General features: G+C 60.2%; 44 protein-coding genes (1 of these 44 running past the window's edge). 22 read left to right on the top strand and 22 right to left on the bottom strand.

What is annotated here, in order from left to right:
• The 3 genes from glgB to NL116_RS14080 form a co-directional block, all read right to left on the bottom strand.
• Positions 1-1626: the 5' portion of a 1,4-alpha-glucan branching protein GlgB gene (gene glgB / locus NL116_RS14090; protein ID WP_494377694.1), read on the bottom strand. The gene continues 606 nt to the left of window position 1, outside the view; 1626 of the gene's 2232 nt are visible here — the first part of the coding sequence; it begins with the start codon at positions 1624-1626; the stop codon falls past the left edge of the window.
• Positions 1627-1628: 2 nt separating this feature from the next.
• On the bottom strand, positions 1629-4970 hold the full coding sequence (gene treS / locus NL116_RS14085) for a maltose alpha-D-glucosyltransferase (protein WP_494377693.1): 3342 nt from the start codon (positions 4968-4970) through the stop codon (positions 1629-1631).
• A gap of 167 nt (positions 4971-5137) precedes the next feature.
• A complete protein-coding gene (locus NL116_RS14080) occupies positions 5138-7132 on the bottom strand; it encodes an alpha-1,4-glucan--maltose-1-phosphate maltosyltransferase (RefSeq protein WP_494377692.1) in 1995 nt (664 codons plus the stop codon).
• A gap of 198 nt (positions 7133-7330) precedes the next feature.
• On the opposite strand from NL116_RS14080, the gene NL116_RS14075 reads away from it, so the two are divergent.
• The gene (locus NL116_RS14075; RefSeq protein ID WP_494377691.1) at positions 7331-7495 is read left to right on the top strand and encodes a hypothetical protein; all 165 of its coding nucleotides are present in this window, start codon (positions 7331-7333) and stop codon (positions 7493-7495) included.
• A gap of 9 nt (positions 7496-7504) precedes the next feature.
• Here the strand turns inward: NL116_RS14075 and NL116_RS14070 are convergent, their stop codons facing one another.
• Entirely contained in the window at positions 7505-8005 is a 501-nt protein-coding gene (locus tag NL116_RS14070; protein ID WP_494377690.1) for an MgtC/SapB family protein, read from the bottom strand.
• A 119-nt stretch (positions 8006-8124) separates the two neighbouring features.
• Here NL116_RS14070 and NL116_RS14065 point away from each other — a divergent pair, with 119 nt between their 5' ends.
• The 3 genes from NL116_RS14065 to mapR all read left to right on the top strand — a co-directional run bounded on the left by NL116_RS14065 (position 8125) and on the right by mapR (position 11495).
• Complete coding sequence (locus NL116_RS14065; RefSeq protein ID WP_494377689.1) at positions 8125-8358, top strand: DUF3203 family protein; 234 nt, start codon at positions 8125-8127, stop codon at positions 8356-8358.
• 193 nt (positions 8359-8551) lie between these two features.
• On the top strand, positions 8552-9982 hold the full coding sequence (ccoG, locus tag NL116_RS14060) for a cytochrome c oxidase accessory protein CcoG (protein WP_494377688.1): 1431 nt from the start codon (positions 8552-8554) through the stop codon (positions 9980-9982).
• 103 nt (positions 9983-10085) lie between these two features.
• The gene (gene mapR, locus NL116_RS14055) at positions 10086-11495 is read left to right on the top strand and encodes a GntR family transcriptional regulator MpaR (protein WP_494377687.1); all 1410 of its coding nucleotides are present in this window, start codon (positions 10086-10088) and stop codon (positions 11493-11495) included.
• A 132-nt stretch (positions 11496-11627) separates the two neighbouring features.
• On the opposite strand, the gene NL116_RS14050 is transcribed toward mapR, so the two are convergent.
• The 7 genes from NL116_RS14050 to tpx all read right to left on the bottom strand — a co-directional run bounded on the left by NL116_RS14050 (position 11628) and on the right by tpx (position 24423).
• Positions 11628-12374, bottom strand: a complete 747-nt coding sequence (locus NL116_RS14050; protein ID WP_494377686.1) for an SDR family oxidoreductase — start codon at positions 12372-12374, stop codon at positions 11628-11630.
• A 119-nt stretch (positions 12375-12493) separates the two neighbouring features.
• Positions 12494-14575: a putative bifunctional diguanylate cyclase/phosphodiesterase gene (locus NL116_RS14045; RefSeq protein WP_494377685.1), complete on the bottom strand. Its 2082-nt coding sequence runs from the start codon at positions 14573-14575 to the stop codon at positions 12494-12496.
• 169 nt (positions 14576-14744) lie between these two features.
• Complete coding sequence (locus tag NL116_RS14040) at positions 14745-16226, bottom strand: efflux transporter outer membrane subunit (protein ID WP_494377684.1); 1482 nt, start codon at positions 16224-16226, stop codon at positions 14745-14747.
• Positions 16223-19330 carry an efflux RND transporter permease subunit gene (locus tag NL116_RS14035; protein ID WP_494377683.1) on the bottom strand — a complete coding sequence of 1036 codons (3108 nt, stop codon included), beginning with the start codon at positions 19328-19330 and terminating at the stop codon, positions 16223-16225. Before NL116_RS14035 ends, NL116_RS14040 begins: the two co-directional genes overlap by 4 nt.
• Entirely contained in the window at positions 19327-22431 is a 3105-nt protein-coding gene (locus tag NL116_RS14030; RefSeq protein ID WP_494377682.1) for an MdtB/MuxB family multidrug efflux RND transporter permease subunit, read from the bottom strand. The genes NL116_RS14035 and NL116_RS14030 overlap by 4 nt, the downstream gene beginning before the upstream one ends.
• Positions 22428-23744 carry an MdtA/MuxA family multidrug efflux RND transporter periplasmic adaptor subunit gene (locus NL116_RS14025; RefSeq protein ID WP_494377681.1) on the bottom strand — a complete coding sequence of 439 codons (1317 nt, stop codon included), beginning with the start codon at positions 23742-23744 and terminating at the stop codon, positions 22428-22430. Before NL116_RS14025 ends, NL116_RS14030 begins: the two co-directional genes overlap by 4 nt.
• 178 nt (positions 23745-23922) lie before the next feature.
• On the bottom strand, positions 23923-24423 hold the full coding sequence (gene tpx / locus NL116_RS14020) for a thiol peroxidase (RefSeq protein ID WP_494377680.1): 501 nt from the start codon (positions 24421-24423) through the stop codon (positions 23923-23925).
• A gap of 233 nt (positions 24424-24656) precedes the next feature.
• Here tpx and NL116_RS14015 point away from each other — a divergent pair, with 233 nt between their 5' ends.
• Both NL116_RS14015 and NL116_RS14010 read left to right on the top strand, forming a co-directional pair.
• A complete protein-coding gene (locus tag NL116_RS14015; protein WP_494377679.1) occupies positions 24657-25082 on the top strand; it encodes a YciI family protein in 426 nt (141 codons plus the stop codon).
• A 308-nt stretch (positions 25083-25390) separates the two neighbouring features.
• Positions 25391-26413 (top strand): HAD family hydrolase, encoded by a 1023-nt coding sequence (locus NL116_RS14010; protein ID WP_494377678.1) that lies wholly within the window; start codon positions 25391-25393, stop codon positions 26411-26413.
• Positions 26414-26557: 144 nt separating this feature from the next.
• On the opposite strand, the gene NL116_RS14005 is transcribed toward NL116_RS14010, so the two are convergent.
• On the bottom strand, positions 26558-27229 hold the full coding sequence (locus NL116_RS14005; RefSeq protein ID WP_494377677.1) for a DUF3313 domain-containing protein: 672 nt from the start codon (positions 27227-27229) through the stop codon (positions 26558-26560).
• A gap of 215 nt (positions 27230-27444) precedes the next feature.
• Between NL116_RS14005 and NL116_RS14000 the strand changes: the two genes are divergently transcribed.
• Positions 27445-29799, top strand: a complete 2355-nt coding sequence (locus NL116_RS14000) for a tetratricopeptide repeat protein (RefSeq protein WP_494377676.1) — start codon at positions 27445-27447, stop codon at positions 29797-29799.
• Positions 29800-30087: 288 nt separating this feature from the next.
• On the opposite strand, the gene NL116_RS13995 is transcribed toward NL116_RS14000, so the two are convergent.
• A complete protein-coding gene (locus NL116_RS13995) occupies positions 30088-30597 on the bottom strand; it encodes a hypothetical protein (RefSeq protein WP_494377675.1) in 510 nt (169 codons plus the stop codon).
• A gap of 70 nt (positions 30598-30667) precedes the next feature.
• Positions 30668-31438: a helix-turn-helix domain-containing protein gene (locus NL116_RS13990; protein ID WP_494377674.1), complete on the bottom strand. Its 771-nt coding sequence runs from the start codon at positions 31436-31438 to the stop codon at positions 30668-30670.
• Positions 31439-31515: 77 nt separating this feature from the next.
• On the opposite strand from NL116_RS13990, the gene NL116_RS13985 reads away from it, so the two are divergent.
• Positions 31516-32208 (top strand): aspartate/glutamate racemase family protein, encoded by a 693-nt coding sequence (locus tag NL116_RS13985; RefSeq protein WP_494377673.1) that lies wholly within the window; start codon positions 31516-31518, stop codon positions 32206-32208.
• Position 32209: 1 nt separating this feature from the next.
• Here the strand turns inward: NL116_RS13985 and NL116_RS13980 are convergent, their stop codons facing one another.
• The 3 genes from NL116_RS13980 to NL116_RS13970 all read right to left on the bottom strand — a co-directional run bounded on the left by NL116_RS13980 (position 32210) and on the right by NL116_RS13970 (position 34306).
• Positions 32210-32731 (bottom strand): GNAT family N-acetyltransferase, encoded by a 522-nt coding sequence (locus NL116_RS13980; protein ID WP_494377672.1) that lies wholly within the window; start codon positions 32729-32731, stop codon positions 32210-32212.
• A 126-nt stretch (positions 32732-32857) separates the two neighbouring features.
• The gene (locus tag NL116_RS13975) at positions 32858-33778 is read right to left on the bottom strand and encodes a LysR substrate-binding domain-containing protein (RefSeq protein WP_494377671.1); all 921 of its coding nucleotides are present in this window, start codon (positions 33776-33778) and stop codon (positions 32858-32860) included.
• A gap of 87 nt (positions 33779-33865) precedes the next feature.
• Positions 33866-34306: a carboxymuconolactone decarboxylase family protein gene (locus tag NL116_RS13970; protein WP_494378061.1), complete on the bottom strand. Its 441-nt coding sequence runs from the start codon at positions 34304-34306 to the stop codon at positions 33866-33868.
• Between the two features lie 205 nt (positions 34307-34511).
• On the opposite strand from NL116_RS13970, the gene pdxR reads away from it, so the two are divergent.
• From pdxR to NL116_RS13950, 4 genes are all read left to right on the top strand, one after another.
• Complete coding sequence (pdxR, locus tag NL116_RS13965) at positions 34512-35945, top strand: MocR-like pyridoxine biosynthesis transcription factor PdxR (protein ID WP_494377670.1); 1434 nt, start codon at positions 34512-34514, stop codon at positions 35943-35945.
• 123 nt (positions 35946-36068) lie between these two features.
• Complete coding sequence (locus NL116_RS13960; RefSeq protein WP_123436204.1) at positions 36069-36362, top strand: antibiotic biosynthesis monooxygenase family protein; 294 nt, start codon at positions 36069-36071, stop codon at positions 36360-36362.
• A gap of 151 nt (positions 36363-36513) precedes the next feature.
• Positions 36514-36927, top strand: a complete 414-nt coding sequence (locus NL116_RS13955; RefSeq protein ID WP_494377669.1) for a cupin domain-containing protein — start codon at positions 36514-36516, stop codon at positions 36925-36927.
• 227 nt (positions 36928-37154) lie between these two features.
• Complete coding sequence (locus NL116_RS13950) at positions 37155-37865, top strand: ATPase (protein ID WP_494377668.1); 711 nt, start codon at positions 37155-37157, stop codon at positions 37863-37865.
• A 158-nt stretch (positions 37866-38023) separates the two neighbouring features.
• Here NL116_RS13950 and NL116_RS13945 read toward each other — a convergent pair whose 3' ends face one another.
• Positions 38024-42925, bottom strand: a complete 4902-nt coding sequence (locus NL116_RS13945) for an NAD-glutamate dehydrogenase (protein WP_494377667.1) — start codon at positions 42923-42925, stop codon at positions 38024-38026.
• A 501-nt stretch (positions 42926-43426) separates the two neighbouring features.
• Between NL116_RS13945 and NL116_RS13940 the strand changes: the two genes are divergently transcribed.
• The 10 genes from NL116_RS13940 (at position 43427) to NL116_RS13895 (ending at position 56472) form a co-directional block, all read left to right on the top strand.
• Complete coding sequence (locus NL116_RS13940) at positions 43427-43780, top strand: hypothetical protein (RefSeq protein WP_494377666.1); 354 nt, start codon at positions 43427-43429, stop codon at positions 43778-43780.
• Between the two features lie 209 nt (positions 43781-43989).
• The gene (locus NL116_RS13935; protein WP_027923426.1) at positions 43990-44949 is read left to right on the top strand and encodes an AAA family ATPase; all 960 of its coding nucleotides are present in this window, start codon (positions 43990-43992) and stop codon (positions 44947-44949) included.
• A gap of 5 nt (positions 44950-44954) precedes the next feature.
• Positions 44955-45899: a DUF58 domain-containing protein gene (locus NL116_RS13930; RefSeq protein ID WP_494377665.1), complete on the top strand. Its 945-nt coding sequence runs from the start codon at positions 44955-44957 to the stop codon at positions 45897-45899.
• A complete protein-coding gene (locus NL116_RS13925; protein ID WP_123436198.1) occupies positions 45896-46390 on the top strand; it encodes a DUF4381 domain-containing protein in 495 nt (164 codons plus the stop codon). Before NL116_RS13930 ends, NL116_RS13925 begins: the two co-directional genes overlap by 4 nt.
• Entirely contained in the window at positions 46383-47462 is a 1080-nt protein-coding gene (locus tag NL116_RS13920; RefSeq protein WP_494377664.1) for a vWA domain-containing protein, read from the top strand. Before NL116_RS13925 ends, NL116_RS13920 begins: the two co-directional genes overlap by 8 nt.
• Positions 47459-49201: a tetratricopeptide repeat protein gene (locus NL116_RS13915; protein ID WP_494377663.1), complete on the top strand. Its 1743-nt coding sequence runs from the start codon at positions 47459-47461 to the stop codon at positions 49199-49201. The genes NL116_RS13920 and NL116_RS13915 overlap by 4 nt, the downstream gene beginning before the upstream one ends.
• Positions 49198-50838: a BatD family protein gene (locus tag NL116_RS13910; RefSeq protein ID WP_494377662.1), complete on the top strand. Its 1641-nt coding sequence runs from the start codon at positions 49198-49200 to the stop codon at positions 50836-50838. Before NL116_RS13915 ends, NL116_RS13910 begins: the two co-directional genes overlap by 4 nt.
• A gap of 158 nt (positions 50839-50996) precedes the next feature.
• Positions 50997-52241 carry an exonuclease SbcCD subunit D C-terminal domain-containing protein gene (locus NL116_RS13905; protein WP_494377661.1) on the top strand — a complete coding sequence of 415 codons (1245 nt, stop codon included), beginning with the start codon at positions 50997-50999 and terminating at the stop codon, positions 52239-52241.
• Positions 52238-55879: an AAA family ATPase gene (locus NL116_RS13900; RefSeq protein WP_494377660.1), complete on the top strand. Its 3642-nt coding sequence runs from the start codon at positions 52238-52240 to the stop codon at positions 55877-55879. Before NL116_RS13905 ends, NL116_RS13900 begins: the two co-directional genes overlap by 4 nt.
• Positions 55876-56472, top strand: a complete 597-nt coding sequence (locus NL116_RS13895; RefSeq protein ID WP_494377659.1) for a glutathione S-transferase — start codon at positions 55876-55878, stop codon at positions 56470-56472. Before NL116_RS13900 ends, NL116_RS13895 begins: the two co-directional genes overlap by 4 nt.
• Positions 56473-56498: 26 nt before the next feature.
• On the opposite strand, the gene NL116_RS13890 is transcribed toward NL116_RS13895, so the two are convergent.
• The 4 genes from NL116_RS13890 to NL116_RS13875 form a co-directional block, all read right to left on the bottom strand.
• Positions 56499-56756 carry a hypothetical protein gene (locus NL116_RS13890; RefSeq protein ID WP_494377658.1) on the bottom strand — a complete coding sequence of 86 codons (258 nt, stop codon included), beginning with the start codon at positions 56754-56756 and terminating at the stop codon, positions 56499-56501.
• On the bottom strand, positions 56753-56965 hold the full coding sequence (locus tag NL116_RS13885) for a hypothetical protein (RefSeq protein WP_123436189.1): 213 nt from the start codon (positions 56963-56965) through the stop codon (positions 56753-56755). The genes NL116_RS13890 and NL116_RS13885 overlap by 4 nt, the downstream gene beginning before the upstream one ends.
• Before the next feature lie 115 nt (positions 56966-57080).
• Positions 57081-57206 (bottom strand): hypothetical protein, encoded by a 126-nt coding sequence (locus NL116_RS13880; protein ID WP_494377657.1) that lies wholly within the window; start codon positions 57204-57206, stop codon positions 57081-57083.
• 210 nt (positions 57207-57416) lie between these two features.
• Positions 57417-57596, bottom strand: a complete 180-nt coding sequence (locus tag NL116_RS13875; RefSeq protein WP_059180948.1) for a hypothetical protein — start codon at positions 57594-57596, stop codon at positions 57417-57419.
• Positions 57597-57671: the final 75 nt, after the last annotated feature.

The raw sequence follows: 57671 nt of genomic DNA, 5'->3' as shown, positions 1-57671 counted from the left end.
GGAAATCGGCAGGATGAACCGCTCGGACCAGGCGTACACCAGGCCAAAACTCAATTCGTTGTGGTGATGGGCGCGATAGACCGGGTCTTGCTGGATGTAATGCAGCGAATCGTGCATCCAGCCCATGTTCCATTTGTAGGCAAAGCCCAGGCCGCCCTGTTGCGTGCTCTGGCTGACACCCGGCCACGCGGTGGACTCTTCGGCGATGACCAGCGCACCCGGCGCTTCCAGCGCTACCACATCGTTGAGGTGACGCAAAAAGTCGATGGCTTCGAGGTTTTCCCGACCGCCGTGGCGGTTCGGCACCCATTCGCCGGCCTTGCGCGAGTAATCGCGATAGAGCATCGACGCCACCGCATCGACACGCAGCCCATCGACGTGGAAATGCTTGAGCCAGTGCAGCCCTGAGGCCAGCATGTAACCGTGCACTTCGGTGCGACCGAGGTTGTAGATCAGCGTGTCCCAGTCCTGATGAAAACCTTCCTGCGGGTTGCCGTATTCATACAACGCCGTACCGTCGAATTGCGCCAGACCGTGGGTATCGGTTGGAAAATGCGCCGGCACCCAATCGAGAATCACGCCGATTTCCGCCTGGTGGCAGGCGTTGACGAACGCGGCAAAGTCATCGGGTGAACCGTAACGGGCGCTTGGGGCGAATTGCGACAGCAGTTGATAACCCCACGAGCCGCCAAACGGGTGCTCCATGATCGGCATCAGTTCGATGTGGGTGAAACCCAGTTCCTTCACATAAGGAATCAGCCGCTCACCCAACTCATGCCAGGTGTACTGGCGGGCGACTTCGCCCAAATCGTCGAGCTCACATTGCCAGGAACCGGCATGCAGTTCGTAGATCGACAGCGGCGCCGCGGGTCGCTGACGTTCGCCACGCGACTCCATCCACGCCTGATCCTGCCAATCGATGTTTAGCGGTGAGGCAACCTTGGAGGCCGTGTCTGGCGGCAAGGTAGTGGCCAGCGCCATCGGGTCAGCCTTTAGCGGCAATATGCCGTGGCTGCCAAGAATTTCGTATTTATACGCCTCGCCCGCTCGCAGGCGCGGGATGAACAGCTCCCAGACCCCGGTCGGATGGCGCAGACGCATGGGATGGCGCCGACCGTCCCAGTTGTTGAAATCACCGACCACCGACACGCGCTTGGCGTTGGGCGCCCACACGGCGAAACGCACGCCGTCGACGCCGTCGACTGTCTTCAACTGCGCGCCGAGGCAACTGCTCAGGTCGCGGTGATTGCCTTCGGCAAACAGGTACAAATCCATCTCGCCGAGCAGCGGGCCAAAGCTGTAAGGGTCTTCGCTGACTTGTTCGCCGCCAGCCCACCGAGTGCGCAACAGGTACGCCTGGGCGCGATCGAAATGCCCGACAAACAGCCCCGGTGTCTGGGTGGCTTCAAGGTTGCCGAGTTCTTCCCCGGAATCCCTGGCCACCACTTGCACGCTCAACGCGTCCGGCAGATAGGCACGAATGAATTGTCCACCGTGGCCATCGCCATGGGGGCCGAGAATTGCAAAGGGGTCGTGATGCTCGGCGCGCACCAGCGCGTCGATGTCCCGCGATCTGGGCAGTAACGCCTCTTTAGCGTGACCCTGTTCCTTGTTCGAGAAACTCATGACTACTCTCCACCAAGATCGGAAAAGGGTTTAAGCCCACTCAATAATCCATACAAGCCGTGCAAAGGCACCGGCAGCCAAGTGGGTCGATTTTCGGCCTCATACGCCACTTCATAGGCCGCCTTCTCCAGACCGAACAACGCCAGCGCGGCGTCCTCGCCTTCCGGATCTTGCCACGCATGAGCAAGACTAGCTGCCGCCAGCCGATAAGCGTCGACAAATGCCTGTTTTGCTTCAATCAAGTAGCGCTCGGCGACTCGTTGACGAGCGGCTTGGGCCTCGTCGGTGTTGTCGACGTTGTGCACATTGATCGTCATCGCTGCAGCGTAATCGAAAGAACGCAACACGCCGCTGACGTCTTTGTACGGACTGTGTTTGCCCCGTCGTTCATGCAGCGGTCGTGCCGGTTCGCCCTCGAAATCGATCAAGTAGGCATCGCCCTTGATCACCAACACCTGACCCAGGTGCAAGTCGCCGTGGACGCGGATGCGCAAGCCGCCAACGGCTTTCTTGCCCAGTTCCTGGACGTGGCCGAGGATGGCTTTTTTGTTGTCCAGTAAACGACTGACCAAGGCTTGGTCCGCCGGGTTCAGTTGGTTTTGATGCTGTTTGAGCAACTTCAGCGCGTGTTCCAATTGCGCCGCCACGTCCTTGGCCGACGCCAATGCCTCTTTCGCCGTGGTCACCTGCGGTGCGAAGTCTTTGTCTTGGGTCGGGGCGGCCAGAACCTGATGCATTTCCCCCAGTCGCTGGCCGAGCATGCCGGCAAAATCCCTCAACTCGCCGAGGGCGTTGTAGTGCTGTTCCTGCTCGGACATGGCATCAGCCAACTCGTCACGCAGGGCGCGTTCGAGGTTGTTCTGGGTCCATTCCCAGGCATCGCCCTGATTGCTCAGATAGCCTTGGGCGATCATCAACAAGGTGTCCTCGCCGTGTTCGTCGCGGCGCACCACCGAGCCCAACAGTGGCGATATGTTCTGAAACCCGGCATTGGTCAGATAGGCGCTCATTTCCAGTTCCGGGTGCACGCCCGACGCGAGTTTTCGGATCAGTTTGAGCACCAGACTGTTGCCGATCACCACCGAACTGTTGGATTGCTCGGCGGACAGATACCGCACTGGCGACTCGTCCGTCAGTCCCAGCTTCGCCAGCTCAGCGGTCGGTTCGAAACGAATGTCCCCGGCGCTCGACGGCAACACCGTATCGTTCTGCATGCCAGCCAACACAGCATGGATAAAGGGTTCGAGGCTGAAGGCGTCGGTGATCAACCCCACCTGGCGACCCCGGCGCACCCGGGACAACGCCAGCTGTTGAGGCAGCGCTGCGCCGACCTGATCTTCAGGCATAAACCCGAATGGCAGCTGGTAGCGGTGAGTCTGACCCGCGCTGGTAACTTCGATTTCGCTCAACAGCACCGGGTGCAATGGATCGCCGAAGCGCACGCCGTAAGCCAGGCTGACCTGTTCGATGGCTGCGTCCTTGCCGGCAAACCAGCGACGGTTCTGCAACCAGTTTGGCAGGATGCCTTGCTCCAGCGTGCCACGGGACGGCGTTTCGAGCAGTTCTTCCATGCGTTTCTTCAACACCAGGGTGGTGAAGTCCGGCAGGCTTTGCGCCGGCTCCACGTGCCAGTTCGGCATCTGATTTTCCGCAGCAAGTCCGAACCAATAGAAGCCGTAAGGCGCCAGGGTCAGGAGGAAACTCAACTGGCCAATCGGCGGGAACGCATTACCACCGAGCATCTCCACCGGCACCATGCCGACGTACGCCGACAGGTCAAGTTCCGCCGCTTGCGCGCTGCGCGAGACGTTGGCCACGCAGAGGATGATTTCGTGCTTGCCATCCTCGCCGGTGAATTCACGGGTGTAGGCCAGAATCCGCCGGTTGCTCGGCGACAGCATTTTCAGCGTGCCACGCCCGAACGCCTTGGACTGTTTGCGCACCGCGAGCATGCGTCGGGTCCAGTTGAGCAGCGAATGCGGATCGCCGGCCTGGGTTTCGACGTTGACTGACAGGTAGCCGTATTGCGGGTCCATGATCGGTGGCAACACCAGGCTGGCCGGATCGGCACGGGAGAAGCCGCCGTTACGGTCGATCGACCATTGCATCGGGGTGCGCACGCCATCGCGATCGCCGAGGTAAATGTTGTCGCCCATGCCGATTTCATCGCCGTAATACAGGGTCGGCGTGCCGGGCATCGACAGCAGCAGGCTGTTGAGCAGTTCTACGCGACGTCGATCACGCTCCAGCAGCGGCGCCAATCGGCGGCGAATGCCCAGGTTGATCCGCGCCCGACGATCGGCCGCGTAGTAATTCCACAGGTAATCGCGCTCCTTGTCGGTGACCATTTCCAGGGTCAGCTCATCGTGGTTGCGCAGAAAAATCGCCCACTGACAGTTGGCCGGAATCTCCGGGGTCTGGCGCAGGATGTCGGTGATCGGAAAGCGATCTTCCTGGGCCAGCGCCATGTACATGCGCGGCATCAACGGGAAGTGAAAAGCCATGTGACACTCGTCGCCGTTCAAGCCCTCGGCATCGGTGTCGCCGAAGTACAGTTGCGTGTCTTCCGGCCACTGATTGGCTTCGGCCAGCAGCATGCGGTCCGGGTAATTGGCGTCGATCTCGGCGCGGATCTGCTTGAGGACGTCATGGGTTTCGGGGAGGTTTTCGTTGTTGGTGCCGTCACGCTCGATCAGGTACGGGATAGCGTCCAGCCGCAAGCCGTCGATGCCCATGTCAAGCCAGTAGCGCATCACCGAGAGCACGGCTTTCATGACCTGCGGGTTATCGAAGTTCAGGTCCGGCTGGTGGGAATAGAAACGGTGCCAGAAGTATTGGCCAGCCACCGGGTCCCAGGTCCAGTTGGATTTCTCGGTGTCGAGAAAAATGATGCGGGTACCGTCGTACTTGTGGTCGTCATCGGACCAGACGTAGAAGTCCCGCGCCGCCGAGCCGGGTTTCGCCTTGCGGGCGCGCTGGAACCAGGCGTGCTGATCCGAGGTGTGGTTGATGACCAGTTCGGTAATCACCCGCAAGCCGCGCTCATGGGCTTCGGAAATGAAGCGCCTCGCATCGGCCATCGTGCCGTAGTCGGCGTGAACACCCCGGTACTCGGCGATGTCGTAGCCGTCGTCACGGCGGGGTGATGGATAGAACGGCAACAGCCAGATGGTATTGACGCCAAGGTCGGCGATGTAGTCGAGTTTGGCGATCAGGCCGGGAAAGTCGCCAATTCCGTCGTTGTTGGAGTCGAAAAATGATTTGACGTGAACCTGGTATATCACCGCGTCCTTGTACCAGAGCGGGTCCTTGATGAAGGTGGATGCCTTGGGTTTCTTCGCCATTTGAAACTCCTGTTGAATTCGAAAAGCCGCTGAGCCGATCTCCCGCCTCAAACTCAATGATTACCTGTGGGAGTGAGCATGCTCGCGATGGCGTCTTCAAATTCAACATACAGGTCGACTGATAGGCAGCTATCGCGAGCAAGCTCGCTCCCACAGGGTTTTGCGTTCTAGACAGTGATTCGCCAGATGCCGAACGGCTGATACGCCGGATCGATGCGCATGAACTGGTACTTGCCATACCAGGTCCAGCGATGCCCGTTCATCAAGTCTTCGCCCTGGGTGCTGGCGTCGTCGGGCAAGCCCATTTCCCACAGGGGCAATTCGAAATTCGCTTCCTGGACGTTATGCGGATCAAGGCTCACCGCCACCAGAATGAAGTTACTGCCGTCCGCGCTGCGCTTGCCGAAATACAAGATGTTGTCGTTCCACGCGTTGTAGACCTTCAGGCCCAGGTGCGTATGCAGGGCCGGGTTCTGCCGGCGGATACGGTTGAGCTGCGCGATCTCGGCAATGATGTTGCCCGGCGCGTTGAAATCCCGTGGGCGAATCTCGTATTTCTCGGAATCGAGGTACTCCTCTTTGCCCGGAATCGGCGCCGACTCACAGAGTTCAAAGCCTGAATACATGCCCCACAAGCCAGAGCCCATGGTCGCCAGCGCCGCTCGAATCAGAAAGCCGGCACGCCCCGATTCATGCAGGAAGAACGGATTGATGTCCGGCGTGTTGACGAAGAAGTTCGGCCGGTAGCATTCGCGCCACGGCGATTCATTCAGCTCAGTGAAATACGTCGCCAGTTCATGCTTGGTGTTACGCCAGGTGAAATAGGTGTAGCTCTGCGAATACCCGACCTTGCCCAGCCGCGCCATCATCGCCGGCGTGGTGAAGGCTTCCGCGAGAAAAATCACTTCGGGGTGCAGCGCGCGAACATCGGCAATCAGCCATTGCCAGAACGGCAGCGGTTTGGTGTGCGGGTTGTCGACGCGAAAGATCTTCACGCCCTCCTCGACCCAACCGACCACGATGTCGCGCAGTTCGACCCACAGACTGGGAATCGCCTCGGCCGCATAGAAATCAACGTTGACGATGTCCTGGTATTTCTTCGGCGGGTTCTCGGCGTATTTGATCGTGCCGTCCGGCCGCCAGTTGAACCAGCCTGGGTGCTGCTGCAGCCATGGGTGGTCCTGTGAACACTGAATGGCAAAGTCGAGGGCGATTTCCAGTCCGTAGTCCGCCGCGGTTGCAATCAGTCGGCGGAAGTCTTCGCGGGTCCCCAGTTCTGAGTGAATCGCCTCGTGACCGCCCTCTTCGCTGCCAATCGCATAGGGACTGCCGGGATCGTCGGGACCTGCTGTCAGGGAGTTGTTCGGGCCTTTACGGAAACTGCGGCCAATCGGATGGATCGGCGGAAAGTACAGCACGTCGAAGCCCATGTCCTGAATCATCGGCAACCGCGAGTGCACATCATTGAAGGTGCCGTGACGGGCCGGATCGTCTGTGATCGAGCGCGGAAACAACTCATACCAACTGGCGAACTGTGCCAGCTCCCGTTCGACATCCAGCGGGAACTCGGGGCTGAGACTGACAAACGCACGATGATCGGCCTGCGCCATCAGCTCGGCGCTACGCTGCTGCAGAAACAGTGCCACCTGCTCGTTTTCGAGCAGGCCGGACAATTCGTGGTGCAGCGCCGCCAGTTGTTCGCTCAACTCGCCGTCGCTGCGCTCGGCAGCCTGCTGGACTTGTGTGCGCCCCTCCTGCAACTCAAGACTGACCGGGACTCGCGCCGCGTGCTTCTTCTCCAGCTCATAACAGAAGCTGGCGAACTGATCGATCCAGGCTTCGATGCAAAACAGGTAGCGCCCCTGACGCTCGACGCGCAACTGGGCTTGCCAACCGTTATTGCCCAGCTCCGTCATGACTACGCTTTGCCAGACGTCGTCGCCTTCGGCACGCCAGCGCACCCGCACGGCCAGCTTGTCGTGACCGTCGGCAAACACTTTGCTGGTCACCACCACGTCCTGACCGACCACAGCTTTGACGGCAAACTGTCCGCCATCGAGGGTCGGCTGGGTGTTTTCAATCGCGATTCGCGGTAGCAGCAACGCCTGCGACAGCGGCATGTGAGGGTTATAGTTCAGCTCTGTCGGTTTTTCAGCAGTCATCGAGCATCTCTCCTTTACGCCCCATGGACGCTCTTGTACCGGATGTTCCCAGAATTGATTCACTTAGGTTGGGAGCCACCGGCTGCGATAAAAGTTCAGAGGGAATGGCCCTGACGTTTTGCGGGGAATCAATTCCCGCGTCAGGAGGTCAATCCACTTAAGCACGACTTACGCCATGTGCCACTGGAGGCTTGAATAATGAGTATTCCAATCCCTGCCGAAACACCTGACCCGAACATCGACAGCCCGGTCATTCCACCGATCGATCCGGACCCTGTGCCCGAACAAGAACCGCCCGGCACCCAACCGCCGCCTCGGGAAGAACCGCCGAGCACGATGCCGCCGGTGATTGTGAAGCCCTGATCATGACAATTACGGCGTCTGATCCTTCTCAAACAGTCGCACGATCTTTGGCATCACGCTGAAAATCGCCAACGCCAACAACGTACTGACCACCGCCGTCGACTCCCGGCCCAAGCCGGCCGATACGCCGATAGCAGCGGTCATCCACAACCCGGCGGCGGTGGTCAGGCCTTTGACGTGGCCTTCATCGCCTTCCTGGTTTTTCAGGATCGTGCCGGCGCCGAGGAAGCCGATGCCGGCGATCACGCCTTGCACCACCCGGCTCATGGCATCGGCCTGGGAGCCAGACATCTGCGGTACCAGCACAAACAATGCGGCACCGAGGGCCACCAGCATGTGGGTGCGTACCCCGGCGGCCTTGCCCTTGTGTTCGCGCTCGAAACCGAGGATGCCACCCAGCACCGCCGCCATCAGCAGGCGCACGGTAATGCGTGTCAATTGGGACGCGTCACCAATGTCGGCGAACTCCGCTTGCAGCGTTACCCAAACCTCATGCCACCAGGCGTTCATGCTGCGTTCCTTGAGCCGATTGTTAGAGATGGACCGCGCCGACCATTAATCGGTTGCACCGAACGATGACCGACGCGTGCGCCCTAAGGTTAAGTACCCGCAGAAAAAAGGACCTCACCATGACCGTGCGCATCGAAAACGAGACCTGCTTCTTCACTACCGAAAACGGCGAGGAAATCCGCCTGTGCCCAGACGTCACCATCGTCACCGACTCGGAAAAATCCATGTCAGCGGTCGACGTGAACGGCCAGCGCCTCTACATCACCGAAGCAGAAGCCGATGCACTGACCGTAGCAGGCGCAGTGGACGGTCGCCGGCATTTGAAGGCCACGGACAGTGATTCGGTGATTTGACTGACGTCGATCCACACCCGACGCGGGCTTGAGACAGGCCCCTGCGTCCTGCCCGGGCGGGTGCTTCAAGTTGTCGCACAGCGCGGATCAGCGCTCATCTGATCCGCTTTTTTATGCAATACCTGAGTCTGTTATGCAAACAGATCGACGCTCATAGTGCGCTGGCCTGATGGAGGCTGACGAGCGACAGACCATGAGCGATAGAATCCCCGTCCGATTAGTTGAAAGCGCCCCTGCAGTGCAAACGTTTGAGCCTTCGCGTGCAAAGACGAAGGCCAGGTCCAGCGACAACCTGATCCACACCCGTAGCTTCACCGGCCTGTTCCGCACCTTGCGACTGAGCGGTGCGGGATTTCTGTTTTTGCTGTTTTTCGGCACGGTGTGGCTGAACTGGGGCGACCGCCAAGCGGTGCTCTGGGACCTTTCCGAAAGCAAATTCCACATTTTTGGCGCGACCTTCTGGCCGCAGGATTTCATCCTGCTTTCGGCGCTGCTGATCATCGCTGCGTTCGGCCTGTTTGCGATCACCGTGTTCGCAGGCAGAGTCTGGTGCGGTTACACCTGCCCGCAGAGTTCCTGGACCTGGATCTTCATGTGGTGCGAAAAAATCACCGAAGGCGAGCGCAACCAGCGCATCAAGCTGCAAGCCGCACCGTGGGGCTTGAATAAACTGCTGCGCCGTTGCGCCAAGCACACGCTGTGGCTGGCAATCAGCCTGCTGACCGGCCTGACGTTTGTCGGCTATTTCACCCCGATCCGGCCGCTGGCTGAAGAACTGCTGACTTGGCAAATGGGCGGCATCAGCCTGTTCTGGGTACTGTTCTTTACCGGTGCCACTTACATCAATGCCGGCTGGCTGCGCGAAGCCGTGTGCATGCACATGTGTCCGTATGCGCGATTCCAGAGCGTGATGTTCGACAAAGACACCCTGACCATTTCGTATGACGCGGCCCGCGGCGAAAACCGTGGTCCGCGCAAACGCGAGGTGATACCGACCGAGGTCGGGCTGGGTGATTGCATCGACTGTCAGCTGTGCGTGCAGGTCTGCCCGACCGGTATCGACATCCGCGACGGCTTGCAGATGGAGTGCATCGGTTGTGCCGCGTGCATCGACGCTTGCGACTCGATCATGGACAAAATGGGCTACGCCCGTGGGCTGATCAGCTACACCTCCGAGCATCAGTTGCAGGGGGGCAAGACGCACCTGCTGCGGCCACGGCTGATCGGATATACGGCGGTGCTGTTGGTGATGATCGGCGCCCTCGTCCTCGCATTGGTGGAGCGGCCGATGGTCTCGCTGGATGTCAGCAAGGACCGTGGGTTGTTTCGTGAAAACAGTCAGGGGCAGATCGAAAACATCTACAGCCTGAAAGTGATCAACAAGACCCAACTGCGTCAGGATTATCATGTGAGCCTCGTCAATAGCGACGGCTTCCAGTTGCAAGGCAAAACGCAACTGAGCCTGGCGCCGGGCGAGATTGTCGATGTGCCGGTGTCGGTGGCGATGACCACGGATCGGCCGAGCAGTAGCTCGCAGACGATCATGTTCAAGATTGAAGACAGCGATGAGCCGGGTATTTATAGCGAAGCGAACAGCCGGTTTGTTGCGCCGATGAATCGTTGATCCCTTAGACTGCGGTGGCCTGTGGAAAGCAGTTTCTTACGGCGAGGGAACTTTCCCCTCACCATAAGGTGCACCACACGAATAACTCCAACTCGGGCACACGATGAAACGCTACGAAAAATTCGCCGACGACATCGCTGAACTGATTCGCTCCGGTGTCCTCGGCCCCGGCCAGCGCGTGCCGTCGGTGCGCTACGCCAGCCAGACCTATGGTGTGAGCCCCTCCACGGTGTTCCAGGCCTACTACCTGCTCGAACGCCGTGGCCTGATCCGCGCCCGGCCGCGCTCTGGCTACTTCGTCAACGTCCATGCACCGAGCCCGTTTTCGGAGCCGGTGATCAGCAGCCAGGTCAACGAGTCCACCCAGGTCGACGTCAGCGAACTGGTGTTCTCGGTGCTCGACTCGATAAAGGACCCAAACACCGTCCCGTTCGGCTCCGCCTTCCCCAGCCCGACCCTGTTCCCGTTGCAGCGTCTGTCGCGCTCGCTGGCCAGCGCTTCCCGGGAGATGGACCCGCGCATGGTCGTCACCGACATGTCGCCGGGCAACCCACAATTGCGTCGGCAAATTGCCCTGCGCTACATGGTCGGCGGGCTGAGGTTGCCAATGGAAGAGCTGCTGATCACCAACGGCGCCCTCGAAGCCTTGAACCTGTGCCTGCAAGCGGTCACCGAGCCCGGCGATCTGGTGGCGATTGAAGCACCAGCGTTCTACGCCTGCCTGCAAATACTCGAACGGTTGAAGCTCAAGGCCGTGGAAATCCCGGTGCACCCTCGAGATGGCATTGACCTCGGGGTACTGGCCCAGACGCTAGAGCGCCATCCGATCAAAGTCTGCTGGTGCATGACCAGCTTCCAGAACCCGATGGGCGCAACCATGCCCGAGGCGAAAAAACAGGCACTGGTGGAATTGCTCCGTCGCCATCAGGTGCCGCTGATCGAAGACGACGTCTACGCCGAGCTGTATTACGGGCAACAAGCGCCGAAACCGGCCAAGGCGTTTGATACCGAAGGGCTGGTGATGCACTGCGGCTCGTTCGCCAAAAGCCTCGCCCCCGGTTATCGCATCGGATGGGTGGCGGCCGGACGCTACGCGCAGAAGATCGAACGCTTGAAACTCATGACCTCACTCTGCGCCTCGATGCCCGCGCAGGCAGCCATCGCCGATTATCTGCAACACGGCGGTTACGACCGGCATTTGCGTAAATTGCGTTATGCGCTGGAAGAACAGCAAAGCGCCATGCTCGCCGCCATCGCCCGCTACTTTCCGGCCCAGACGCGCGTCAGCCAACCGGCCGGCGGTTACTTTTTGTGGCTGGAGCTGCCGCCGCAGATGGATTCGCTGAAGTTGTTCCAGATGGCCTTGGCGCAGGGCATCAGCATTGCGCCGGGGCCGATTTTTTCGCCGACGCAACGGTTCAGAAATTGTATTCGGCTGAATTACGGCAGTCCGTGGACCGAGGATTCGGAGAAGGCGATGGAAACGTTGGGGCGGATTGTGCGGTCGTTCTGAAAGATTGATGTCGTCAGGGCTATCGTCTTCGCGAGCAGGCTCGCTCCCACAGGTCCTGTGCCCACTGAAGATCCACTGTGGGAGCGGGCTTGCTCGCGAAGAGGCCAGTACAGGCAATACAAAAGCTATGAATTAACGCCCACCGCCGAGATCAACAAACGTCCCGGTCGCATAAGAAGCCTTGTCCGACAGCAACCACACGATCGCCTCTGCCACTTCATCCGGCCTTCCACCGCGAGCCATCGGAATCGCCGACTCAAGCTTGCTGACCCGGTCCGGATCCCCGCTCAGTGCATGGAAGTCGGTGAAGATAAACCCCGGCCGCACGGCGTTGACGCGAATGCCCTCGCCCGCGACTTCCTTGGACAAGCCAATGGTGAAGCTGTCCAGCGCACCTTTGGACGCGGCGTAATCCACGTACTCGTTGGGCGAGCCCAAACGCGAGGCCACCGACGACACGTTGACGATGCTGCCACCCTGGCCGCCGTGTTTGGGCGACATGCGCAGGATCGCGTGCTTGGCGCAGAGGATCGGCGCGAGGACGTTGGTCTTGAGAATCCTGAGAATACGGAATTCGGACATTTCATCGACCCGGGACTTGTGCCCGACGGTGCCGGCGTTGTTCACCAGTGCCGTGACCCGGCCCAGTTCAGTGTCGACGCGGTGGAACAGAGCGATCACTTCATCTTCGATGCTGACATCGGCGCGCACCGCAATGGCTTGGGCGCCCAGCGCGCGGACTTGCTCCAGCACACTTTGCGCAGCGGACTCGTCAGACTGGTAGTTGATACAGATCCGATAGCCCTGTTTGGCAGCCAGCAACGCGGTGGCAGCACCAATGCCGCGGCCGCCACCGGTGATGACGATGACTTTGTCCATGTTTGCGTTCCCCCAAAACCCAGCGTAAGCAATCGGGATCTAGAATAACCGCCATTGCCGGCTTTTGCATGGGCTCACATCAACAGATCCCACCCACCTGTTCCACGCCTGCGAAGATCTCAGGCCGTGGTCAGTTGCTCTGCGCGCAGGATGTCGACCATGAAACGGTCGGCCGGCAGCGGGTGTCCGAGCAGATATCCCTGCAACGAATCACATCCCAGTCTGGTCAGGAAGTCTTGCTGTACGCCGGTTTCGACGCCTTCAGCCACGATTCGCAAGCCCAGCGCCTGACCGAGGGCGACGATCGCCGAGACAATGGCAGCGTCGTCGCTGTCGTGTTCCAGGTCGCGGACGAAACCGCGGTCGATCTTCAACTCGTTGGCCGGCAGTCGCTTGAGGTACATCAGGCTCGAATAGCCTGTTCCGAAGTCATCGATGGACAGGTCGACGCCCATGGCCGAGAGTTCCTGCAGCACCGTCATGCTCGCATCGGCGTCGCTCATGGCAGTGGTTTCGGTGATTTCCAGGGTCAGGCTATTGGCCGGTAGCCGATGGGTGCTCAGGGCCTTCGCCACACTTTGGACCAGACCGGTGTGGCAGAACTGCAATGCCGAGAGGTTTACCGCGATCCGCCAGTCGGTGTAGCCCAGCACATACCATTCACGCATTTGTCGGCAGGCTTCGTTGAGTACCCATTCACCGATCGGGATGATCAGTCCGGTTTTCTCCGCCAGGTCGATAAACGTGTCCGGCAGGATGATGCCCCGCGTCGGGTGCTCCCAACGCAGCAGCGCTTCGGCGCCCACCGGACGGCCATTCATCGCGTCGAACTTGGGCTGGTAAAAGAGGCTGAATTGCTTTTGCTCGAGCGCATTGCGCAGGTCTTGCAACAATTGCAGTTGCTTGCGCGCGTTGCTGTTCATCGAGGCGTCGAAGAAGCTGTAGCCGTTTTTCCCGGCACCCTTGGCGTGATACATCGCGGCGTCGGCGTTCATCAGCAGGTCCTGGGCGGTCTGGCCGTTACCCGGATACAGCGCGATGCCGACGCTGGCAGAAATTTGCAAGTCATGTTCAGCCACCCGGAACGAACGAGCAATCAAACCGACCTGACGCGCCGCCAGGCTCAGCGCATCATCCGGCTCGGCAAGCCGCACCAGCAGCACGAATTCATCACCACCGATACGGGCCAATGTGTCCTGGCTGCGCAGATCCTCACGCAGGCGCAGCCCGACTTCCCGCAACAACTGATCACCCATGTGGTGTCCATAGGCGTCATTGACCGGTTTGAAGCCGTCCAGGTCGATGAACATCAACGCGAAACAACCGCCCTGCTCCTTGACCTTGGACATCGCCTGTTCGATGCGGTCGGCCAGCAAGACGCGATTGGGTAAACCGGTCAGGGGATCGTGCAAGGCCAGTTGGGTCAGTTCGCGGTTGGCCTCAGTCAGCGAGCGCGCGAGGTCAGCGGTGCGCGCTTCCAACCGCGCATCGAGCACCGACGTCAGCAAGGCGATGCTCAACACGGCCAGCGTGGTGATCAGTACCAGATTGTCCAGCCCCTTGCCGTTCAAGCCGTTGACGGCCGCCCCACAGAAACTGCCGTCCGGGAAGCGCGCTGCCGCCATGCCGGTGTAGTGCATGCCGACAATGGCGATACCCATGATCACTGCTGCACCGCCGCGGATCACACCGACATAGGGCGTGTGCCGGCGCAGGCGGAAAGCGATCCAGAGCGCAGCACCTGAGGCGGCAACAGCAATCAGTAGCGAAGTGCCAAACAGCGTCGGGTCGTAATCAATCCCCGGTTGCATGCGCATGGCTGCCATGCCGGTGTAGTGCATCGCACTGATCCCGGCGCCCATCACGAGCGCGCCAAATGCCAGCTGCCACGCCGGCAATTTCGGCTGACTGACAAGCCAAAGGGCAAAGCCGCAAGAGAGGATGGCGGTCAGCAGCGACAGGAAGGTAATCGTGAGGTCGTAACCCAGATCAATCGGCAAGTTGAACGCGAGCATGCCGATGAAGTGCATCGACCACACGCCAATGCCCATGGCGAAGGCACCGCCCGCCGTCCAGAAATGCACGGCCCGGCCTTTGGCCGTGGCGATGCGTCCGGTCATGTCGAGCGCGGTATAGGAGGCGAGAATCGCCACACAGAGGGAAATGATAACCAGGGTGGGTGAATAGCTACCGATCAGCATGAGACTTCTCGCGGGCGCCCGCCGTAGAGCATTCTTACTCGGGGGGCAAATGCGGGCGATTGTACTGATTGCGCAAAAGAACGCACTGACAAAATAAGCAAATGGCCATCAACCCGATGAAACGCTTGTTTGATGCCCCGTAACGCCTGCATTCCAGTGATCGTGGTGGTTATTTGTTCTCGCTGACCTGCAACGCCCCGTCCCAACCGCCGCCCAGCGCGGCGATCAACTGCACACTGGCAATCAACCGGCTCTGCAAAAGATCCAACACGTTACGCTCGTTACTCAATGCCGTAGCTTGAACCACCACCACATCCAGATACGCAATCAAACCGGCCTTGTACTGATTCTGGGTCAGACGCAACGACATACGCGCCGCCTCCAGCGCCTCTTGGCGCACGCCGGCTTCCTGCTCGAGCACTTTGAGCTGCACCAAATAGTTTTCCACTTCGCGGAAGCCATCAAGCACGGTCTGACGGTACTTGGCCACGGTCTCGTCGTACGCCGCTTCGCTGCGATCGACTTCTGCCGAAAGCTGGCCGCCATCAAACAAGGTCATGGCCATCTGCGGCCCGACCGACCAGAAACGGTTGGGCACGCTGATCCAGTTGGAATAGGTGCTGCTGCTATACCCGCCGTTCAGGCTCAAGGTGAAATCCGGGTAATACGCGGCCTTGGCCACGCCGATGTTGGCGTTGGCTGCCATCACCGAGCGTTCGGCGGAGGCAATGTCCGGGCGACGTTCCAGCAGTTGCGAAGGCAGGCCTACCGGCACTTCGGGCAAGGTCGGGAGGGTGGTGGTTTCGGCCAGGCTGAACTCGGCGGGAGGCAGCCCGATCAACACGGCAATGGCGTTCTCGAACTGGGCACGCTGCCAGATCAGGTCAACCATGTCCGCTTGGGTGCTTTTGAGTTGTGTCTGCGCTTGCGCCACGGCGTCCCGGCCGGAGACACCGGCGCGGTATTGGTTTTCAGTCATGGTCAGCGAACGCTGATAGGCCTCGACCGTGGATTCCAGCAAGCGTTTTTGTTCGTCGATCACCCGCAATTGCAGGTAGTTCTGCACCAGCTCGGACTGCTGGCTCAGTCGCATCGCGGCCAGGTCAGCAAAGCTTGCCTGGGCATTGGCGGTGTCGGCTTCAAGGCCTCGACGCAGTTTGCCCCATACGTCCGCCTCCCAGCTGACCCCGGCCTGGGCGGTGTAGGTGTCACGAATACCGCTGGAGGAACTGGTCAGGCTCGAATTGCTGCTCCCGGTGCCTTGGCTTGAACGGTTTTTGCCGACGGTCAAATCCACTGTCGGAAAAAACGCCCCGCGCGCACTGCGCACCAGGGCCTGGGCCTGACGGTATTGGGCCTCGGACTGGGCCACCGTCTGGTTGGAGCGGTTGAGTTGCTCGATCAGACCGTTGAGCTGCTGATCGCCGTACAACTCCCACCAGGCACCGCGCGCCAGGGAGTCGCTCGGGCTGGCTTGACGCCAGCCGGCCGCTTCCTTGTATTGCACGGGCGCGGCAGCTTGTGGGCGCTGATAGTCCGGCCCGACAGCACAAGCGCTGAGCATCGCCACGCACAGCGCCAGGCTCAACAGACGCGAGCCTCGGGCGGCGGCCAGCGGAAAGGCCAGATTTATAAGCGAACGGTCAGTCATAGCGGAGTTTCCAGAGCAGCATCAGTACGTACCCCACGCCATTTATTGAAGCGATGGCGCAGTTTATCGAGATAGAGGTAAACCACCGGAGTGGTGTAAAGAGTCAGCACCTGGCTGAAGATCAGCCCGCCAATAATGGTCAGGCCCAAAGGCTGGCGCATTTCCGCTCCTTCGGCCCGGCTCAGCAGCAACGGCACGGCACCGAGGATCGCCGCCAGCGTGGTCATCAGGATCGGGCGCAAACGTTGCAGACAGGCACTGCGAATCGACTCCAACGGTGCCAGGCCTTGATGGCGTTCGAGTTGCAGTGCGAGGTCGATCATCAGAATGGCGTTTTTCTTCACCACCCCGATCAGCAAAAACAGCCCGAGCAAAGAGATCAGGCTGAACTCGCCGCCCAGTGCATAGATCGACAGCAACGCGCCGACCCCGGCCGACGGCAAGGTCGAGAGTATCGTCAGCGGATGAATGTAGCTTTCATACAGCACACCCAACACCAGATAGACCGCCAACAGCGCCCCGAGAATCATCCAGGGCTGGCTCTTCTGGGTCGCGGCGAACGCATCGGCGGTGCCGGCCATTTTTGCGATCACATCTTCAGGCAGCCCGAGTTTGGCAATCGCCCGTTCGATGGCGGCTGAGCCCTGCTCCACCGTCACCCCTTCGGCCATGTCAAACGACAGGCTTTCGGAGGCAAATTGACCCTCATGGCTGACCCGATCGTTCTCCAGGCTGGCTTCGTAGTGGGCGATGGTCGACAACGGAATCCGGGCGCCGTCGGCGGTAATCACTTGCACTTGCTTGAGCGTAATCGGGTCCTGGGCGTATTTCGGATCGACTTCCATTACCACCTGATACTGGTTGAGGCTGTCGTAGATCGTCGAAATCTGCCGCTGGCTGTAGGCGTTGTTCAGCACCGAAGTGACCATATCCATGTCGACCCCCAGGCGCTTGGCCTGATCGCGATCGACAATCAGCGTCACCTGCTGGGCACCCCGGCCTTCCCGAGCGTCAACTGCCGTCAACTCCGGCAATGCCTTGAGCGCGGTGACCACCTTCGGGTACCACTCACGCAACGCCCCCAGGTCACCACTTTGCAGAATGTAGGAATATTGCGACGAAGTCTGTTCGCGGCCACCGCCAAATTGCAGGTCCTGATCCGCCATCAGCATCAGCTGCGCGCCCGGAACCTTGGGCATTTCCTTGCGCAGGCGTTCGATGACTTTCTGCGCGGAAATGTTGCGTTCCTTGATCGGCTTCAGGCGCACCAGCATAAAAGCGTTGTTGGTGCCGTTGGTGCCACCAATGAACCCCGCGACGCTCTCCACCGCCTCGTCCTTGAGTACGGCACGGCGGAAGGTTTCCATTTTCGGCTGCATCACATTGAAAGACAGACCGTCGTCGCCACGCACGAAACCAATCAGTTGGCCGGTATCTTGCTGTGGCAAAAATGTCTTTGGAACAACCACATACAGCGCGATGTTCACACCAATAGTGACGAATAGGCTGAGCAGGGTCAGTCGGCGGTGGCGCAATACCCAGTCGAGGCTGGTCGCGTATTTGCCGACCATCCATTCGTTTGCGCGTTGGCTCCAGCGCTGCAAACGGTTTTCCTGACCCGGCGTGTGCGGCTTCAGCCAGCGGGCGCAGAGCATCGGCGTCAGGGTCAGCGAGACCACCAGCGACACCACGATGGACGCAGCCAGGGTGATGGAGAACTCGCGGAACAGACTTTCGATGATCCCGCCCATGAACAGGATCGACAGAAACACCGCCACCAACGAGACGTTCATCGAGAGCAAGGTAAAGCCGACTTCCTGAGCACCGAGGTACGCGGCCTTCATCGGCGGCACGCCTTCGTCGATGTGCCGGGTGATGTTCTCCAGCACCACGATGGCATCGTCGACCACCAGTCCGGTGGCGAGGATCAGTGCCATCAGCGACAGGTTGTTCAGCGAGAACCCGTAGAGGTACATCACGGCAAAGGTGCCCACCAGCGACACCGGCACCGCCAATGTCGGGATCAGCGAGGCGCGGAAGTTACCGAGGAACAGGAACACCACCAGAATCACCAGCGTCACCGCGATCAGCAGGGTCATTTCCGCTTCGTGCAGGGTTGCCTTGATCACCGGTGAACGGTCCATCGCCAGGTTCAGCTTGACGCTGGCCGGCAACACCGCCTGCAACGCCGGTAGCTGCGCCTTGATTTCGTTGACCGTCTCGATGATGTTGGCGCCAGCCTGACGGTTGATCACCAGCAGTACCGCCGCGTCGTCGTTGAAGAAGCCGCTGTTGTAGCGGTCCTCGACGCCGTCGCTGACCTTCGCCACATCCTTGAGGCGCAGGGCTGCGCCACCGTTGTAGTGAATGATCAACGACTCGTAATCCTTGGCTTTTTCCAGCTGATCGTTGGCCTGGACCTGCCACAACCGCTCGCTATCTTCGACCGAGCCCTTGGGCCGGCGCACGTTGGCATTGGCGATGGTATTGCGCACATCGTCCAGGGCCACGCCGTACTGGTTGAGCGCTTGCGGTTCGAGCTCAATACGCACCGCCGGCAACGAGCTGCCGCCGATCTGTACTTCGCCCACGCCCTGCACTTGCGACAGGCTCTGAGACAGGATGGTCGATGCCAAGTCGTAGAGCTGGCCCTTTTCCAGCACATCCGACGTCAGCGACAGCACCATGATCGGCGCCTGGGACGGGTTGACCTTCTTGTAGGTCGGCATGCTGCGCATCCCGCTCGGCAGCAGGTTGCGCGAGGCGTTGATCGCCGCTTGCACTTCCCGGGCAGCGCCGTTGATGTCGCGGTCGAGGTCAAATTGCAGGATCACCCGGGTCGAGCCCTGGCTGGAGCGGCTGCTCATGGTGTTGACCCCGGCGATGGTCCCGAAGGACCGTTCCAGCGGCGTGGCCACGGTGGAGGCCATGACCTCCGGACTCGCGCCGGGCAGGCTGGCCTGCACCACGATCACCGGGAAATCCATCTGCGGCAACGGCGATACCGGCAACAGGCCAAAACTCACGCCGCCCAGCAGCATGATCGCCAGGCTCAGCAACATCGTTGCGACCGGGCGCTTGATGAACGGTCCGGAGAGGTTCATGGCTGCTCTACCGCTTCCACGGCGTCAGACTTGTGGCCCCAACGTCGGCCGAGTCGGTCGAAGTACAAATAGATGACAGGCGTGGTAAACAAGGTCAGCACCTGACTCACCAGCAACCCACCGACCATCACCAAGCCCAGCGGTTGACGCAATTCCGCGCCGGAACCGGTGGCCAGCATCAGCGGCACCGCACCAAACAACGCCGCCAACGTCGTCATCAGAATCGGCCGGAAGCGCAGCAACGCAGCTTGATAGATCGCGGTCTCCGGGTCCATGCCCTGATTGCGCTCTGCATCAAGGGCGAAGTCGATCATCATGATCGCGTTCTTTTTCACGATACCGATCAGCAGAATGATGCCGATGATCGCGATCATTCCCAGATCATTGCCGCTCAGAATCAACGCCAACAACGCGCCGACTGCCGCAGACGGCAAGGTCGATAGAATGGTAATGGGGTGGATATAGCTCTCGTACAGCACGCCGAGCACGATGTACATCGTCACCACCGCGGCCAGAATCAGCAGCAAGGTGCTCGACAGCGACGCCTGGAACGCCTCGGCCGCGCCCTGGAACTGGGTCTGCACGCCAATCGGCATGCCGATGTCTTTCTGCACCTGATCGATGATCTCGACCGCATGTCCCAGCGCCACACCCGGCGCGAGGTTGAACGACATCATCACCGCCGGGAACTGGCCGATGTGAGTAATGGCCAGTTGCGCCTGCCTTTCTTCGATATGTGCCAGGCTGGACAGGCGAACCTGCCCGCCGTCCGTGGTTTTAACGTGAATCTGGTTCAGCGCATCCGGGCCGATCTTCTCGCCGGATTGCGATTGCAGAACCACGCGGTACTGGCTGGCCTGGGTGTAGATGGTCGAAATCTGCCGCTGACCGAAAGCATCGTAGAGCGCGTCGGTAATGTTCGACACCGAGACCCCGACGCGTGAAGCGGCATCGCGGTCGATCACCAGATAAACCTGCAAGCCCTTGTCCTGCAAATCGCTGGCAACGTCGGTCAGTTCTGGCCGATGGGACAACGCATCGACCAGACGGCCGCTCCACAGGGTGAGCAATTCCGAGTCCGGTGACGACATGCTGAACTGGTATTGCGTGCGGCTGACGCGGTCTTCGATGGTCAGATCCTGCACTGGCTGCATGAACAAGCGGATGCCGACCAGCTTGTCCAGTTCCGGTTGCAGGCGGGCAATGACCTCGGCCGCGCTGAGGTCACGGTTGCTGTGGGACTTGAGGTTGATCAGCAGGCGCCCGCTATTGAGTGTCGAGTTGTCACCGTCGACACCAATGTAGGACGACAGGCTTTCCACCGCCGGGTCAGCGAGGATCACCTTGGCCAACTCCTGCTGACGCTCGCTCATCGCTGCGAAGGAAATCGACTGCGGGGCCTCGGAAATACCCTGGATCACCCCGGTGTCCTGCACCGGGAAGAAGCCTTTGGGCACCACCATGTACAGGAACACGGTCAACGCCAGCGTGCCGATGGCCACCAATAATGTCAGCGGCTGGTGCTTGAGCACCCACTGCAATTTGCGCCCATAGGCCGCGATCATCCAGTCGATTGTTGCACCGCTCGCGCGGTAGAAACGGCCCTGCTCATTTTCCTTGGGTTCCCGTTTGAGCAATCGTGCGCACATCATCGGCGTCAGGGTCAGGGACACCACCAGCGAAATCAGGATCGCCACCGCCAGCGTGATCGCAAACTCGCGGAACAGGCGCCCTACCACGTCGGCCATGAACAGCAGCGGAATCAATACGGCGATCAGCGACAACGTCAGGGAAATCAGAGTGAAGCCAATCTGCTTGGCCCCCTTGAGCGCCGCATTCAGCGGGCTGTCGCCCTCTTCTATAAACCGGGAGATGTTCTCCAGCATCACGATCGCATCGTCCACCACAAAACCGGTGGCGATGGTCAGGGCCATCAGGGTCAGGTTATTCACCGAAAACCCGGCGAGGTACATCACGCCGAAGGTACCAATCAACGACAACGGCACCGCAATCGATGGAATGATCGTCGCACTGGCGCGGCGCAGAAACAGGAAGGTCACCATCACCACCAAGGCAATCGCGATCAGCAACTCATGTTGCACGTCTTTGACCGAGGCGCGGATGGTCTGGGTGCGGTCAGTCAGGACGGTAACGTCGAGGCCGGCCGGCAGGTTGTCGGTGATGCTCGGGAGCAAGGCCTTGATTCGGTCGACCACTTCGATCACGTTGGCACCTGGCTGGCGCTGAATGTTCAGCAGCACGGCCTGGTTCTCATTGGCCCACGCCGCCAGCCGTTCGTTTTCCGCGCCGTCGACGATTTCTGCCACGTCCTTGAGCCGCAATGGCGCGCCGTTGGCATAGGCCAGGATCAGATTGGCGTAGTCCTTGGGCGACGTCAGTTGATCGTTGGCATCAAGCATCGACACCCGGGTCGGGCCGTCGAAGTTGCCCTTGGGCTGGTTGACGTTGGAAGCGCCGATCAGTGTGCGCACGTCCGACAGGTTCAGACCGTTCGCCGCCAGGGCCTCGGGATTGACCTTGATCCGCACCGCCTGGCGCTGGCCACCGGCAATGCTGACCATGCCGACACCGCTGATCTGGGCGATTTTCTGCGCCATCCGCGTATCAACCAGGTCATTGAGCTTGGGCAACAACATGGTTTTAGAGGTAATGGCCAGGGTCAGCACCGGGGTGTCTGCCGGGTTGACCTTGTTGTACACCGGCGGTGCCGGCAGGTCCTTGGGCAGCAAATTGGTCGCGGCGTTGATCGCGGCTTGTACCTGTTGTTCGGCGACGTCCATGTTGATGTCGAGGCTGAACCGCAAGGTCAGCACCGACGCACCGCCCGAACTGGTCGACGCCATCTGGGTCAGGCCCGGCATTTGCCCGAACTGACGTTCCAGTGGCGCAGTGACCGCGCTGGTCATGACATCCGGGCTGGCGCCGGGATAGAGCGTCATCACGCGAATCGTCGGGTAATCGACCTGGGGCAACGCCGACACCGGCAGCAACCGATAGGCGATCAAACCGGCCAGTACAATGGCCAGCATGCTCAGGGTCGTGGCGACCGGACGAAGGATGAACAGCCGCGAGATGTTCATGCGCCGCCCTTTTTCGCCTTGTCGGCAGCGGCCGGCTCAGACACACCCGCCGCCGACTTGCCTTGCAGGTGCCCGGTCGGGGTAGTCGGCACGTCGTCGGGACTATTGACCACCTCGACTTCGCTGCCCTCCTTCAAGCGGTCGGTGCCTTCCAGTACCACTCGATCCCCTGGGGCCAGACCTTCGGTGATCACCGTGTTCGTGCCATCGCTGGCGCCGACTTTCAACTGGCGGATCGTGACCTTCTTGTCCCCGTCCAGGGCATAGGCGAAGGTGCCGTTGGTGCCGAACTGAATCGCCGCCGACGGAGCGAGCACCACACCCTTGAGGGTGTCGGCGAGCAAGTGAACGTTGACGAATTGATTAGGGAACAGGGTTTGATCGCGGTTCTCGTAGCGCGCCTTGAATTTCAGGGTGCCGGTGGTGGTGTCGATCTGGTTGTCCAGGCTCTGCAAGACGCCGGTGGCCTGCAATTTGGTGTCGCTGCGGTCCCAGGCTTCGGCGAGCAGTTTGGCCCCGGTGCGATAGCGGGCCAATACCACATCAAGGTTGTTTTCCGGCAAGGTGAAGGCGACGCTGATCGGTTGGGTCTGAGTGATGATCGCCAGCGCCGTGGTGTCATTGGCGGCGACCAGGTTGCCGACGTCGAGCTGACGCAAACCGACGCGCCCGGTAATCGGCGCACGGATCCTGGTGAATTCGAGATTGAGCTTGGCGTCGTTGACCGCCGCCTGATTGGTCTTGACGGTGCCCAAGTACTGACCGACCAGGGCTTCGGCAGTGTCCAGGGTTTGCTTGGCGATACTGTCTTCCTTGAACAGCCCGCGATAACGCTCGACATCGACCTGGGCGTTTTTCAGTTGCGCCTGGTTCTGCAGCAACGTGCCTTCGGCCTGGAGCAAGGCATTCTGGTACGGACGCGGGTCGATTTCAGCCAGCAAATCGCCCGCCTTGACCATTTGCCCTTCTTCGAAGGAAATCCTGATCAGCTCACCACCCACACGGCTGCGCACATTGATGGTGTTCAGTGCGGTAACGGTCCCCAGTGCCTTGTAGTACAGAGGGAAATCCCCCTTGACCGCAGACGCCACGCGTACAGGCACCGGACCGGTCGCCCCGCCGAAACCAGGGCGCATCCCCCCGGACCTGCCGGTATGACCGGCCACGGCTTTCTGCCCTGCGTCCTCCTTTTGAGCAGCGCCGGTGGGCCAGAATTTCCAGCACACGCCAGCGATGACCAAGAGAACTAGCAGGCCGAACAGCCAGCGACGAGGACTACGGGAAGCGGAGGATTGCATTGAATGATCAACCATTGGGCGCGTGGGCTTGTTTTACATGAGGCTGAACGATAAGCACTGGCGGGTATTAAGCAAAGCGGCTTTACCGGCAATTTACTTTCGGCTTACGTAACAGGATGTTTGGGCAAGACACTGAATCACAAATGAAAACGGCCTGGACAGGGCCAGGCCGTTAACCATTGTAAAAGTACGCTTATTTCAGAACGGCGAGTGCGGCTTCGTAGTTCGGTTCTTCAGCGATTTCCCTGACCAGTTCGCTATGCAGCACGTTGTCGTTTTCGTCCAGAACAACAACCGCCCGAGCGGTCAGGCCTTTGAGCGGGCCGTCAGCAATGGCAACACCGTAGTTCTCGATGAACTCGGCACCGCGCAGGGTCGACAGGTTTTGCACGTTTTCCAGGCCTTCAGCGCCGCAGAAGCGTGCCTGCGCGAACGGCAGGTCAGCGGAGATGCACAGCACAACGGTGTTGGCGACATCATTGGCCTGGGCGTTGAACTTGCGTACCGAAGTCGCGCAGGTCGGAGTGTCAACGCTTGGGAAGATGTTCAGCACTTTGCGCTTGCCGGCGAAGCTCGCCAGGGTCACGTCGGACAGATTGCCGGCAACCAGGGAAAAGGCTGGCGCCTTGGAACCGGCTTGTGGCAGTTGGCCGTTGACTTGAACCGGGTTGCCTTTAAGAGTGACTTGAGCCATGAACGGAGTCCTTCTGAACGTTGTGGTAAAGAATCTCGGAAAGGCCAAAGTTAACCACGAAATGGCTCGACGACCTATGGTCAGATACAAATCGTGAAGTGTTGTGGCCAACTTTTCATCAGCACAGTCATCCGGTGGTATGCGCTCGGCAAAAAATTCTCGATGACCTGTCGAATGCGCCCGCCGCCATTCGACCATGTAGTGAATCCCCCACCTCCAACGGAGATAACACCATGCGATTCATGATCATCATCAAAGCCAGCCAGGATTCGGAAGCCGGCGTGATGCCCACCGAAGAACTGCTGACCGCCATGGGCAACTACAACGAAGAGCTGGTCAAGGCCGGCATCATGCTCGAAGGCGAAGGCCTGCAGCCCAGCAGCAAAGGCGCACGCGTGCGCTTTTCGGGCGACAAACGCACGGTCATCGACGGCCCGTTCGCCGAAACCAAAGAGCTGATCGCCGGCTACTGGATCTGGCAGGTGAAGTCGAAACAGGAGGCCATCGACTGGGTCAAGCGATGCCCGAACCCGATGCCGGGCACCGACGCCGAGATCGAGATTCGTCAGGTCTTCGAGGCGGAGGATTTTGGTGCCGAGTTCACCCCGGAGTTGCGCGAACAGGAAGAGCGGATTCGTGCGGAGGCGAAAAAACGCTGAGCCCCCTCGGTGGAAGCGGGGCTGCTCGTAGGCCAGCGAGCTGAGAGGGGGAAGTCGATGGCTCGTTGACGCCGCTGAGTGGCTTGTATCTGTGGCGCCGATGCAGCCATCAGGGCCTGACATTGAGCATCCTCTCCTCGACTGCAAGACCCGCTTGGTGTCCGTGCTGTCGCGCGTGAGCAAAAGTTCAGGCACGGCAGCAAGTTACGTACTCCTTGGCTATGCTGCACAGTCAGGCCCTACATCGGCGGACCTCGCCTGCCTGCGCATTACGAGCGTCAAAACCCGTTCACCAAAAAGGATTTCCAATGACGAACCTGATATCGATCCGCCACCGTTTTGGGCTGAGCCTGCTTTTTGCGCTGGCCCTGCCGCTGCTCGCCCAAGCCGCCGAACCCCTGCCGTCATGGAGCGACGGCCCGTCGAAAAAGCACATCATCGAGTTCGTCCAGGCCGTCACCGATCAATCCAGCAAGGACTTCGTCAAGCCCGAAGACCGCATCGCGGTGTTCGACAATGACGGCACCTTGTGGAGCGAGCAGCCGATGTACTTCGAGTTTTTGTTTGCTCTGGAAGAGGTCAAACGCACGGCGCCGCAACACCCGGAATGGAAAACCACCCAGCCATTCCAGGCCGTTTTGGAGAACGATCACAAAGCGCTGGCAGCGTCGGGAATGGAGGGCTTCATGAAGATCTTCGTGGCGACCCATACCGGGATGACCACCGAAGCGTTCGATGACTACGCCAAGACCTGGTTGAGCCAGGCCAAGCACCCGAAAACCGGCAAGCTGTTCACCGAGATGGTGTTCCAGCCGATGCTGGAAGTGCTCGACTACCTGCGTGAACAGAACTTCAAGACCTACATCGTTTCGGGTGGCGATACCGACTTCATACGCGCTTTCGCCGAGAAGGCCTACGGTGTTCCACCTGAACAAGTGATCGGTACTTCGTTTGTCACAACCTTCCAATACAAGGACGGCGAAGCCTCGATTCTACGCACGCCGAAATTGGCCCACTACGATGACGGCCCGGGCAAACCGACAAGCATCGACGCGGTTATCGGCAAGCGGCCGATCCTCGCCTTTGGCAACTCCGATGGCGACTTGCAGATGCTGCAATGGACGGCCGCCGGGCCGGGCAAACGATTCATGGGGCTGGTGCATCATACCGACGCCAAACGCGAATGGGCCTATGATCGCAATTCCGAGATCGGCCGGCTGGACAAGGCCCTCGACGTCGCAAAAACTCGTGACTGGACTGTTGTGGACATGGCGGCCGAATGGCGCCGGATCTATCCATACGACACCGCCACTTCTGAGCAAGCGCAATAAAAGCCGTGATGCAGGACAGCAACAAATGTTGATCCACCGCGTGAGGTCTCGCTTCCAGAATGGATGTGTGGTGTACACAGATCCAGCATGGGGGCGAGCCTGCCAGGACGGCCTCCCGACGGTGAGGCCACCCGCCTCAGCACATCACTTGGATTTGAGCTTCAAATACGACTGATTCAAATCCGACGCCCAGCCATCCATCACGCCTTTGACGTCATCCGCCTTCATCACCTGCGCATCGTTTTCCAGCGGCTTGCCAGTGCCCTTGCGCACGACCTGAGCGATGACTTTGTGGGTGCTGCCATCGATAAACGCCGCTTCGGTGGCCAGATCGGTTTGCTGATCACGAATACCGCTGGCGGTGCTCACGGCTGCGGCAACCAGCGCAATCGGGATCACTTCGTAAGGCTTCAAACCTTCGGTCTTGCTGCTGACCGCAGTAATGGCGGCACGCACCACCATCACACCCGGGCCAGGGCCGGCGGCCAATGGCAGCGACTTGCCCAGTTCACGCTTCAGTGCCTGATCGTAATAACCGGTGATCCCGCTCAGCGTGGCCTGGGGGATTTTCACCGTAGGCTGGGGGGCCGGGTAGAGTTGGGTCGGTTCGACATAAACACTGGTGAACGTGGTGATATCCAGCGCAGGATCGACCCAGCGCATCACTGTCGCGCCGGACGGCGACTTGGCTTCTTGGAGCTGGCTGTAATCCTTGAGGAAGCCGGAATACTGCTCCGGTTCGACGACCTTGCTTGCACACCCTGTCACAGAGGCGGTGGCGATGCAGAGCGTGCTGATCAATAACGCAAGCTTCATGCTTGAACTCCTGTTTTGAAGGGCGCCCACCCTAGTGCAAAGCCAGCAACAGATATAGATATTTCGCGATTAAAACCTAAAAAAAATAACAAAATTCATCTAACGCCGCCTACCTGTTCACAACCGTCATTTGACAGACGCCCGGCATACAGCAAAGCTGCACACAGCTTGATCGCGCGCCTCAAGGCAAACGCACCTGGACTACGGAAGTCGCAATGCCGAAGCATAAAAACAAAGCAACAAACCCCAACCCTGACTCGCCGCTGAACCTGATTAATCGCTACCTCTTTCCAGTGACCATCGGCGCATTGCTGTTGGCGGTCATCGCCATCGGCTGGTTTCTGTTCAGCAGCACACCGGCACCGCTGAAACCCGTTCAGGTCCCTGCCCCTGTCGCACAACCCGCCAAGCCGCAACCGGTCGCGTTGGCGCCAGCGAAGATGGTCGACGAGCAACAATGCCAGGGCTGCCACAGTGAGCAGGTCAAGGACTGGAAAGGCTCCCATCATCAATTGGCAATGCAGGAGGCCACTGCCGAGACGATGCTGGGCGACTTCAACAACGTGACCTTCAAAGCGGAAAACGAAACCACCGTTTTCTCGCGCAAGGACGACGGCTTCTGGGTCAACACGCCAGGTATCGATGGCAAAAACGCTGACTTCAAGGTGGCCTATACCTTTGGCATCGCGCCATTGCAGCAATACCTAATCGAAGTCGGCGAAGGCCGCTTGCAACCCTTGGGCGTGGCCTGGGATACCGAGAAAAACCGCTGGTTCCACCTCTATCCGGGCCAGGGCGTGAACTTCAAGAATCCGTTGCACTGGAGCAAACCGAGCCAGAACGCCAACTTCATGTGCGTCGAGTGCCATACCACCGGCTACAAACGTAATTTCAATGCCGCGAAAAACACCTTCGACAGTCACTGGAACAGCCTCGGCGTTGGCTGCCAGGCGTGCCACGGCCCAGCCTCCAATCACCTGGAATGGACGGCGAAAAAAGGTGATGTGATTCACGCCGGTTTTGCTGTCGATCTCAAGGACAAGAACGCCACGGTCGAGATCGAAACCTGCGCCCGCTGCCACTCGCGCCGCGCACCGCTGAGCGATGGCTACACCGCCGGTAAACGCCTGATGGATGACTACCTGCCGAGCCCCCTGACCCGCGAGTTGTATGCGCTGGACGGCAAGATCAAAGACGAGGTGTTTGAACACGGCTCGTTTGCCCAAAGCAAAATGTTCGACAAAGGCGTGCGCTGCAGCAACTGCCACAACCCGCACAGCACCGAACTCAAAGCGGCGGGCAACGGCGTTTGCCTGCAATGCCACAACACCGCGGGCAAGACGCCGGTGGAAGGTGTCGACGGCAAGGGCCTGCAAGCGAAAAACTACGATTCCATCGAGCACACCCGCCACACCATGGGCCAGCCAGGCTCGCAGTGCATGGATTGCCATATGCCCGGGAAGTTCTACATGGGCAATGACTTCCGGCATGACCACAGCTTCAGTATTCCCAACCCGGAACGAGCAAAAAAACTCGGCACACCAGACGCCTGCCTCACCTGTCACCAAGGCAAGGACGGCGACAAGGTCACCGAGCAATTCAAACTGTGGAACAGCGCCCCCACCGCACAGGCCCCGCGTTATGACGAAAGCCTGTGGCTGATCCGCAACGGTCAACCCGGCGCGGCGCAAGCCTTGTATGAGCAATTGCAACGCAGCAACTTGCCGGCGATTCAGCGGGCCACCCTGCTGGCCGAACTGCCGTTGTATCCGAGTGAACAGGCGTTGAAACTGGCCACCCAGGACTTGAGCAACCCGGCACCCCAAGTGCGTGAAAGCGCCATTCGCACAATCAGCGCGTTCCTCCCGCCACCTGAGCGGGCGTCGCTGTTGACGCCGTTGCTGACAGACCCGGTGATGGCTGTGCGCATTGCCGCAGCCCGGGACCTGCTGGTTGCCGCCCGCAGTGGTTTGGTCACTGCCCAGACGAACTGGAATGCGGCAATTGCCGAGTATGAAGCGGCACAGAAAAGCCTGCTGGAACGCGCCGAAGCCAACCTCAACCTGGCAATGCTCTACCAGGCCAGCGGCCGTAACGACGAGGTCGAACCGTACCTGCGCACGGCGCTCAAGCGCGATCCGGATTTCTACCCGGCACTGGTGACGCTGATGCAATGGCTGGAAGCCAATGGCCGCGGCCAGGAGGCGCAGGCGCTGCTGGCGCAAGGGCTAAAAGATCACCCGGACGCCGCTTTGTTGCAGCACACCCAGGGCTTGTCACTGGTGCGCGCAGGCAAATCGGATCAGGCCATGTCAGCACTGCGCAACGCTGCGCAACTGGAACCGCAGAACGCCCAATACGGCTACGTGCTGGCCGTGGCGTTGCATGACAGCGGCAAGGTTGAAGAGGCTTGCGAGGTACTGGAACGCTTGCTCAACGTTCAGCCGGCCAACCGCAATGCACGGCTGACATTGATTCAGTACTACCTGGGGAACGGACAGGAACCGAAAGCCCAGGTGCTGTTGCAGGGCTGGAAGAAAATGAACATGGGTGATCCAGCACTGAAATAACCCTCAGTACCCTACGCCCCGTAGCAGCTGTCGAACCGGATGCGGCCTCGCAGGCGCGACAGCTGGTACATGGGTCGTGGGATGACCAGGATGAACCACTCTTCAACGCCATTTCCGGGATCGGCGTGAACGTGTTGGACATTTCCATGCTGGTGGTGATGTGCTTGAACTTGAGGTCGATGCGGTCGTTGCCCTTGAGGGGGTTGACGGTGTTTGTGAGGGGGTGGCGCTGCGCGTTACCGATTCAGATATAGGCGCGAGCAGGTTCACGCCTACAAGGGGTTTGGATCAGTCCGGGAGAACCTGGCCGCGATCACGCGGAATCAGGCTCTGCAACTGCTGGGCCAGAAAATTTGCGTCAAACGCAAACGTGTCCGGGTCTTTCAAGCCATTGGTCTTGCGCCACTGCCAGCTCGTTGACGGCGGCAGGCACACCAGCGAAACGCTGCCATAGCGCGCGGCCGTCAGCCCCATCACCGCCAGGGAAATCTGACCGCCAGCGCCCATCACGTCCGGCACGATCTCCACCGGTTTGCCGGCAATGACAATGGACAGTTTCTCGGCCCTGAACGGCGACGTCTCCATCGGCACGCTCGGCCCCGAAGCCACATACGCCTCGCGGCTCACCTCCAGCAGATGCGGCGCCTGGACCGGCTCCAGCCAGTGCTGGATCTGATCGAACAGTTCACCGATTCGCGTCGCCCAAAGCGCCGACTGCGATTCGAACGTCTGCTTTTTGTGCGCTTCGCTTTCTGCGTAGTGGCGAAGCATTTCGCCCAGTTGTTGTACGTCGTCCATTGCGGTGTTCCTTTGGTTGGAGCGGTGCTGCGGACATTGAGCATGGCAGATGCAAGCCGCTGACGTACGACTAAAAGCGCGAGCGGTATTGGCTAGGGGTCATGGCCAGGTGTTTGCGGAAAATGCTACCCATGTGCGATTGATGGGCGAAGCCGGCGTCCAGGGCAATGCTGGCCAGCGGCAGGTTGGTGTCTTCGATCATCCGTCGGGCGGCTTGCAAGCGCACCTCGACGAGATACGCATGCGGTGTCAGGCCGATGGCGCGGATGAAATCGCGCAAAAACCGCAACTCGTTGTGACCGTAGGTGGCGGCCAACTGGTCCAGCGTCAGCGGCTCATGGAACTGCTCGGCGATCTGATCAAGCACCGGGGCGAATGCCTTGGCATCCAGTCTTGATTGAGTCTTCACCGGCGCTTGGCCAATCAGGCCCAGGGCGGCTTGTTCAAGCGCCATCAGATCAGGTTGAGGGCTGAGCAACAGACGACGAATCTCGCGCGCCAACGTCAGCGCCTGTCGATCACCGGCTGACTGAACACGCTGGCTGACCGCAGGCAGAAACGGGCTGGCGAATGGCTCATCAAGGCGCATCAACAGGTATTCGCCACCGCTCGCCGATTCGGAAAACACCTCGACACCCAACGGCGTGAACGCCAGTACACCGGGCAAGGTATCGAAATCCACCCGCCGGTCTGAGTCAATGGCGTGAACGCCTCGCTGGCGCTCCAGTGTCACTCCCAGGGTCAACGACTGCGCCGGATCGCGAACACTGTAGGCCGCACGGGACAACAGTTGCAGGCAAACCCTACCGCCCAGCACGCGCTGGCTCAGCACGCCGGGCATGTGAAATTTCCTGATAGATGACCGTCAAGATCCACGGGATACTCTCGCAAGGTTAGCCATTTCACAGGGAGCACCGCATGCGCACCATCGGCCTTATCGGCGGCATGAGCTGGGAGTCCAGCGCCGAATACTATCGCCTCATCAACCAGCAGGTTCGCGACCGGCTCGGGCCGTTGCGTTCGGCGCAGTTGCTAATGTACAGCGTCGACTTCGGGCCTGTCGAACAGGCCCAGCATGCCGGGCGCTGGGACGATGCGGCGGCGATTCTGGTGGATGCGGCACGGCGGCTCGAAGCCGGCGGTGCCGAATGCGTGGTGCTGTGTACCAACACCATGCACAAGGTGGCCGGTCAGATTCAGGCCGCAATCACGGTTCCGTTCCTGCATATCGCCGACCCGACCGGTCAGGCAGCGGTCAGCGCCGGTGCACTGAAGGTCGGGTTGCTCGGAACCGCGTTTACCATGGAACAGGACTTTCTCAAGGATCGCCTGAGCGCGATGGGTCTGACGGTACTGGTGCCAGAGACAGAGGAACGCAACGCTGTCCACCGGATTATCTACGACGAGTTGTGCGTCGGCGTGATCAGCGAGACGTCGCGCAAGGTTTATCAGCAAGTGATCGAATCGCTGACCCAGCGTGGCGCCCAAGCGATCATTCTGGGCTGCACGGAAATAGGCATGCTGATCAAACCCGAGCACAGCGCCCTGCCCTTGCTCGACACCACCGAACTGCACGCGCAGGCGGCGGTGGCGTTCGCTTTGGGCGAGTAGGTCAGTCGGCGTCAAGCGTGCGGCGCAGGCGCGCCATGCTTAACGTGTCGACCAGTCGGCCGTCGCGCACGGCGTAGTCGCGGAACAAGCCTTCGGTCTCGAATCCGAACTTTCGATACAGGCCGATGGCCGCCTCATTGTCGGCGTACACCGAAAGCTCGACCCGTTGCAGGTTCATCCAGTTGTCGGCGATGTCCAGCACCGCCGCCAACAGCGTCGAACCCACGCCCTTACCTTGCCATGCCACCGCGACACCCATGCCGATGCTGCCGGCATGGCTGCGGCGGATTCGCGAAAACTGCTCCAGGCCGATGTTACCGATGACCGTGCCCTGATGCAGCGCGACCAGTTTCACCAGGCGCTCATTATCCGAGGCCAGGCGCTGGCGCCAGATCTCGGTGGATTGAAACGGCATTTGCAGGACCTGACGGGTAATGGCCGGGTCGTTGTAAAGCGCGGTGACGCCGTCGATGTGGGCTTCGCTGAAACGTTCGAGGGTAATGACCGGTTCGATGGCGGGCATGGGTGATTCATCCTTGATGCAGACATGGCCGCTTACTCTACAACGCATGCTTCAGGCATGGCGAGAACCCGAAGGTGAGAAGAACCCCTGTGAGCGAGCAGGCTTGCTCACACCGTTTGATCGTGGTTAACCCTCGAACCACTCCCGGCGCTCGGTGAAGGTGTTGTGGATCAACTCAACGATCATCTGCACGTCGGCCTGACCTTGGGTGTCGGCATTCACCGCCATCCACACCTGACGCTGCATCGGCTGATCGAACAGTTCAGGCAGTGCAATCAGCCCCCGGTCAAACTGGCTGATGTAGCGCGGCAACAGCCCGATGCAGGCGCTGCACCGGATCATCTCCAGCATCAGCTCATAAGAATGCAGCTGCACCACACCGGCCAGACGCTGATCAACCACGCTGTTCCATGGCCGGAAACTCTCGACCTGACGGTCATGCTGCCACTGCACGAGCATGAAGTCGGATAGGTCATCGAGGCTGTCCGGCCGCGCCGCGACCCGTGAATAGCGTTTAGCGATGTGCGGCAGGTACTCCAGACGCGCCAGCCGCTGTGGCTCGCTGACCGCAAAACTCGGCCCTGGCAGCGGCGACTCAGCGCCGGCCAGCCACAGCACCACATCAGCACTGATCGCTTGCAGGCTCAGTTCACTGTCGAGGGTAATGATGTCCAGGCGCACGCTGGCGTTACGGCGTAACAAGGCGACCAGGTCACGTCCGAGGATGTCATGCAGGATCGACTCCGGCACCGCCAGGCGAATCAGCGGTTGTTCGATCACCGGCGCGTCGCGCCCATGGGCCAACGCAATCAATTGCGCCTGAAGCGCCAACCCCTCACGACTCAGGGCCAGGCCATTGTCCTGGTGATTAAACAGCGAACATTGCAATTGCGACTCAAGCTGCGCCAAGTGCTTGCGCAACTGCGTGGACTTGATATTCAGGCTGCGAGCGGCCTGCATAAAGCACCCGCAACGGGCGCTGACCCGGAAGGACTGCGCCAGCACCGGGTCGATGCCGGCCGCGCAGGTGGATTCCATCAATGACATCGGTGACTCCCTGTCGATCTATCCTTGGAAACCTCATCCTGCGCAGCGTTTATGAACCTGATGTGACACCGGGCGCGGAAAATTGATTCAGCCGCCGGGGGTTTGCCGAAAACTCACCGCCAGGCGATTCCAGCTGTTGATGGTGGTCACGGCAATCGTCAAATCGACCAGTTCCGCTTCGCTGAATTGCGCCCTCGCCAGTGCGAATACATCATCCGGCACGTGGCTTTCGGAGAGCAGCGTCACGGCTTCGGTCCAGGCCAGCGCCGCCCGTTCCCGAGGGTTGAAAAAGCCGCTGTCGCGCCACACGACAATCGAATACAAGCGCCGATCAGTCTCGCCCAGACGCCGTGCGTCCACCGAATGCATGTCGGTGCAAAAGGCGCAGCCGTTGAGCTGCGAGGCGCGGATCTTGATCAGGTGCAACAAGGCCGATTCGATACTGAGGTTGCTGGTCAAGGCTTCCATGGCAATCATCGCTTTCATCGCTTTGGGCGACGCGCTGTAGTAATCCAGGCGGGAACTCATGGGGCGACCTCGTGAGGCGATGATGTGTAGATCACGGTAGTCGTCGAGGCAGCGGCGGGACAGTGCCAATTCAGCGAAATAACCATGGACCACTCGGCACCAGGCCAATCCCGGGTTTTTCACCTGCGCAACTTCTGCACGGCCGCGCATGCGGGTAATCTGGCGCGACGCACACGCGCCTCAACCGCTGCAGGAGCCCGCCGGTATGGAACTTCATGTTGTCATCAACGGCCGCAAGGACCTGATGGGCCAGTTGTACAACCAGTTGCGCAGCGCCATCGAATCCGGGCGCCTCGCCGCCGGGACCCAACTGCCGCCCAGCCGCTTGCTGGCCGAACAGCTGGGGATTTCGCGCAAGACCATTTCCGACACGTACGCGCAACTGACTTACGAAAACTACCTCACCGGGGTGATTGGCAAAGGCACCTACGTGAATGCCCGGCCCTCGAAAATCGTCCGCAAACAGAGCCATTCCGAGCTGGCGAGTTATGAGGTCATCGAATCGTGGCGCCAGCTGCCAGTGTTTCTGCGTCACCCGACGCTGGAAGGCTCGTTGCGCTATGACTTCATTGGCGGCGCCACCAGTAAGGGCCAGTTCCCGCAGGATGACTGGCGTCGCTGCACCTCCCATGCCTTGCGACAAATTGCCGGTTCCAAGGGCTTCTATAGCCTGCCCGAGGGCCTGCCGGCGCTGCGCAATGCCATCGCCCGCCACATCGCGTTCTCGCGCGGGGTCAATTGCCAGGACGAAGACGTGGTGGTGTGCAACGGCGCGCAACAGGCGCTGGACCTGATTTCCCGGGTGATCACGCGTCCCGGCAGCATCGTCGCCATGGAGGACCCCGGTTACCCGCCGGCCCGCCTGTTGTTTGGCTCGCACGGTGCCACGGTGGTCGGTGTGCCGGTGGACGCCGAAGGCATTCAGGTCGACAAAATCCCCCTCGGCACGCGGCTGATCTACGTCACACCGTCCCATCAGTTCCCTCTAGGCCTGCCTATGAGCCAGGAACGCCGGGTGGCCTTGCTGGAGCGAGCTTATGAACTGGGCGCGATCATCATCGAGGACGATTACGACAGCGAATTTCGCTACGAGGGCCGCCCTGCCGATTCGCTGCAAAGCATGGATGAGCGCGGGATCGTCGCGTATGTGGGGACCTTCTCGAAAACCTTGCTGCCGGAGTTGCGGCTTGGCTATGCGATTTTGCCGCCGGCGATACTCGAAGCGGTGATCCGCGCCAAGCAACTCACCGACCTGCACACGTCGACGATGCCGCAGTGGGCACTGGCAAAATTCATCGCCGAAGGTTGCCTGCTCAAGCATATCCGACGCTGCCATACGATTTATGCCGGGCGTCGCGAACGCATCCTGGCGCGCATGGCGGGCGACCTGTCGCCGTGGTTCGAGCCCGTGCCCACCACGGCCGGGTTCCACATGGTGGTGATGTGCAAAGTATCTATCGATCTTGGATTGGTAATTGAATTGGCGAAAAAGGTCGAAGTCGGGCTCTATTCCATCGAGGCCTTTTACTTCCAGCAAGCGCCGCAGGACGGACTTTTGCTGGGTTTTGGCGCCATTGACACCCTGGACATCGACACTGCCCTGGACCGTCTGCGCGACATTTTGCAGCAGGTGGCCTGACGGATTGGTCTGCGGCTTTACCGGGCGATTGGCTATTGGCGGTCCGGCACTGCAGGCCTATCCTGCATAAGCGTTATCCCTCAATGAGCAGGATTCGTCCGGCCTGATTCAGGAGTGTGAGCAATGTCCAACGAAGTGATCAATACCGTACAGGTGCAGGCTGCGGCAGGCCGCTCGGATGAACTGGGCAAGCAACTGCAAAAGATTGTCGAAACCCTGCGCGAACTACCGGGCTGCGACTCCTATATGGTCGACCGCTGCCCCGAGGACACCAACCGCTGGACCGTCAGCGCACGCTGGCAATCGGAAGCGGCGATGCACTCGCATTTCAACTGCCCGGAAGTCCAGGGCTTCATCGGGCTGATTGATAATCAGCTGGCCAATGCCGTGGATTTCAACAGCTTCCCGATCCGCTGACTTTATAGCCGCTGCTCGTCAGCGGCTACAAGGCAAGCACACCTTTGGCGGGCTGGATTGGTCCCCTCACCTTCCCGAATATTGGCTGTTTGATTGGCCCACCCTGCGGACTATCGTTGCTCCTGACGATAACCACCGCAGGTAATAAACCATGAAAGCTTTGCGTTTCCTTGCTGGCTCACTCGCTGTCCTTGCGTTGACCGCTTCAGTCACCGCGCTTGCCCACGAAGGCCCTTCAGAAAAGGTCACGGTGTTGCAGGACGAAATACTGCAAAACGTCCCCGGCAAAAAAGCCATGATGATCGAAGTCGACTACAAGCCTGGTCAATCATCGATTGCCCATAAACATGAAGGCACGGCCATGGCGTACGTCATTTCCGGCTCGATCACTTCCCAGGTAAAGGGTGAAAAAGCAAACACCTACAAGGCCGGCCAATATTGGTACGAACCTGCGGGATCGGAACATCTGGTCTCGAAAAACGCCAGCGCCACCCAGCCTGCCAAACTGCTCGTGTTCATGGTGTTGTCGCCCGATGAGAAAGTGTTGATCCCCTTGAAAAACTGATGGCTGCACGTACAGCTATAAATAAACAGGCCCAATCTTCAATGTCGGGCCTTTTTATTTCTCAGCGTCATTAACCGACACCAGTTAAACCAAATAAAACTATTAATCGCCAACAAGCACCGCCATCGGTTATTTAATTCAGTGAAGACAGGTTTAGTCTGGAATCACCGCCGGACACTACCGGCATTCAAACTTTCCGACTCAGATTGTTTCACTGGAGTAACGCCATGAAACTTGCACTTGTCAGTACCTTGACGATGACGGTTGTTTTAACCGGCTGCTCGATCCCTACCGCCCCGAGTGCGGTCTCGTCGCTGGACGGCATCTTCACTGCCCCTGTCGGCCGCAGCAACACCACGACCGTTCCGAATGGCCATAACGTCTCGTTAGGCATCGTTTACAGCCATAACACCCAGACCAATCGCGCCTACCTCCAGGACTATCAGGCCAATGCTGGCACTGGATTCGGTCAGAGTTTGCTGGTGCGGTCGATTTATGACGCCTACGTGGCCACCTCAAAACCCGACCTGGCGGTGGATTGGGTCAAGGCCTCGTTGCAGCGCCAGTTCGGTTCGGTAACGGTATACCCGGACCTGCAACGCCTCAAGGCGGCAAAGCCGGACGTGGTCGCGATTGTCGACAGCCGTAGCCAATTGATGACTTCGCGCAGTTCGGATTTAGCAGCGGATGTCAGTGCAGACTTCTATGACGCTAATCTCAATTATATTGGCACCGCACAGGGGCATGATGCGAAAACACTGAGCCCGCTTTGGGCGGACTTTAAACCGAGCCCGGAGATCGTTGCGGATATTAACGAGCAACAGAATGTGCAAGTTAGGGCGCTGCAAAAGTTTGACCAGTCACTCAGCAATTTATTGACCAGCCCGACAGATAAAGTGTCGATGCTGGAAATTAAAACAGTTCGGAAGTTGTATTGAGGCTGGTGGCCCCATCGCGAGCAAGCTCGCTCCCACATTGCAACGCATTCTAACTGTACGAGTGAGCCTGCTCGCGACGGGGACTTAACAGGCACCACTAAAAATCCAGACCAAAAAAAACCGCCTCTTTCGAGACGGTTTTTTCATTCAGCGCCTGATCAGGCCGCCGGCTCCAGCTCTTCGCTGACGGCTGAAGAGGTGGTCACCACCGCTTGCCCGCTCAATGCCAGGTCCAGCAACTCACGGTTGGCCACCGCGTACATGGCGTAGTCCGTGCCGCTTGCCGCACGGATTTCCACCAGCATCGCGCGCCAGCGTTCGATCATGCCTTCGTGCGCTTCCATCCACAGCGCCAGGCGTGTTTCCACGTCCTGAGTGCCATCGCCCTGTTGCAGGACAGAGATGGTGATCGCACGTTGCTGCCAGTCGACGTCATCACGGAACGCTTCACGGGCCAGGGCTTGCCAGTTGTTTTCAACCGGCAGCGCGCTGATCTGTTGCAGGTACCAGGTGATGTCCAGCGCGCTGCCGACGGCGAAGTAAGCCTTCGCGACGTCTGCTGCGTTCTGGCCGGTCACGTCCGACGCTTCGATGATGGGCAGCAAGGTGTACAGGTGAGTAGTGCCTGCAACCATGCGCGCCAGCAACTCAGGTACGCCAGCGGCGACGTAGGCCTGATAACGGGTCTGCCAGCCTTCGCGGGTCGGGCCTTCCAGCAGTTCGTCGAGCTTGAGGCCCAGCGCTGCCAGATGTGGACCGAAGTGCGCGACGTCACGAGCGGCATTCTGCTCGTTGCGGCGGCTGCGCAGGAACCAACGCGTAGCGCGGCGGCCCAGACGCATCAACTCGTCCATCAGCTCCAGCTGCACGTCAGCGGACACCTGGTAGTCCAGGGCTTCGATCTGACGGAACCAGTGCGGGAGATGGAAAATGTCACGCACAATCACGTAAGCGCCCGCCACGTTCGCCGGGCTCATGCCGGTCGACTCTTTGAGTCGTTGAACGAAGGTGATGCCCATGTGGTTGACCAGGTCGTTGGCGATCTGGGTGCTGACGATCTCGCGCTTCAGACGGTGACGACGCATGGCTTCAGAGAACTTGCTCACCAGCGATGGCGGGAAAGCAGTTTCCATGTCGCGGGTCAGGTAATCGTCGTCCGGCACCAGGGAGTTGAGCAGCGCTTCCTTGAGGTCGATCTTGCTGTACGAGATCAGCACCGACAGCTCGGCACGGGTCAGGCCATGGCCCTCTGCAACGCGCTCGTTGATCGCTTCTTCGTTCGGCAGGAACTCGATGGCGCGATCCAGCTTGCCGCGGCCTTCCAGATCGTTCATCAGACGTTTGTATTCAGCGATACGCGGCAAGGCACGACGGGCAGCCAGGGACAATGCCTGAGTCTGCTTGTAGTTGTTGCCCAGCACCAGGCTGCCGACTTCGTCGGTCATGCTCGCCAGCAACTGGTTACGTTGCTTGTCGGTCATGTCGCCCGCTTGAACCACTTCGTTCAGCAGGATCTTGATGTTGACTTCGTGGTCGGAGCAATCCACGCCACCGGCGTTGTCGATGAAGTCGGTGTTGGAACCGCCGCCATTGAGACCGAATTCGACACGACCCAGTTGGGTCATCCCGAGGTTACCGCCCTCGCCCACCACTTTGCAGCGCAGTTCGTTGCCGTTCACGCGCAGTGCATCGTTGGCCTTGTCGCCGACATCGGCATGGCTTTCGCTGCTGGCTTTGACGTAGGTACCGATACCGCCGTTCCACAACAGGTCTACCGGTGCCTTGAGCAAGGCATTGAGCAGTTCGGTCGGGGTCAGTTTGTCGGCCTTAATGTCGAAGCGCTCTTTCATCTGCGGGGAAATCGCGATGCTTTTTGCGCTACGGGAGAAGATCCCGCCGCCTTCGGACATGATGCTGGTGTCGTAATCCGACCAGGCCGAACGCGGCAGGTCGAACAGACGTTGACGCTCGGCGAAGCTGTTGGCCGGCTCCGGGTTCGGATCGATAAAGATGTGCAGGTGGTTGAACGCGGCCACCAGTTGCAGCGTCTCGGACATCAACAGGCCGTTACCGAATACGTCGCCGGCCATGTCGCCGACACCGACTACGGTGATGCTGTCTTTCTGGACATTGATGCCGCGTTCGCGGAAGTGACGTTGAACGCCCACCCACGCGCCCTTGGCGGTGATGCCCATTTTCTTGTGGTCGTAACCGGCGGAACCGCCGGAAGCGAACGCGTCACCCAGCCAGAAACCGTAGTCGATGGCGATGCCGTTGGCGATGTCGGAGAAGGTCGCAGTGCCCTTGTCCGCTGCAACCACCAGGTACGGGTCATCGTCGTCATGACGCACGACGTTGGCCGGCGGCACCAGCGCGCCGTCTTTCAGGTTGTCGGTGATGTCCAACAGGCCCGAAATGAAGATGCGGTAGCAGGCGATGCCCTCGGCTGCGATCTCGTCACGGCTGCCGCCCAGTGGCAGGCGACGCGGCAGGAACCCGCCCTTCGCGCCGACTGGCACGATGACCGAGTTCTTCACTTGCTGGGCTTTTACCAGGCCCAGGACTTCGGTTCGGTAGTCTTCTTCACGGTCGGACCAGCGCAGACCGCCACGAGCGACGTTGCCGAAGCGCAGGTGTACGCCTTCGACGCGAGGCGAGTAAACGAAGATTTCGAACTTCGGTACCGGCTTTGGCAGCTCTGGAATCAAATGCGGGTTGAACTTGAAGCTGAAATACGACTTGTTCTTGCCGTTGGCATCAGTCTGATAGAAGTTGGTGCGCAGGGTGGCCTTGATCAGGTCCAGGTAGCGACGCAGGATGCGGTCTTCGTTCAGCACCTGGACTTCGTCCAGCGCGGCGATGATTGCGTGTTCCAGGCGTTGCTGCTTGTCTTCCAGATCGTCGCCCGACAGCTTGCGTGCCAGGTAGAAACGGGTCTTGAACAACCGGGTCAACTCGCGAGCGATGTCGGTGTGGTTGTTCAGGGTGCTGGCGATATAGCCCAGGTCGAAGCCCAGACGGATCTGCTTCATGTAGCGAGCGTAAGCACGCAGCAGCGCCACATCGCGCCACGGCAGGCCGGCGGTCAGCACCAGGCGGTTGAATGCATCGTTCTCGGCATCGCCACGCACGATGTGGACGAACGCGTCCTGCAGCGTGTCGTTGAGTTGCTGGATGTCGAGTTCCAGACCTTCGGCAGCGGTGAACGCGAAATCGTGAATCCAGAACTCGCGGCCATTGGTGTGGCGCAGGCGATACGGGAATTCACCCAGTACGCGCAGGCCGAGGTTTTCCAGGATCGGCAACACGTCGGACAGCGCCAGCGGTGTATCGGCGTGATACAGCTTGCAGTGCAGTTCGCGCTGCCCGGATACCTGACCCAGTGGCTGATAGAAGCTCATCACCAGTGGATTTTTTTCGTTCAGGCTCAGCAGGTGTTGCATGTCGACCACAGCCGAATGGGCTGCGAAACGCTCGCGGTAACCGGCCGGGAAGCCTTTCGGGAAGTCGGCCAGCACGTTGGTGCCATGGGCTTCGCCGAAGCTTTCAACCACCAGGCTGGCGTAGTCGTCCTGCCAGCTGCGGCAGGCTTGCACGACTTCTTTTTCCAGCAGAACCGGGTCGATGTCGAGGCGGTTCTTCGGATCGACGCGAAGGATCAGTTGCACGCGAGCCAGCACGGATTCGGAGAAGAACGTCCAGAATTCGCAATCCGAGGCTTTCAGGCGATCCATCAGCACTTGCTGGATCTTCTGGCGCACTTCGGTGGAGTAGATGTCGCGTGGCACGTAGGCCAGGCAGTAGCAGAAACGGCCGTATGGGTCTTTGCGCAGGAACACGCGAATCTTGTTGCGTTCCTGGATCTGCACGATCGACATCACGGTGTTGAACAGTTCGTCGACCGGGGTCTGGAACAGGTCATCGCGCGGCAGCACTTCCACCACCTGCGCCAGTTCCTTGCCCAGGTGAGCCTTGGCCTGGAAGCCGGAACGGCGTTCGATTTCTTCGACCTTGCGACGGATGTACGGAATGACCCGCACGCTCTCGCCATACACCGAAGAGGTGTACAGGCCCATGAAACGGCATTCCTTGATCACGTTGCCGTCGGCATCGATTTCACGGATCGACACGTAATCCGGATAAGCCGGACGGTGGACACGGCTTGGGTGCGCAGCTTTGGCGAACGACAGCAGGGTCGGTTCACGCAGGTAATTCACGGCGTAGTCTTCGATGCGCAAGTCATCGTAGGTCAGGCCGGTACGCAGCAGTTTGGTCAGGCCGAGGAAGGAATCCTGGTCGTAGACGATGTGGCCGCCGTCGGCTTCATCGCGTACCACGAACTCTTCGTAGCCGAGGAACGTGAAGTGGTTGCCCACCAGCCATTCCAGGAAGCTTTTGATTTCGCCTTTTTCTTCAGGGTCGACCGCGTACTGGCTGTTGTCCAGACCGGTGAGGATTTCCTGGACCTTGGCTTTCATCGGTTCGAAATCGGCGACGGCAACGCGGACTTCACCGAGCACCTGCTCCAGCTCTTTGCTCAGGACATTGAGCTCGGCGGTGTTGGCGCAACGGTCGATTTCCAGGTACATCAGCGATTCTTGAAGAATGCCTTCGCCCTGGGTGCCTTTCGGCAGGATTTCCAGCAACTCGCCCTTGCTGCCGCGACGCACGCTCAGCACAGTGGTTTGCAGGGTATGAATGCTGTAACCGCGACGGTTCAGCTCGGTACGCACCGAGTCCACCAGGAATGGCAGGTCGTGGTGCAGCACTTCGACCGCGGTGTGGGTCGACTGCCAGCCGTGGCGTTCGTAATCAGGGTTGTAGACGCGAACCTGCGGTTGCGCATGATCGAAGCGCTCAAGCAGGCGCCACGCAGAAAGGGTGCAGCCGGCGAGGTCGGATAACCGACGCTGGGTCAGCTCGTCCAGGGAAATGATGCCGAAGAATTGTTCAGCGAACAGCGCCACTTGTGGCAGTGCCTGTTCACTGATGTGCTGTGCCAGTGCCGCTTGCAGTTGGTGCTGGAAGTCGGCTTTGCTGGCTGCGGTGAAGAACGCCATCTGTGGTACTCCGCTTGGGCTTGTTATTGATGGAAGCGTCGCGTGCAAAACCCCTTTCGGGGCGATCCGTCACCCTGCTCCTGATTCTCGGGCAGAGGAAACAGGGGACAGGTGGGTGAAGCTGGACGAGACACTCAGGTCACATTCACCTTCCAATAATGGGCATCTGCAAAAACGACTGGGCTGCGTACAACGCAATGTCTTTACAGGTGCTCATCCGTTGCGCAGCTTAACGAGTGCGGCGAGGCCCGTGCTTGCGGTGCTGCGACATATTCGGTCATCGGTACGCAACTGGCGGCACACGCCTCGAACAACACTAGCAGCCGTGGGCAAAAACGGGCGTTTTATCCCGGCTTTCCGGTACCTGCGTACCAGAAATGACCAGCAACACTCCACGTGTCCACGCCCCTCCTCTGACACTCAGCCGAGCAGAAATTCCGCCGGGCTGGCAGAATTGCGCTTTGTGCGTCTTCACCACGCTCTTCGAACCAGGAATTTCCCATGCATATGACCACCGCCCTCTTGATTGTGAACCCTTGCGATGACGAGGAAGACAACATGGCCATGCTCTGCTGCCACAGCAACGCGGGCGACATGTTCCTGATGACCCGCTACCCGGACGAAGACGAACTGGAAATCACCCTCGACGGCGAGCCTTCGACCCTGGACGGCGTGAAAGTCACCCTCAGCCCTACCCGCCTGCTGATCGAAATCGCCGCGGCGGATGCGGACGCTCTGAATGGTGATGATTCGCTGGAGATCATTCACAACACTGATGCGGCGGACCTGGTGGAAGTGGAAGAAACGCTGAAAAATATTCTCGAGGGGACCGGGACCTATCTAAGCCAGCTCTGACTATCACGGCCTCTGCCTGCTCGCGAAGAGGCCCAAAAAGAAAGGCACCACCCTCGAACCGAGGCAAACTTGAAACAATTTCAACAACCATTTCCCTTTCTTTGCACAAAATGCCGTTAGTCGCCGCCCCCCGCGATGGATTAAAGTAACGCCCCCAGCCCAAGCGTTATTCAAACGTCTTCGGCCACCTTCTCCAGGAACAGTCATCGATGGAACATCGTGAAGCGCTGCTTGCGCTGCGAACCTTTCTTTCAACGCAGATTCTCGGCCAGGAAAAACTCATCGAGCGCTTGCTCATCGCTTTGCTTGCCGACGGCCACATGCTGGTCGAAGGCGCCCCGGGCCTGGCCAAGACCAAGGCCATCAAAGAGCTCGCCGAAGGCATCGAAGCGCAGTTCCATCGCATCCAGTTCACCCCCGACCTGTTGCCCGCCGACATCACCGGCACCGAGATCTATCGCCCGGAAACCGGCAGTTTCGTGTTCCAGCAAGGCCCGATCTTCCACAACCTGGTGCTGGCGGACGAAATCAACCGCGCCCCGGCCAAGGTTCAGTCGGCCCTGCTTGAAGCCATGGCCGAGCGCCAGGTCAGCGTCGGACGCAGCACCTATGAGCTGTCGCCTCTGTTTCTGGTGATGGCCACGCAAAACCCGATCGAGCAGGAAGGCACCTATCCGCTGCCCGAAGCCCAGCTCGACCGCTTCCTGATGCACGTCAAAATCGGTTTTCCGGACGCCGCAGTTGAACGCAAGATCCTCCAGCAAGCCCGTGGTGAAGCCCTGAACGGCGAAACCAAGCCGGAACGCCGGGTCAGCCAGCAGGCAATCTTCGCCGCGCGCAAGGAAATCCTCGGTCTGTACATGGCAGACGCTGTGGAGGAGTACCTGGTGCAACTGGTAATGGCCACGCGCAACCCGGGCAAGTTCGACCCGGAAATGGCCGACTGGATTGCCTACGGCGCCAGCCCTCGCGGTTCTATTGCCCTCGACCGCTGCGCCCGCGCTCACGCCTGGCTGGCCGGCCGCGACTTCGTCAGCCCGGAAGACATCCAGGCCGTACTGTTCGACGTGCTGCGCCATCGCATCATTCTGTCCTTTGAAGCCGAGGCGGCCGGCATCGACCAGGACCGGGTGGTCCAGCGAATTCTCGACGTCGTAGCCGTCGCTTGACCCCGATGAACGCCCTACTGCCGCCCGAACCGGGCATCCGTGTCAGCCTCGCCGAGCTGATTGACATGCGCCATCGCGTGCGGGAAGTGCAGTTGTTTTCCACGCCGAGCCAGCGCAGCCCGCTGATCGGCCTGCACCACTCGAAATTTCGCGGGCGCGGTGTGGATTTCGACCAGGTGCGGGTGTATCAGGCTGGCGACGATGTGCGCACCATCGACTGGCGCGTGACCGCGCGCACCCAGGAACCTCACACCAAACTGTTCCATGAAGAACGCGAGCGGCCGATTTTCATCATGGTCGAGCAAAGTTGCCGGTTGTTCTTCGGCTCGGGCCTGATGTTCAAATCGGTGCTCGCCGCCCAGGCCGCCAGCCTGATCGGCTGGGCCGCGCTGGGCCATAACGACCGGGTCGGCGGATTAGTGTTCGGCGACAACGAGCATTACGAAATCAAGCCGCGGCGCAGCAAACAAAGCCTGCTGCAATTGCTCAACCGACTGGTGCGGGTCAATCAATCGCTGCACACCGAAACCGAGCAGAACCGAGATACCCTCAACCTCGCCCTGCGTCGGGCGCGGGAAGTGTTACGCCCCGGCAGCCTGGTGATCGTGATCTGCGACGAGCGCGCCTTGACCGAAGGTTCTGAACAACAGTTGAGCCTGCTGTCGCGCCATTGCGACCTGTTGTTACTGCCCCTTTCTGATCCGCTGGATCACGCCCTGCCCGCCGCCGGTTTGCTGCGTTTCGCCGAACGCGGTGCGCAACTGGAACTCGACACCCTCAATTTCGACCTGCGCCAGACTTATCGCGCGCAGGCCGAAGCGCGCATCGCCCGCTGGGAACTACTCGCCCAGAAGCTGCGCGTGTTGCTGATGCCGTTGAGCACTCAGAGCGAAATGGTCGAACAACTGCGCGAGTTTCTGAACCCACAGAAACCGGGGAAAGGTCGATGAGCAGCCTCGATCAATTGCAGCCGCTGATTACCCCGCCACCCATCGAATTCTGGCCGCCCGCGCCGGGCTGGTGGCTGCTGCTGTTATTGCTGCCGCTGATCGGCTTTGGCCTGTGGCGGATGCGCCACTTGGTCGTACGCAAACGTCCCATCGTGCGGGCTGAACAACCGCTGGACCCGGTACGTCTCGCCGCGTTGGCCGAACTGGCGCAAATGCCCAAGCCTTACGATGGCGCACCGGCAGGCGCCTGGCTGCAACAGCTCAATGGGTTGCTCAAACGCCTGTGCCGCAACCACTACCCCTACAGCCAGAGCCACACCCTCAACGGGCGCAAATGGCTGGCATTTCTCGACAACCGCTGCCCGGCTGCCGGCCTGACGCGCTGGATGGTGCTGGTGGAAGGCGCCTACAAACCCGAATGCAAACTCGACGACAAGGCCATCGCCGGCCTGACCCAAGCCGTCGACACCTGGATTCGCAAACATGTTTGAGTTCGCCTGGCCGTGGATCTTTGCCTTGCTGCCCTTGCCGTGGCTAATGCGCGTGTTGCTGCCAGTGGCCGACAGCGGCGAGCCGGCCCTCAAAGTCAGCTTCCTCAATGACCTCGAAGGCCTGGCCCGCCGCCGCGCCCGGGCGAACCTGCCGGCCTGGCGTCAGCAGGCACCGTTCATCCTGCTCTGGCTGTTGCTGCTGATCGCCGCCGCACGCCCGCAATGGTTGGGTGAACCGCTGCCGATTGCGGCCAGTGGCCGCGACTTGCTGGTGGCGGTGGACGTGTCCGGTTCGATGGATTTTCCCGATATGCAGTGGCAGGGCGAGGACGTCAGCCGCTTGAGTCTGGTGCAGCATTTGCTCGGTGATTTCCTCGAAAGCCGCGAGGGTGATCGGGTTGGCCTGATCCTGTTCGGCAGCCAGGCCTATCTGCAAGCGCCGCTGACCTTTGACCGGCACACCGTGCGCGTTTGGCTCGACGAAGCGCGGATTGGCATCGCCGGCAAGAACACTGCCATCGGCGATGCCATCGGCCTGGCCCTTAAACGCCTGCGCCTGCGCCCGGCACAGAGCCGCGTGTTGATCCTGGTGACCGACGGCGCCAACAACGGCGGCGAAATCGACCCATTGACGGCGGCTCGACTGGCGGCCAACGAAGGCGTGAAAATCTACCCCATCGGCATTGGTGCCAACCCGGAAGAAAGCGGCACGCTGGCTTTCCTGGGCGTGAACCCGAGCCTGGACCTCGATGAGCCGGCCCTGAAAGCCATCGCCGAAGCCACCGGCGGTCAGTACTTCCGCGCCCATGACGGCAACGAATTACAGATCATCAAAGACACCCTCGACAAACTTGAACCCGTCACGCAACAACCGACCCAGGCCCGCCCGGCCCAGGCGTTATATCACTGGCCGCTGGCGATGGCCCTTCTGCTGAGTATGCTGTTGGTGGTGCGCGAACGCTGGCCGGATAACCTGTTGCAACGCCTGTTTACCAAGGACCTGTTCTTGCAATCGCCCCTGCCTGACTGGCGCCAGCGCCTCAAACGCCTGCGCGTGCGGAGACGCCGATGAGCGTGCTCTGGCCTTTCTGGTTCCGTCCTTGGTGGCTGTTGATGTGGCCGGTGCTCGGCTGGCTGCTGTGGCAACTCTGGCACCGACAAAAACGCGCCGGCCGCTGGCAGATGATTCTGCCAGCGGCCTTTCACGCCGCACTGCTCAGTGGCGGCAATGGCCGCGACAGCAAGCTGCCGTGGGTCGTCCTCGGCCTGGCTTGGGTGCTGACCGTTCTCGCGCTATTGGGACCGAGTTGGCAACGGGTCGAACAAAACAGTCAGAAACCCGCCGACCCGCTGGTGGTGGTGCTTGAGCTGACCCCGGAAATGCTCGCCACCGACGTCGCGCCGAACCGGCTGGAGCAGGCGCGACGCAAGCTGCTCGACCTGCTTGAGGTGCGCAGCGACGCCCAGACAGCCATCATCGTCTACGCCGGCAGCGCCCACACGCTGGTACCGCTGTCGGATGACCTGTCGACCAGCCGCAACCTGCTCGATGCGCTGAAACCGTCGCTGATGCCCGAGGCCGGCCATCGCGCCGATCTCGCGGTGAGCAAGGCCTTGGCCCTACTGAGTCAAGGAGCCTTGGGCGATGGCCGGATCCTGCTGATCGGTTCGACCCTGACCGAACAGGAACGCGAAGGCATCCAAAAGGCGCTGGACGGTCATTCAACCGAATTCTTGATGCTGGGCATCGGCACCGCCGAAGGTGCGCCGGTGGCTCAGGAGGACGGGAGCTTCCTCAAGGACAGTGAGGGCGCGATTCTGGTGCCGCGCCTGGACAACTCAAGCCTCAAAGCCTTTGCCCATGACCTCGGCGGTCGCTATCGCCAGGCGCAACTGGACGACGCCGACCTGCACGCACTGGGCCTGCTGGACGGACCGCGGGCGCTGCGCAATGACGGGCAAGTGTTGCGGCTCGACACGTGGGCCGACCAGGGTTACTGGCTGATGCTGCCGCTGTTGCTGCTGGCGGCGTGTGCAGGACGGCGCGGCTGGTTGTTCTGCCTGCCGTTGCTGTTGGCGCTGCCGCAACCGAGTTATGCCTTCGACTTCGAAGATTTGTGGCTACGCCCCGATCAACGCGGCCTGCATTTGCTCAGGCAAGACCATCCGGCCAAGGCTGCACAGTATTTCGAGGACCCGCAATGGCAAGGCGTGGCGCTGTATGAAGCCGGCGACTACAGTGGCGCCGCCCAGCGGTTTGCCCAGGGCAGTGACGCCCACGCCCACTACAATCGAGGCAATGCCCTGGCCAAAAGCGGCGAGCTGGAAGCTGCGCTGGACGCGTACGAACAGGCACTGGAATTGCAACCGGATTTACGCCCGGCCCTGACCAACAAAGCGTTGGTGGAGAGCCTGCTCAAGCAGAAAAACACACCGCCGCCGGTTGAACCCGAGACCTCCGACGACGACAACAACGCACCGTCCACCGCGCAGGAGTCGCAGCCCGGTGCGACCACGCAACCGACGAGCGAAGGTGAACCGCAAACCGACGTCCAACAGACCCCACCGGACGCCGAACAACAGGCCACCGCGCCGGAGAAACCGGGCGCCAATGAGGTGCCGGGCAGCGAGTTGGGCGACGAGCAAAGCACCAAGCCGCCACCGCGTCCGATCAGCGACACGATCGAAGGCGAACAGCTTCAAGCATTGGAGCAATGGCTGCGCAAGATCCCGGATGATCCGGGTGAATTGCTTCGGCGCAAATTCTGGTACGAACAGCAACAACATCAGGATCAGGGAAAAACTCGATGACCCGCTTCACCCTCTTCATGCTTGCCCTATTGTGCGGTGCCGTTCAGGCCCAGGCAGAGGGGCTGGTTGCCAGCGTTGATCGCAGTCGCCTGAACTCTGGTGAAACGGTCGAGCTGACGCTTGAGTCCAGCGACGTCACCCAGTTCGGCAAGCCGGACCTGAGCCCGCTGGAGCCGCTGTTCGAAGTGCGCGGCACCCGCCAGGTCAACCAGTTGAACACCCTCAGTGGCGACAACCGCGCGACGACGCGCTGGATCATTACCTTGCTGCCCAAGGAAAACGGCAGCGTGACCATTGCGCCGTTGCAACTGGGCACGGCGCAGAGCCAGCCGATCACGCTGCAAGTGGTCGAGAGCGAAAACCAGGACACCGCGACCAAGCTGGCCCCGGTATTCATCGACGCCAGCCTCGACCAGAGCAGTGTATACGTGCAGGCCCAGGCGATCCTGACCTTGCGCATCTACCATTCGGTGTCGCTGTACGACGACAGCAGCCTGACCCCGTTGCAGGTGCCCGATGCGCGCATCGAACAGCTGGGCGAGTCGCGCACCTATGAAAAAGTCATTAACGGTCTGCGCCATGGCGTGATCGAAATGCGCTACGCGATCTATCCGCAACACAGCGGCGAACTGGTGATTCCGGCGCAGATCTTCAGCGCCACGCTGGTCGACACCCAGCCAGCACAGGACACCGCCGCCCAGGTGCCGAAATCCGGCAAGCTGATGCGCGTCAGCTCCACGCCGATGTTGCTGACGGTCAAGGCCAAACCCATCACCTACCCTGCCGACCTCCCTTGGTTGCCGGCTCGCAGCGTAACCCTGAGCGAAAGCTGGAACCCGGAACCGGACCACGCCCAGGTCGGTGACTCGCTGACCCGCAGCCTGATCCTCAAGGTCGAAGGTCTGGCCAGCTCGCAACTGCCGCCGCTGCCGGCCACCGACGTCAACGGCCTGCGGCGCTATCCGGATCAACCGGTACTCGGCAATCAGAACAGCGAACGCGGCCTGATCGGCAGCCGCGAAGACCGTGAAGCCCTGGTGCCTGCGCGCAGCGGTGCCATCGAATTGCCGGCGGTGGACGTGGTCTGGTGGAACACCTTCGAAGATCATCTGGAACGCAGCAGCCTGCCGGCGCGCACCCTGCAGGTCGCGAACAATCCGAGCATGCAAGTCGATACGCCGGCCGGGATGCCTCAGGTCGGTTCCGTCGCGGACAGCGAAACCCTGTGGCGCTGGAAGCTCAGCACGCTGATCCTGGCCAGCACCACTCTGCTCGGCTTCGGCCTCTGGTGGCGAGCGCGCTGGCAACCGGCGATCCTGCGAGCGACGCAGACCGGCCCGAGCCCGCGCACCGTGCTCGACGACCTCAAACGCGCCTGCCTGGCAAACGACTCCCACGCCACCCGCCAGGCACTCGACGCCTGGGCACGGCAACAACCGGAAACCCTGGCCGACATGGCCGCCCGTTTCGTGCCGCTGTCCGATGCGCTGGACGGCTTGAACGGCGCGCTCTACAGCGAAACCGGCCAGCACTGGCAGGGCGAAGAACTGTGGCGGGCGATCAAGGCGATACCGATTGCCGAGCGGGTGCAGGACCCGATGGGTGACAGCGGGTTGCCTCCCCTATACCCCAAGTAACCCTCTGTAGCAGCTGACGAGCAGCGCGAGGCTGCGTCCGGCTGCTACAGGGTTTTGGTGTCGCTGGCCACATCGAGCGTGTTTGCCAGTAAACTCCCTCCCCTTTAGCCGCCCACATTCTCTACGCGGCCATCACCTTATTTGCAACGGAGTCCGCCTTGCGTCTGTTCCACACCTCCGACTGGCACCTTGGGCAGAATCTGCACGGCCAGGAACGCGATTTCGAGCACGCCTGTTTTCTGGAGTGGCTGTTGCGCCAACTGAAGCTGGACCAGCCCAATGTGCTGCTGATCGCCGGCGACATCTTCGATACGGTCAACCCGCCGGTGAAAGCCCAGGAACGCCTCTACGATTTCATCGTCAGCGCCCACGAGCAGCAGCCGTTGCTGACCATCGTAATGATCGCCGGCAATCACGATTCCGGCTCACGAATCGAACTTCCCGCGCCATTGATGCGCCGTCTGCGCACCCATGCGCTCGGCCGCGTGCTGTGGCTGGATGACGGTCAACTGGATGCCGGACGCCTGTTGCTACCGTTACCGGATGCGAGCGGTGAGATTGCCGCCTGGTGCCTGGCGCTGCCGTTCCTGCGTCCTGCCGAAGTCACCGGCGCGCAATTGGGCGACAACTATTTGCGCGGGATTGGCCAGGTTCACGAATGGCTGATCGAAGCGGCCAACGCCAAGCGCACGCCCGGCCAGGCGTTGATCGCCATCAGCCACGCGCACATGGCTGGAGGTTCGGTCTCCGAAGACTCCGAGCGCAGCCTGATCATCGGCAACGCCGAAGCGCTGTCCGCCAGCCTGTTCGGGCCCAGCATCAGTTACGTCGCCCTCGGTCACTTGCACAAGCCGCAAAAGGTCAACGGTGAAGAGCGCATCCGCTATAGCGGCTCGCCGATTCCATTGTCGTTCTCGGAGATCGGTTATCAGCATCAGATTCTCGACGTCACCCTCGACGGCGAAACCCTGGTCAGCGTCGAACCGAAACTGATCCCCCGGGCGGTGAACCTGCAACGCATCGGCCCGGCGCCGCTGGCAGAGATCCTCCTGCAACTGGCCGACCTGCCCAACATCGATTTACTGGCCGACATTCAGCGCCAACCGTGGCTGGAAGTCCGCGTTCGCCTCGACGAACCACAACCCGACCTGCGTCATCAGGTTGAAACCGCCCTGCAAGGCAAAGCCGTGCGTCTGGTGCGCATCGCCGCCGAATACGCCGGCAACGGCAACCGTGACGGCGTCGACGACGGCACCACGCTGGTCGAACTGGACCAGCTCACGCCTCAGGAATTGTTCAGTCGCGCCTGGCAGGACAGCTACGGCAGTGAAGTCGATGAGCAAACGCTGAAGGACTTTGCCGAGTTGCTGCAAGACGTGCAGATGGAGCGCGAACAACCATGAAGATCCTCGCGATCCGCCTAAAGAACCTTGCCTCCCTGGCCGGTCCGTTTGAGATCGACTTCACCGCCGAACCTTTGGCCAGCGCCGGCTTGTTTGCGATCACCGGGCCGACCGGCGCCGGTAAAAGTACATTGCTCGATGCCTTGTGCCTGGCCTTGTTTGGCGCCGTGCCGCGTCTGAGCAATGCCCAAGTCTCCGCAAAAGCACCAGACGCCGATGGCGAAATCAGCACCGGCGACCCGCGCACGTTGCTGCGTCGCGGCACCGGCGAAGGCTATGCCGAAGTGGATTTCGTCGGCATCGACGGCCGTCGTTACCGCGCCCGCTGGGAAGCCAATCGCGCACGGGAAAAGGCTGGCGGCAAGTTGCAAGCCAGTCGCCAGAGCTTGCGCGACATCGATCAGGATCAACTGCTGGCCAGCCAGAAAGTCGAGTTCAAAACCCAGCTCGAGTCCGTATTGGGCCTGAACTTCGAGCAGTTCACCCGCGCCGTGTTGCTCGCCCAGAGCGAGTTCAGTGCCTTCCTCAAGGCCAACGACAACGAACGCAGCGAACTGCTGGAAAAGCTCACCGACACCGCGCTTTACACCCAGCTCGGTCGTCGTGCGTTCGACAAGACCAAAGAGGCGCGTGAAGCACACAAGCTGTTGCAGGACCAGGCCACCGGCGTGACGCCGCTGGCACCTGAAGCCCGGGCCGAACTGGATGAGCGCTTCAATGAAGCGCAGCAACAACTGAAGACGCAGCAGGCGCAGCTCAAGCAGCTTGAGCTGCAACACACCTGGCTCAAAGAGCTGCGCCAGTTGCAGGACGAACAACTGAGCGCCACTGAGCAATTGACTGGCGCGCAGCAGCATTGGGACAGTCAGGTCGGCGAACGCTTGAAAATGACGCGCCTGGAGCAGTTGGCCCCGCAACGGCATCAATTCGCTCGCAAAACCGAACTCAACAGTCAGCTAACACCACTGGCCCAGCAGATTCAGCAACACACGCAACATCAACAGGAACTGACCGAGCGCCAGACGCAACTCGAACAGAGCCTGAGCAGCGCCCACACCGCGCTGGCCGAAGCACAACTGCAGCACACTAATAGCGCACCGTTACTGCGCCAGGCCTTTGAAGCGCAAAGCACCCTCGCCCGCCTGGTCAAGGACACGAGCCTCAGTGCCGATCTCAAGCAGCAAGCCGAACTGACCTGCACGCAGGGTCAGAGCACGATTCAAGGTTTGCTGGACCAGCAAAAACTCGTCGCCGAACGCCTGCAACGCATCACCGCAGAGCTTGAACAAAGCGCCGCTCTGGCGCCGCTCAGCGAGGCGTGGAATGCCTATCGCGATCGCCTGCAACAGCTGATGTTGATCGGCAATCGCTTGAACAAGGGCCAGGCCGAAATAGCCGCACTGGTACTCGGCGCCACACGCGCAGAGGAAGCGTTCGCCGCGCAAAAGCAGCAGCTGGAAGTGCTCTACAAAGAGGCCGGCGCCGAGCCCGAAGCCGTGGCTGAACAAATCCAGCTGCTCGGCAATCTGCTGCAGGACAACCGCAAGCAACTGCGCGCCTTCGAAGAGCTGACACGACTGTGGACCCAGCAGCGGGAGCTGGACAGCCGTGGCATGGAGCTTCAACAACGCCTGTCGACCGCTCAGCAAGAACGGGATCGACTGACCCAGGACGGGGTAAAGACCAAGAACGAACTGACAGTCGCCGAACAGACCCTGAACGTCACCCGCGAACTGCTGGAGCGTCAGCGTCTGGCCCGCAGCGCCAGCGTCGAAGAATTGCGTGAGCAGTTGCAGGACGATCAACCGTGCCCGGTTTGTGGCAGCCCCGACCATCCTTATCATCAGCCGGAAGCGCTGCTGCAAAGCCTCGGTCGTCATGATGAAAGCGAGCAGGCCAACGCGCAAAAAGCCGTCGACCATCTGAAGGAAAAACTCACTGACTTGCGCGGTGAAGTCGGCGGATTGATCGCTCAGCAAAAAGAGCTGTTACAGCAGCAAGAGCAACTGGCGACCCAGCAACAAGCCCTGACACCAAGCCTCGACGCTCATCCGTTGTCGGCACAATTGCTGGCTCATGACACGAACAAACGCGATGCATGGCTGGCGCAGCAAAACAATCAGTTGAACCAAAGCATCACCCAGGACGAACAACGGCAAACCGCCCTGCTCGCCTTGCAACAGGACGCCGCGCGCCTCCAGCATCAACTGCGCAGTGCCGAAACGGCGAGCCAGCAAGCGGCGCAGCACTTGAGTACTCAGCAACGCGAGTTGGACAGCGACCGCCAGCGCCTGGATGAGGAACTGACCGCCTTCAGCACCCTGCTCCCGCCCGAGACGCTGGAGGCGTTGCGCAACGAGCCCGCCGCGACGTTCATGCAACTCGACCGGCAGATTGCCCAGCGCCTGGAGCAACTCGATCAGCAACGCGATGAACTGAGCGAACAGCTGCAACGTCAGCAGACCCTGGAGAAAGAACAGGACCGCCAGCAGACGCGGGTTCAGCAACTCGAAGCTGCCAAGCAGCAATTCGATGCCCTCGCCGAGCAACAGCACGCCTGTCAGCTAACCCTGACGCAATTGTTGGGCGCATACGCCAGTGCCGAGCAATGGCAGCAGCAACTCGATCAAGCGGTCGAACAGGCACGCACCGCAGAATCGACCGCCAATCAAGAACTGCAAACCGTACGCACGCGGCTGGTACAACTCGCCGCCGAACTCAAGGCCTTGCACGAGCGTTCGCAGGCACTGGAAGCCGAAGACCGCGAGTTGAGCGGCAAGATCGCCGATTGGCGCGCGCGGCATCCGGAGCTGGATGACGGTGGGCTGGAAGCGTTGCTGAGCGTCGACGACCAACAGGTCAGCGACCTGCGTCAGCAATTGCAGCACAGTGAAAAAGCCATCGAACAAGCCAAGGTTTTGTTGCAGGAGCGCGACAACCGTCTGCTCAATCATCAGGCGCAGCACAATGGCAACCTTAATGCCGAACAATTGGCCACTGCACTGTCCGAACTGCAAAGCCTGTTTGCCGCCAGCGAACATCGCTGCGCCGAACTTCGCGCCGAGCAGGCTGAAGACCAGCGCCGGCAAAACGCTAATCAGGCACTGGCGCAACAGATCGCCGACGCCTACACCGAGTTCCAGCGCTGGGCGCGCTTGAACGCCCTGATCGGCTCGGCCACCGGCGATACTTTCCGCAAGATCGCCCAAGCGTACAACCTCGACCTGCTGGTGCATCACGCCAACGTACAGTTGCGCCAATTGGTGCGCCGTTATCGGCTAAAACGCGGCGGCAGCATGCTCGGGTTGTTGGTGATGGACACCGAAATGGGCGACGAGCTGCGCTCCGTGCATTCGCTCTCTGGCGGCGAGACGTTCCTGGTGTCGCTGGCATTGGCCCTGGGCCTGGCGTCGATGGCGTCCAGTACGTTGAAAATCGAATCGCTGTTCATCGACGAAGGCTTCGGCAGCCTCGATCCGCAATCCCTGCAACTGGCCATGGACGCGCTCGATGGCTTGCAGGCTCAGGGCCGAAAAGTCGCGGTGATTTCCCATGTGCAGGAAATGCATGAACGGATTCCAGTGCAGATTCAGGTCCTTCGCCAGGGCAATGGCCTAAGTACGCTGGAGGTGAAATGAATACGCTGTATTCGTTCCGGCGCTGCCCGTACGCCATGCGTGCGCGGATGGCCCTGCGCTATTCAGGCGTTGCGGTTGATATTGTCGAGGTCAGCCTCAAGGCCAAACCCGCCGAGATGCTTACGCTGTCGAGCAAAGGCACGGTACCGGTGTTGAGCGCTGATGGACGGGTCATTGATGAAAGCCTGGCGATCATGCACTGGGCGTTGGCTCAAAACGATCCGCAGGATTGGCTGCTCCAGGATGACCCCGCCGGGCAGGCGCAGATTGCCGCCCTGATCGACGCAAACGATCAGGAGTTCAAGGTGCATTTGAATCGCTACAAGTACGCCGAACGCTACCCCGAGCAGCCGATGGAGGTTTATCGGGCGCAAGGTGAGGTGTTTTTGCGTCAGCTTAATGAGTTGCTGCAGGGGCGCGATTATTTGCTGGCGGCACATCCAAGCCTGGCGGATGTAGCGTTGATGCCGTTCGTACGGCAGTTCGCCCATGTCGATCGCGAGTGGTTTGCGCAGACACCTTATGTGCGGTTGCAGGACTGGTTACAGCGGTTTCTGGAGTCGGAGCTGTTTACCGGCATCATGCAAAAATAAGAACACCCCCTCGCCACACTGTTGGATCAGGCGAACACTTCACACATCTGCAACACCGAGCAATCCACCTGGAATGGCCCGAAGAAATCGAGCTGGCGCTTGATCGGTGGATTGCCCGCCAACAGCCCCATCGTCTTCTGCGTTTCAATATTGCGTGCAAGGTTGTGATTGGCTTCTATCGACCGGGCCACGGAACCGGCCGAGCCTTGCCCGATGCCCAGCAACGAAGCGCCGTTGGTGATGAACGCCAGAAAGGCGATTACCCAGAGTTTGCGCCCTTTCATGCTCCGACCACTCCCGCCAGTTCTGCGTGATCGACCACGACGTCTTGTGCGCGGTGTTCGAACTGGATGGCGGGATAGGCGACCTGAATCGGTGCGTCCACGGTGTGTTGCGATTGAGCCGAAAGGCTGACGACCAACACCATCGCCACGTATAGACCGATGGCCAGGTAGGCGCCGTGTTTGGCAGAAGTGAGTATTGAGCTGGCCATGGTGTTCTCCGTGGGCATGTTTCGATGCCCACAGAATCAATCAAAAAAGCCGTGGCAACCACTCAGGGTTTTCCATAGTGTCCATCAGCTTCGTTGATCATTAAGCCAGTCTATTTCAGTCTTCGATAAAACTCATCATGCGCTCACGGGCCGCGTCCGGCTCGTCTGGAACGGGCTGAACGTCCGAAAGAATGGGGGTGGAATAGAGGAAAAGAAGAACCACTGCCAGACGCATCGCCATGCTGTCGATCCTTGTTATTAGAAAAGGAGTCAAAAACTCAGCGTCGAATCTAGACTCGTGGCCATGTGATATCAAGCCAGGAATCGATGGCAATGTGATGCTGTCGTAAACGCGTTATGCAGGAGCGACATCACTCAGGTTTCTCAAAGCTGTTCAGCCTGATCGACGCAAGTGACTTCGCTCCTGCATAAAAGGTGCAGGGCTGGAATTTCAGGCTTGGGTTTTGTGATCCAGTGCAGCGTAGAAGTTGGCGCTCTGTTGCAGGTATTTCTGGGTGTAGCTCTGGGCGTGGGATTTTTTCTCGCTGATTTCAACGTTGGCGCTGGCTGGCAGAGCAACGGTGGCGGAGATGGCGGAAGCGGCGATTACAGAGAAGAGATTGAAGTTCATGGCGGTATTCCTCGGATTCAGTTGGCTTGCTTGCCCGGTGGGGCCGTGAAGCAAACTTAACCTTCGAGGGTCCGC

It is taken from the genome of Pseudomonas sp. FBCC-B1667 (assembly GCF_059133255.1).
The sequence above is the reverse complement of the archived record's forward strand: the minus strand, read 5'-3'. Positions and strand labels throughout refer to the sequence as shown.

What these genes read in the sequence shown, in the direction of transcription:
- NL116_RS13995 (WP_494377675.1), bottom strand. Translation starts at nt 30,597, where the DNA reads ATGGACGACGTACAACAACTGGGCGAAATGCTTCGCCACTACGCAGAA.
- NL116_RS14015 (WP_494377679.1), top strand. Translation starts at nt 24,657, where the DNA reads ATGCGATTCATGATCATCATCAAAGCCAGCCAGGATTCGGAAGCCGGC.
- NL116_RS14070 (WP_494377690.1), bottom strand. Translation starts at nt 8,005, where the DNA reads ATGAACGCCTGGTGGCATGAGGTTTGGGTAACGCTGCAAGCGGAGTTC.
- NL116_RS13920 (WP_494377664.1), top strand. Translation starts at nt 46,383, where the DNA reads ATGTTTGAGTTCGCCTGGCCGTGGATCTTTGCCTTGCTGCCCTTGCCG.
- NL116_RS13945 (WP_494377667.1), bottom strand. Translation starts at nt 42,925, where the DNA reads ATGGCGTTCTTCACCGCAGCCAGCAAAGCCGACTTCCAGCACCAACTG.
- pdxR (WP_494377670.1), top strand. Translation starts at nt 34,512, where the DNA reads ATGGAACTTCATGTTGTCATCAACGGCCGCAAGGACCTGATGGGCCAG.
- treS (WP_494377693.1), bottom strand. Translation starts at nt 4,970, where the DNA reads ATGGCGAAGAAACCCAAGGCATCCACCTTCATCAAGGACCCGCTCTGG.
- NL116_RS14080 (WP_494377692.1), bottom strand. Translation starts at nt 7,132, where the DNA reads ATGACTGCTGAAAAACCGACAGAGCTGAACTATAACCCTCACATGCCG.
- NL116_RS13960 (WP_123436204.1), top strand. Translation starts at nt 36,069, where the DNA reads ATGTCCAACGAAGTGATCAATACCGTACAGGTGCAGGCTGCGGCAGGC.
- NL116_RS13875 (WP_059180948.1), bottom strand. Translation starts at nt 57,596, where the DNA reads ATGAACTTCAATCTCTTCTCTGTAATCGCCGCTTCCGCCATCTCCGCC.
- NL116_RS13925 (WP_123436198.1), top strand. Translation starts at nt 45,896, where the DNA reads ATGAGCAGCCTCGATCAATTGCAGCCGCTGATTACCCCGCCACCCATC.
- NL116_RS13990 (WP_494377674.1), bottom strand. Translation starts at nt 31,438, where the DNA reads ATGCCCGGCGTGCTGAGCCAGCGCGTGCTGGGCGGTAGGGTTTGCCTG.
- tpx (WP_494377680.1), bottom strand. Translation starts at nt 24,423, where the DNA reads ATGGCTCAAGTCACTCTTAAAGGCAACCCGGTTCAAGTCAACGGCCAA.
- NL116_RS13950 (WP_494377668.1), top strand. Translation starts at nt 37,155, where the DNA reads ATGAAACTTGCACTTGTCAGTACCTTGACGATGACGGTTGTTTTAACC.
- NL116_RS13910 (WP_494377662.1), top strand. Translation starts at nt 49,198, where the DNA reads ATGACCCGCTTCACCCTCTTCATGCTTGCCCTATTGTGCGGTGCCGTT.
- NL116_RS13900 (WP_494377660.1), top strand. Translation starts at nt 52,238, where the DNA reads ATGAAGATCCTCGCGATCCGCCTAAAGAACCTTGCCTCCCTGGCCGGT.
- NL116_RS13885 (WP_123436189.1), bottom strand. Translation starts at nt 56,965, where the DNA reads ATGGCCAGCTCAATACTCACTTCTGCCAAACACGGCGCCTACCTGGCC.
- NL116_RS13895 (WP_494377659.1), top strand. Translation starts at nt 55,876, where the DNA reads ATGAATACGCTGTATTCGTTCCGGCGCTGCCCGTACGCCATGCGTGCG.
- NL116_RS13980 (WP_494377672.1), bottom strand. Translation starts at nt 32,731, where the DNA reads ATGCCCGCCATCGAACCGGTCATTACCCTCGAACGTTTCAGCGAAGCC.
- NL116_RS14045 (WP_494377685.1), bottom strand. Translation starts at nt 14,575, where the DNA reads ATGCTGATCGGTAGCTATTCACCCACCCTGGTTATCATTTCCCTCTGT.
- NL116_RS14040 (WP_494377684.1), bottom strand. Translation starts at nt 16,226, where the DNA reads ATGACTGACCGTTCGCTTATAAATCTGGCCTTTCCGCTGGCCGCCGCC.
- NL116_RS13985 (WP_494377673.1), top strand. Translation starts at nt 31,516, where the DNA reads ATGCGCACCATCGGCCTTATCGGCGGCATGAGCTGGGAGTCCAGCGCC.
- NL116_RS13915 (WP_494377663.1), top strand. Translation starts at nt 47,459, where the DNA reads ATGAGCGTGCTCTGGCCTTTCTGGTTCCGTCCTTGGTGGCTGTTGATG.
- NL116_RS13880 (WP_494377657.1), bottom strand. Translation starts at nt 57,206, where the DNA reads ATGGCGATGCGTCTGGCAGTGGTTCTTCTTTTCCTCTATTCCACCCCC.
- NL116_RS14065 (WP_494377689.1), top strand. Translation starts at nt 8,125, where the DNA reads ATGACCGTGCGCATCGAAAACGAGACCTGCTTCTTCACTACCGAAAAC.
- mapR (WP_494377687.1), top strand. Translation starts at nt 10,086, where the DNA reads ATGAAACGCTACGAAAAATTCGCCGACGACATCGCTGAACTGATTCGC.
- NL116_RS14035 (WP_494377683.1), bottom strand. Translation starts at nt 19,330, where the DNA reads ATGAACCTCTCCGGACCGTTCATCAAGCGCCCGGTCGCAACGATGTTG.
- NL116_RS13890 (WP_494377658.1), bottom strand. Translation starts at nt 56,756, where the DNA reads ATGAAAGGGCGCAAACTCTGGGTAATCGCCTTTCTGGCGTTCATCACC.
- NL116_RS14010 (WP_494377678.1), top strand. Translation starts at nt 25,391, where the DNA reads ATGACGAACCTGATATCGATCCGCCACCGTTTTGGGCTGAGCCTGCTT.
- NL116_RS13955 (WP_494377669.1), top strand. Translation starts at nt 36,514, where the DNA reads ATGAAAGCTTTGCGTTTCCTTGCTGGCTCACTCGCTGTCCTTGCGTTG.
- NL116_RS14050 (WP_494377686.1), bottom strand. Translation starts at nt 12,374, where the DNA reads ATGGACAAAGTCATCGTCATCACCGGTGGCGGCCGCGGCATTGGTGCT.
- ccoG (WP_494377688.1), top strand. Translation starts at nt 8,552, where the DNA reads ATGAGCGATAGAATCCCCGTCCGATTAGTTGAAAGCGCCCCTGCAGTG.
- NL116_RS13930 (WP_494377665.1), top strand. Translation starts at nt 44,955, where the DNA reads ATGAACGCCCTACTGCCGCCCGAACCGGGCATCCGTGTCAGCCTCGCC.
- NL116_RS14005 (WP_494377677.1), bottom strand. Translation starts at nt 27,229, where the DNA reads ATGAAGCTTGCGTTATTGATCAGCACGCTCTGCATCGCCACCGCCTCT.
- NL116_RS14030 (WP_494377682.1), bottom strand. Translation starts at nt 22,431, where the DNA reads ATGAACATCTCGCGGCTGTTCATCCTTCGTCCGGTCGCCACGACCCTG.
- NL116_RS14075 (WP_494377691.1), top strand. Translation starts at nt 7,331, where the DNA reads ATGAGTATTCCAATCCCTGCCGAAACACCTGACCCGAACATCGACAGC.
- NL116_RS14025 (WP_494377681.1), bottom strand. Translation starts at nt 23,744, where the DNA reads ATGGTTGATCATTCAATGCAATCCTCCGCTTCCCGTAGTCCTCGTCGC.
- NL116_RS13935 (WP_027923426.1), top strand. Translation starts at nt 43,990, where the DNA reads ATGGAACATCGTGAAGCGCTGCTTGCGCTGCGAACCTTTCTTTCAACG.
- NL116_RS14000 (WP_494377676.1), top strand. Translation starts at nt 27,445, where the DNA reads ATGCCGAAGCATAAAAACAAAGCAACAAACCCCAACCCTGACTCGCCG.
- NL116_RS13940 (WP_494377666.1), top strand. Translation starts at nt 43,427, where the DNA reads ATGCATATGACCACCGCCCTCTTGATTGTGAACCCTTGCGATGACGAG.
- NL116_RS13970 (WP_494378061.1), bottom strand. Translation starts at nt 34,306, where the DNA reads ATGAGTTCCCGCCTGGATTACTACAGCGCGTCGCCCAAAGCGATGAAA.
- NL116_RS13975 (WP_494377671.1), bottom strand. Translation starts at nt 33,778, where the DNA reads ATGTCATTGATGGAATCCACCTGCGCGGCCGGCATCGACCCGGTGCTG.